At 59.4% G+C, this 55,342-nt stretch carries 55 protein-coding genes and 1 pseudogene (1 of these 56 cut by a window edge); 22 read left to right on the top strand and 34 right to left on the bottom strand.

Features of this window, described 5'->3' with window-relative positions; all coding sequences use genetic code 11:
* Positions 1-1,523 carry the 5' portion of a helicase HerA-like domain-containing protein gene (locus tag V7Q10_RS09565; RefSeq protein WP_333868861.1) on the bottom strand. It extends 19 nt beyond the left edge of the window, so the window shows 1,523 of its 1,542 coding nt (coding positions 1-1,523); the start codon lies at positions 1,521-1,523; its stop codon lies off the left edge, out of view.
* Positions 1,524-1,891: 368 nt separating this feature from the next.
* Here V7Q10_RS09565 and V7Q10_RS09560 point away from each other — a divergent pair, with 368 nt between their 5' ends.
* On the top strand, positions 1,892-2,515 hold the full coding sequence (locus V7Q10_RS09560; RefSeq protein WP_333868860.1) for an invasion associated locus B family protein: 624 nt from the start codon (positions 1,892-1,894) through the stop codon (positions 2,513-2,515).
* A gap of 48 nt (positions 2,516-2,563) precedes the next feature.
* Here the strand turns inward: V7Q10_RS09560 and V7Q10_RS09555 are convergent, their stop codons facing one another.
* From V7Q10_RS09555 to V7Q10_RS09540, 4 genes are read right to left on the bottom strand one after another with little or no spacing between them, the layout of a single operon-like run.
* Positions 2,564-3,772 (bottom strand): beta-ketoacyl-[acyl-carrier-protein] synthase family protein, encoded by a 1,209-nt coding sequence (locus V7Q10_RS09555; RefSeq protein ID WP_333868859.1) that lies wholly within the window; start codon positions 3,770-3,772, stop codon positions 2,564-2,566.
* Positions 3,769-4,029 carry an acyl carrier protein gene (locus V7Q10_RS09550; RefSeq protein WP_333868858.1) on the bottom strand — a complete coding sequence of 87 codons (261 nt, stop codon included), beginning with the start codon at positions 4,027-4,029 and terminating at the stop codon, positions 3,769-3,771. Before V7Q10_RS09550 ends, V7Q10_RS09555 begins: the two co-directional genes overlap by 4 nt.
* 30 nt (positions 4,030-4,059) lie before the next feature.
* A complete protein-coding gene (locus V7Q10_RS09545) occupies positions 4,060-5,151 on the bottom strand; it encodes a UDP-3-O-(3-hydroxymyristoyl)glucosamine N-acyltransferase (RefSeq protein WP_333868857.1) in 1,092 nt (363 codons plus the stop codon).
* A gap of 29 nt (positions 5,152-5,180) precedes the next feature.
* Positions 5,181-6,740 carry a L,D-transpeptidase family protein gene (locus V7Q10_RS09540; protein ID WP_333868856.1) on the bottom strand — a complete coding sequence of 520 codons (1,560 nt, stop codon included), beginning with the start codon at positions 6,738-6,740 and terminating at the stop codon, positions 5,181-5,183.
* A gap of 380 nt (positions 6,741-7,120) precedes the next feature.
* On the opposite strand from V7Q10_RS09540, the gene V7Q10_RS09535 reads away from it, so the two are divergent.
* A complete protein-coding gene (locus tag V7Q10_RS09535; RefSeq protein ID WP_394972098.1) occupies positions 7,121-7,690 on the top strand; it encodes a YcbK family protein in 570 nt (189 codons plus the stop codon).
* A gap of 67 nt (positions 7,691-7,757) precedes the next feature.
* Here the strand turns inward: V7Q10_RS09535 and V7Q10_RS09530 are convergent, their stop codons facing one another.
* Positions 7,758-8,525 carry an RlmE family RNA methyltransferase gene (locus V7Q10_RS09530; RefSeq protein ID WP_333868854.1) on the bottom strand — a complete coding sequence of 256 codons (768 nt, stop codon included), beginning with the start codon at positions 8,523-8,525 and terminating at the stop codon, positions 7,758-7,760.
* Complete coding sequence (locus tag V7Q10_RS09525) at positions 8,522-9,658, bottom strand: Ppx/GppA phosphatase family protein (RefSeq protein WP_333868853.1); 1,137 nt, start codon at positions 9,656-9,658, stop codon at positions 8,522-8,524. The genes V7Q10_RS09530 and V7Q10_RS09525 overlap by 4 nt, the downstream gene beginning before the upstream one ends.
* A 274-nt stretch (positions 9,659-9,932) precedes the next feature.
* Here V7Q10_RS09525 and V7Q10_RS09520 point away from each other — a divergent pair, with 274 nt between their 5' ends.
* The 3 genes from V7Q10_RS09520 to V7Q10_RS09510 are packed head-to-tail and all read left to right on the top strand — an operon-like array spanning position 9,933 to position 12,169.
* Entirely contained in the window at positions 9,933-10,235 is a 303-nt protein-coding gene (locus V7Q10_RS09520; RefSeq protein ID WP_333868852.1) for a virulence factor, read from the top strand.
* Between the two features lie 23 nt (positions 10,236-10,258).
* On the top strand, positions 10,259-11,173 hold the full coding sequence (locus V7Q10_RS09515; RefSeq protein WP_333868851.1) for a methylenetetrahydrofolate reductase: 915 nt from the start codon (positions 10,259-10,261) through the stop codon (positions 11,171-11,173).
* A gap of 15 nt (positions 11,174-11,188) precedes the next feature.
* Complete coding sequence (locus V7Q10_RS09510; RefSeq protein ID WP_333868850.1) at positions 11,189-12,169, top strand: methyltetrahydrofolate cobalamin methyltransferase; 981 nt, start codon at positions 11,189-11,191, stop codon at positions 12,167-12,169.
* Positions 12,170-12,204: 35 nt separating this feature from the next.
* On the opposite strand, the gene V7Q10_RS09505 is transcribed toward V7Q10_RS09510, so the two are convergent.
* The 13 genes from V7Q10_RS09505 to V7Q10_RS09445 all read right to left on the bottom strand — a co-directional run bounded on the left by V7Q10_RS09505 (position 12,205) and on the right by V7Q10_RS09445 (position 23,309).
* Positions 12,205-12,408: a hypothetical protein gene (locus V7Q10_RS09505; RefSeq protein ID WP_333868849.1), complete on the bottom strand. Its 204-nt coding sequence runs from the start codon at positions 12,406-12,408 to the stop codon at positions 12,205-12,207.
* Complete coding sequence (gene scpB / locus V7Q10_RS09500; protein WP_333868848.1) at positions 12,409-13,050, bottom strand: SMC-Scp complex subunit ScpB; 642 nt, start codon at positions 13,048-13,050, stop codon at positions 12,409-12,411.
* Positions 13,047-13,847: a segregation and condensation protein A gene (locus V7Q10_RS09495; RefSeq protein WP_333868847.1), complete on the bottom strand. Its 801-nt coding sequence runs from the start codon at positions 13,845-13,847 to the stop codon at positions 13,047-13,049. The genes scpB and V7Q10_RS09495 overlap by 4 nt, the downstream gene beginning before the upstream one ends.
* Positions 13,840-14,850: a glycoside hydrolase family 3 N-terminal domain-containing protein gene (locus V7Q10_RS09490; protein ID WP_333868846.1), complete on the bottom strand. Its 1,011-nt coding sequence runs from the start codon at positions 14,848-14,850 to the stop codon at positions 13,840-13,842. The genes V7Q10_RS09495 and V7Q10_RS09490 overlap by 8 nt, the downstream gene beginning before the upstream one ends.
* Positions 14,847-15,881, bottom strand: coding sequence for an SPOR domain-containing protein (locus V7Q10_RS09485; protein WP_333868845.1), 1,035 nt, complete (start codon positions 15,879-15,881; stop codon positions 14,847-14,849). The genes V7Q10_RS09490 and V7Q10_RS09485 overlap by 4 nt, the downstream gene beginning before the upstream one ends.
* Positions 15,882-15,950: 69 nt before the next feature.
* On the bottom strand, positions 15,951-17,696 hold the full coding sequence (argS, locus tag V7Q10_RS09480) for an arginine--tRNA ligase (protein ID WP_333868844.1): 1,746 nt from the start codon (positions 17,694-17,696) through the stop codon (positions 15,951-15,953).
* A 64-nt stretch (positions 17,697-17,760) separates the two neighbouring features.
* The gene (locus tag V7Q10_RS09475) at positions 17,761-18,252 is read right to left on the bottom strand and encodes a holin family protein (protein WP_333868843.1); all 492 of its coding nucleotides are present in this window, start codon (positions 18,250-18,252) and stop codon (positions 17,761-17,763) included.
* Positions 18,243-18,854 carry a holin-associated N-acetylmuramidase gene (locus V7Q10_RS09470; RefSeq protein WP_333868842.1) on the bottom strand — a complete coding sequence of 204 codons (612 nt, stop codon included), beginning with the start codon at positions 18,852-18,854 and terminating at the stop codon, positions 18,243-18,245. The genes V7Q10_RS09475 and V7Q10_RS09470 overlap by 10 nt, the downstream gene beginning before the upstream one ends.
* A gap of 71 nt (positions 18,855-18,925) precedes the next feature.
* Complete coding sequence (ccmE, locus tag V7Q10_RS09465; protein ID WP_333868841.1) at positions 18,926-19,378, bottom strand: cytochrome c maturation protein CcmE; 453 nt, start codon at positions 19,376-19,378, stop codon at positions 18,926-18,928.
* Positions 19,379-19,387: 9 nt separating this feature from the next.
* Positions 19,388-20,416: an N-acetyl-gamma-glutamyl-phosphate reductase gene (gene argC, locus V7Q10_RS09460; protein ID WP_333868840.1), complete on the bottom strand. Its 1,029-nt coding sequence runs from the start codon at positions 20,414-20,416 to the stop codon at positions 19,388-19,390.
* Between the two features lie 128 nt (positions 20,417-20,544).
* Positions 20,545-21,435: a DUF533 domain-containing protein gene (locus tag V7Q10_RS09455; RefSeq protein WP_333868838.1), complete on the bottom strand. Its 891-nt coding sequence runs from the start codon at positions 21,433-21,435 to the stop codon at positions 20,545-20,547.
* 143 nt (positions 21,436-21,578) lie between these two features.
* A complete protein-coding gene (gene murI, locus V7Q10_RS09450) occupies positions 21,579-22,391 on the bottom strand; it encodes a glutamate racemase (RefSeq protein ID WP_333868837.1) in 813 nt (270 codons plus the stop codon).
* Positions 22,392-22,430: 39 nt separating this feature from the next.
* Positions 22,431-23,309 carry a lysophospholipid acyltransferase family protein gene (locus V7Q10_RS09445; protein ID WP_333868836.1) on the bottom strand — a complete coding sequence of 293 codons (879 nt, stop codon included), beginning with the start codon at positions 23,307-23,309 and terminating at the stop codon, positions 22,431-22,433.
* A 182-nt stretch (positions 23,310-23,491) separates the two neighbouring features.
* Here V7Q10_RS09445 and V7Q10_RS09440 point away from each other — a divergent pair, with 182 nt between their 5' ends.
* From V7Q10_RS09440 to grxD, 4 genes are all read left to right on the top strand, one after another.
* Positions 23,492-24,397 carry a LysR family transcriptional regulator gene (locus tag V7Q10_RS09440; RefSeq protein ID WP_333868835.1) on the top strand — a complete coding sequence of 302 codons (906 nt, stop codon included), beginning with the start codon at positions 23,492-23,494 and terminating at the stop codon, positions 24,395-24,397.
* Between the two features lie 463 nt (positions 24,398-24,860).
* Positions 24,861-27,020 carry a phosphoribosylformylglycinamidine synthase subunit PurL gene (gene purL, locus V7Q10_RS09435; RefSeq protein WP_333868834.1) on the top strand — a complete coding sequence of 720 codons (2,160 nt, stop codon included), beginning with the start codon at positions 24,861-24,863 and terminating at the stop codon, positions 27,018-27,020.
* A 107-nt stretch (positions 27,021-27,127) separates the two neighbouring features.
* Positions 27,128-27,364 carry a BolA/IbaG family iron-sulfur metabolism protein gene (locus V7Q10_RS09430; protein WP_333868833.1) on the top strand — a complete coding sequence of 79 codons (237 nt, stop codon included), beginning with the start codon at positions 27,128-27,130 and terminating at the stop codon, positions 27,362-27,364.
* A gap of 60 nt (positions 27,365-27,424) precedes the next feature.
* A complete protein-coding gene (grxD, locus tag V7Q10_RS09425) occupies positions 27,425-27,787 on the top strand; it encodes a Grx4 family monothiol glutaredoxin (protein WP_333868832.1) in 363 nt (120 codons plus the stop codon).
* Positions 27,788-27,836: 49 nt separating this feature from the next.
* On the opposite strand, the gene V7Q10_RS09420 is transcribed toward grxD, so the two are convergent.
* A complete protein-coding gene (locus V7Q10_RS09420) occupies positions 27,837-28,211 on the bottom strand; it encodes a cell division protein ZapA (RefSeq protein ID WP_333868831.1) in 375 nt (124 codons plus the stop codon).
* Entirely contained in the window at positions 28,204-28,707 is a 504-nt protein-coding gene (locus tag V7Q10_RS09415) for a hypothetical protein (RefSeq protein ID WP_333868830.1), read from the bottom strand. Before V7Q10_RS09415 ends, V7Q10_RS09420 begins: the two co-directional genes overlap by 8 nt.
* A gap of 206 nt (positions 28,708-28,913) precedes the next feature.
* Here V7Q10_RS09415 and tkt point away from each other — a divergent pair, with 206 nt between their 5' ends.
* Positions 28,914-30,929 carry a transketolase gene (tkt, locus tag V7Q10_RS09410; protein ID WP_333868829.1) on the top strand — a complete coding sequence of 672 codons (2,016 nt, stop codon included), beginning with the start codon at positions 28,914-28,916 and terminating at the stop codon, positions 30,927-30,929.
* A 31-nt stretch (positions 30,930-30,960) separates the two neighbouring features.
* Here tkt and V7Q10_RS09405 read toward each other — a convergent pair whose 3' ends face one another.
* The gene (locus V7Q10_RS09405) at positions 30,961-31,932 is read right to left on the bottom strand and encodes a DUF808 domain-containing protein (protein ID WP_333868828.1); all 972 of its coding nucleotides are present in this window, start codon (positions 31,930-31,932) and stop codon (positions 30,961-30,963) included.
* Positions 31,933-32,113: 181 nt separating this feature from the next.
* Between V7Q10_RS09405 and gap (V7Q10_RS09400) the strand changes: the two genes are divergently transcribed.
* The 3 genes from gap (V7Q10_RS09400) to gap (V7Q10_RS09390) all read left to right on the top strand — a co-directional run bounded on the left by gap (V7Q10_RS09400) (position 32,114) and on the right by gap (V7Q10_RS09390) (position 34,359).
* Complete coding sequence (gene gap, locus V7Q10_RS09400) at positions 32,114-33,112, top strand: type I glyceraldehyde-3-phosphate dehydrogenase (protein ID WP_333868827.1); 999 nt, start codon at positions 32,114-32,116, stop codon at positions 33,110-33,112.
* 11 nt (positions 33,113-33,123) lie between these two features.
* Positions 33,124-33,267, top strand: coding sequence for a hypothetical protein (locus V7Q10_RS09395; protein WP_333868826.1), 144 nt, complete (start codon positions 33,124-33,126; stop codon positions 33,265-33,267).
* Positions 33,268-33,357: 90 nt separating this feature from the next.
* Positions 33,358-34,359 carry a type I glyceraldehyde-3-phosphate dehydrogenase gene (gene gap, locus V7Q10_RS09390; RefSeq protein WP_333868825.1) on the top strand — a complete coding sequence of 334 codons (1,002 nt, stop codon included), beginning with the start codon at positions 33,358-33,360 and terminating at the stop codon, positions 34,357-34,359.
* Between the two features lie 95 nt (positions 34,360-34,454).
* Here the strand turns inward: gap (V7Q10_RS09390) and V7Q10_RS09385 are convergent, their stop codons facing one another.
* The 4 genes from V7Q10_RS09385 to V7Q10_RS09370 form a co-directional block, all read right to left on the bottom strand.
* Positions 34,455-35,282 (bottom strand): FkbM family methyltransferase, encoded by an 828-nt coding sequence (locus tag V7Q10_RS09385; protein ID WP_333868824.1) that lies wholly within the window; start codon positions 35,280-35,282, stop codon positions 34,455-34,457.
* A gap of 77 nt (positions 35,283-35,359) precedes the next feature.
* Entirely contained in the window at positions 35,360-35,881 is a 522-nt protein-coding gene (locus tag V7Q10_RS09380) for a gamma carbonic anhydrase family protein (protein ID WP_333868823.1), read from the bottom strand.
* Positions 35,878-36,513: a guanylate kinase gene (gene gmk, locus V7Q10_RS09375; RefSeq protein WP_333868865.1), complete on the bottom strand. Its 636-nt coding sequence runs from the start codon at positions 36,511-36,513 to the stop codon at positions 35,878-35,880. The genes V7Q10_RS09380 and gmk overlap by 4 nt, the downstream gene beginning before the upstream one ends.
* Positions 36,514-37,410: a YicC/YloC family endoribonuclease gene (locus V7Q10_RS09370; RefSeq protein ID WP_333868822.1), complete on the bottom strand. Its 897-nt coding sequence runs from the start codon at positions 37,408-37,410 to the stop codon at positions 36,514-36,516.
* A 174-nt stretch (positions 37,411-37,584) separates the two neighbouring features.
* On the opposite strand from V7Q10_RS09370, the gene V7Q10_RS09365 reads away from it, so the two are divergent.
* A complete protein-coding gene (locus V7Q10_RS09365; RefSeq protein WP_333868821.1) occupies positions 37,585-38,217 on the top strand; it encodes a PAS domain-containing protein in 633 nt (210 codons plus the stop codon).
* Positions 38,218-38,277: 60 nt separating this feature from the next.
* Here V7Q10_RS09365 and V7Q10_RS09360 read toward each other — a convergent pair whose 3' ends face one another.
* On the bottom strand, positions 38,278-39,648 hold the full coding sequence (locus V7Q10_RS09360; protein WP_333868820.1) for a class II 3-deoxy-7-phosphoheptulonate synthase: 1,371 nt from the start codon (positions 39,646-39,648) through the stop codon (positions 38,278-38,280).
* Positions 39,649-39,802: 154 nt separating this feature from the next.
* Between V7Q10_RS09360 and V7Q10_RS09355 the strand changes: the two genes are divergently transcribed.
* From V7Q10_RS09355 to V7Q10_RS09330, 6 genes are all read left to right on the top strand, one after another.
* Entirely contained in the window at positions 39,803-40,828 is a 1,026-nt protein-coding gene (locus V7Q10_RS09355) for a GlxA family transcriptional regulator (protein ID WP_333868819.1), read from the top strand.
* Between the two features lie 147 nt (positions 40,829-40,975).
* Positions 40,976-42,166, top strand: coding sequence for an ABC transporter substrate-binding protein (locus V7Q10_RS09350; protein ID WP_333868818.1), 1,191 nt, complete (start codon positions 40,976-40,978; stop codon positions 42,164-42,166).
* A 106-nt stretch (positions 42,167-42,272) separates the two neighbouring features.
* A complete protein-coding gene (locus V7Q10_RS09345) occupies positions 42,273-43,061 on the top strand; it encodes an ABC transporter ATP-binding protein (RefSeq protein WP_333868817.1) in 789 nt (262 codons plus the stop codon).
* Entirely contained in the window at positions 43,054-43,764 is a 711-nt protein-coding gene (locus V7Q10_RS09340; RefSeq protein WP_333868816.1) for an ABC transporter ATP-binding protein, read from the top strand. Before V7Q10_RS09345 ends, V7Q10_RS09340 begins: the two co-directional genes overlap by 8 nt.
* A 4-nt stretch (positions 43,765-43,768) precedes the next feature.
* Positions 43,769-44,773, top strand: a complete 1,005-nt coding sequence (locus tag V7Q10_RS09335; protein WP_333868815.1) for a branched-chain amino acid ABC transporter permease — start codon at positions 43,769-43,771, stop codon at positions 44,771-44,773.
* Between the two features lies 1 nt (position 44,774).
* Positions 44,775-46,073, top strand: a complete 1,299-nt coding sequence (locus V7Q10_RS09330) for a branched-chain amino acid ABC transporter permease (RefSeq protein WP_333868814.1) — start codon at positions 44,775-44,777, stop codon at positions 46,071-46,073.
* Here V7Q10_RS09330 and V7Q10_RS09325 read toward each other — a convergent pair.
* Entirely contained in the window at positions 46,057-47,601 is a 1,545-nt protein-coding gene (locus tag V7Q10_RS09325) for an ArnT family glycosyltransferase (RefSeq protein ID WP_333868813.1), read from the bottom strand. The two genes, V7Q10_RS09330 and V7Q10_RS09325, sit on opposite strands and share 17 nt — an antisense overlap.
* Positions 47,602-47,780: 179 nt before the next feature.
* On the opposite strand from V7Q10_RS09325, the gene V7Q10_RS09320 reads away from it, so the two are divergent.
* Together V7Q10_RS09320 and V7Q10_RS09315 are read left to right on the top strand one after the other, a co-directional pair.
* Positions 47,781-50,204, top strand: coding sequence for a GcvT family protein (locus tag V7Q10_RS09320; protein ID WP_333868812.1), 2,424 nt, complete (start codon positions 47,781-47,783; stop codon positions 50,202-50,204).
* 57 nt (positions 50,205-50,261) lie between these two features.
* Positions 50,262-50,873, top strand: coding sequence for a nucleotidyltransferase family protein (locus tag V7Q10_RS09315; RefSeq protein ID WP_333868811.1), 612 nt, complete (start codon positions 50,262-50,264; stop codon positions 50,871-50,873).
* Positions 50,874-50,882: 9 nt separating this feature from the next.
* On the opposite strand, the gene V7Q10_RS09310 is transcribed toward V7Q10_RS09315, so the two are convergent.
* The 5 genes and pseudogenes from V7Q10_RS09310 to V7Q10_RS09290 all read right to left on the bottom strand — a co-directional run bounded on the left by V7Q10_RS09310 (position 50,883) and on the right by V7Q10_RS09290 (position 55,166).
* On the bottom strand, positions 50,883-51,809 hold the full coding sequence (locus tag V7Q10_RS09310) for a Csu type fimbrial protein (RefSeq protein ID WP_333868810.1): 927 nt from the start codon (positions 51,807-51,809) through the stop codon (positions 50,883-50,885).
* Positions 51,806-52,390, bottom strand: coding sequence for a fimbria/pilus outer membrane usher protein (locus V7Q10_RS09305; protein WP_333868809.1), 585 nt, complete (start codon positions 52,388-52,390; stop codon positions 51,806-51,808). The genes V7Q10_RS09310 and V7Q10_RS09305 overlap by 4 nt, the downstream gene beginning before the upstream one ends.
* A 667-nt stretch (positions 52,391-53,057) precedes the next feature.
* A pseudogene (locus tag V7Q10_RS09300) lies at positions 53,058-53,525 on the bottom strand (fimbria/pilus outer membrane usher protein); the annotation flags it as partial.
* A 679-nt stretch (positions 53,526-54,204) separates the two neighbouring features.
* Positions 54,205-54,633 carry a fimbrial biogenesis chaperone gene (locus V7Q10_RS09295; RefSeq protein ID WP_333868808.1) on the bottom strand — a complete coding sequence of 143 codons (429 nt, stop codon included), beginning with the start codon at positions 54,631-54,633 and terminating at the stop codon, positions 54,205-54,207.
* 26 nt (positions 54,634-54,659) lie between these two features.
* Complete coding sequence (locus tag V7Q10_RS09290) at positions 54,660-55,166, bottom strand: spore coat protein U domain-containing protein (RefSeq protein WP_333868807.1); 507 nt, start codon at positions 55,164-55,166, stop codon at positions 54,660-54,662.
* Between the last annotated feature and the right edge of the window lie 176 nt (positions 55,167-55,342).

Below are 55,342 nucleotides of genomic sequence, written 5' to 3'. Positions count from 1 at the left end.
GACCCCAAAACGCCCCGCACCAATTGTTGGCCAGCTTTTGACCCCAGACTGCGGGCAAAGCTTTTCGCCAGAGTGGTCCCAATGCTGTCGGACCGGCTTGCAGCGGCTTTGCTGGGTTTGGGGCTGCGCGGCAGGCTCGAAGGCTGATAGCGCCGCGCGTTTTGAAATTCTGGCACGGCGTCTTGGGTTGCGGACGATTGAGCTTGGGCTGCTTCTTGGGCTGCCTGTGCGGCGCGGCGTTGCAAACGCTCGTAAGCACTGTCGCGGTCGATGCTTTGGCGATATTTCGCCCCCATAACCGAGCCCGCGATCAGCTGCGCACGCACGGTCGGATCAATCGGACCCAGTTGCGAGGCAGGCGGACGAATCAACGTGCGCTCGACCACCGAAGGCACGCCCTTGGCTTGCAAAAACGAGGTGACAGCCTCGCCAGTGCCAACATCCCGAATAGCTTCTTCGGTGATAAAATTTGGATTGGGGCGGTAGGTCTGCGCCGCAAGCCTTAGATCTTTTTGGTCTTTTGCGGTAAAAGCGCGCAGAGCATGTTGCACCCGATTGCCCAATTGCCCCAAAATCACATCAGGCACATCGGCAGGGTTTTGGGTGATGAAATAAATCCCTACCCCCTTTGACCGGATCAGCCGCGCCACCTGTTCAACCTTTTGCACCAAGGCTTTTGGCGCATCGTTGAACAAAAGATGCGCCTCGTCGAAAAAGAACACCAGCTTGGGCAGATCAGGATCGCCGATCTCGGGCAGCTGCTCGAAAAGTTCGGACAACAGCCACAAAAGGAAGGTGGCATAAAGCCTTGGGCTGTTCATCAGCTTGTCGGCGGCCAGAATATTGACCATGCCCGCGCCCTGCGCATCGAGCCGCATCAGATCGGCCAGATCAAGGGCAGGTTCGCCAAACATTTGCGCAGCGCCTTGGTTTTCCAGCACCAAAAGCCTGCGCTGAATCGCACCAATCGAGGTGGTCGAGACCAAACCATAGCGCCCCGAAATCTCGCTTGCATGTTCGGCTACAAAACTCAGCAGCGCTTGCAGATCTTTCAGATCCAACAGCGGCAACTGCTCTTCATCCGACAGCCGAAAGGCCACGTTCAGCACGCCCTCTTGCGGCTCGGTCAGCTCTAACAGCCGACTCAGCAACAACGGCCCCATCTCGGCCACTGTGGCGCGGATCGGGTGGCCGTTTTCGCCAAACATATCCCAAAACGTCACCGGAAAGGCGCGGTAGTGCAGATCCAGCCCGATGGTGGCTGCGCGGCTGGTAAAGGCGTCATGCAGCTTGTGCGTCGCGCTGCCAGAAGCGGCAATCCCCGAAAGATCGCCCTTCACATCGGCCATAAACACCGGCACACCAGCGGCAGAGAAACCCTCGGCAAGAATTTGCAATGTAACGGTTTTTCCGGTTCCTGTCGCTCCCGCAATCAGCCCGTGACGGTTGCCATATTTCAGCAAAAGCTCTTGCGCCACACCATATGCCGCACCGCCCCCACCGACAAAAATCCGATCGCTCATCTAAAACCCTTTACTTCACCCGCGCCGTGGATCGCAGCGCTTACCGCAGGCAGAATACAGGCTTGAGCGCGTGTTGCCAGCCCTTCTTGTGTCGGCACGCCCAAAGCCGCAGCCTAACAAAACCCTGTGATTTATCCTGTTGACGGCTTGAAAAAACCTCCTTAAGTTTCCGGTTAGACGTCGGCCAGTCCGACAGGGAGAATACAAAAAACTGGAAAAAGGGTCGGGCAACCGGCCTTTTTTCTTTTTCAGATCAGCAATATTTTGCCCATGCTGGCCGCAGCGCTGTCTCTTTAGCGCCTGACTTGCGATAAGCCGCATGATAACGAGCGCCTTGAACAAGTAAGGAAGACACAGAGATGTCAAAGATGTCAGGATACCGCGGCTTTACCCTTGGTCTTGGGCTGGCCTTGGCGGCGGCATTGCCGATTTTCGCGCAAGAAGCCACGCCCGCGCCCGCAGCCCCCGCGGCCGAGACGTTGAACATGGGCACCCCAGCCGCGCCACCTGCCCCCGTCACCAAAGACACAGCAGCGGTTGGTCAAAGCTATACTTTGGCGCAGTTTGATGCTTGGGAGCAAAATTGCGTCAAGGCAGCTGATGGCAAAGACCCCTGCCAGATGTATCAGTTGCTGAAAGACGCTGACGGCAATGCCGTCGCCGAGTTCAGCATGTTCCCGCTGCCCTCCGGCCAGCAAGCCGCAGCCGGAGCCACGATCATGGTACCGCTGGAAACCCTGTTGACCGCCAATCTGGTGATCGAAGTCGATGGTGGTGTGCCAAAAATCTACCCCTTTACCTTTTGCGCCCAGCCCGGCTGTGTCGCCCGTGTTGGCTTTACCGCTGAAGAGGTCACCCAGTTCAAAAAGGGCGTAAAGGCCGATATGACCATCGTGCCGGCCGTAGACCCGACCAAAAAGGTTGTGCTGAACATCAGCCTCAAGGGCTTTACTGCGGCCTTGGATGCAGTGACGGCGACGCTTGCACCTTAAGATCAACGCAGCTTGCAAAAAGCCCCGCTCAGGTTTGGCGGGGCTTTTTCATATCCGGCGCAGCGCCAAGACCGCATTCAGCCCGCCAAAGGCAAAGGCGTTTGACAGCACCGCCTCGACACGGACCGCGCGGGCCTCGTTTGGCACGACGTCCAGATTGCAATCAGGATCTGCGGTTTCAAAGCCCATCGTCGGGGCGATCACATCTGTTTGCAGCGCCATCAGGCAGGCCAACAGCTCGACCGCGCCAGTGCCGCCGATCAAATGCCCGTGCATGGATTTGGTCGAAGACACCATCAGCCGGTCTGCCTGCGCGCCAAACACCGTGCGAATGGCTGCGGTCTCGGATCGGTCATTCGCCGCCGTGCCGGTGCCATGCGCGTTGATATAGCCGATCTGCTCTGGTGCCAGCCCAGCATCCTTTAGCGCAATCGTCATCGCCCGCGCCGCGCCTTCGGTCGAAGGCATCACGATATCAGAGGCATCCGAGGTCATGCCAAAGCCTGCGACTTCGGCCAAGATCACCGCCCCGCGCGCGCGGGCATGATCAAAGTCTTCAAACACAAAGACCGCAGCGCCCTCGCCCTGCACCATGCCATTGCGGGTCAGGCTGAACGGGCGGCAGGCGTCGGGCGACATCACCCGCAACCCCTCCCAAGCCTTGATGCCGCCAAGGCACAGCATCGCCTCGGCACCACCGGTCAGCATCACATCGGCAAGCCCTGATCGCACCATCTGAAACGCCAGCCCCATCGCGTGGTTGGAACTGGCGCAAGCGCTGGACAGCGCAAAGCTGGGGCCGCGCAGGGTAAACTCCATCGAGACATGGCTGGGGGCTGCACTGCTCATCAGTTTCGGCACCACAAAGGGATGCACGCGGGATTTACCCTCGGCGTAAACGCTGCGATAATTGTCGTCGGTGGTGGTAAGGCCACCCCCCGCCGTGCCCAGAACCACCCCAGTGGTATCGGCCAAAGCGCCCTGAAACCTCAGGCCCGATTGCGCCACCGCTTGACGGGCTGCCACAAGCGCGAATTGTGCAAAGCGGTCCAACAGCGGCAGGCGTTGGCGTTCGAAATGCTGCTCGGGCTGCCAGCCATGTACTTGTGCGGCGATCTTGACCGACAAACGATCAACATCGCGGATCAGCAGCGGCCCAATCGCGCAGCGCCCGGCGGCAAAGGCGGCATAGGTGCCCGCGACATCCATCGCCAGCGGGTTGACCGTGCCCGCGCCGGTGATGACAACCCGCCTCATGCAGCTTTCTTGGCGACCAGATCGGAAACGGCTGCCACCAAAGCCTCGACCGAGGAGAGATCAAAGCTCATCGCCTGCGCGTCATTGGCATTGAACGGAATGCTGATGTCAAAGGCCTCTTCCAGCGCAAAGATCGTCTCGACCAGCGCAAGACTGTCGATCCCCAGATCAGCCAGCGGCTGCGCAGGATCAATATCGCCGGGGTCAAGCATCGCCTGTTCGGCAAGCACCGCGATCACATGTTCTTTCAAATCCATCGGATTTCCCCCGTCTGACATTCGGGCAAATTACTCTGTGCTTCGTAACAGAGATATGGCTTTCTCAATCTCTGTGACACGAGACGCCATCCGAGGCAATCTGCGCAAGGCCTTTTGCATCTCGATATGGCTTTCCATCTTGACCGCCGGATAACCCAGCAGCACGCGCCCTGCGGGCGCATTGGTAAAGACCTTGCTGGCGCCGCCGCAGATCACATCATCGCCAACAAAGATATTGTCGTTCACCCCGCATTGCCCCGCCATCACCACGCGGTCGCCAATGCGCGCCGAGCCTGCGATCCCCACCTGCGCACACAGCAGACAATCGCGGCCGATCTGCACGTTATGGCCGATATGCACAAGGTTATCGAGCTTGGTGCCCGAGCCGATCGTAGTATCGCGAATGGTGCCACGGTCGATGGTGACATTGGCCCCGATCTCGATATCATCGCCAAGGCTAACCGCGCCCAGCGAATGGATGCGGGTCCAGCTTTGTGGGCGGATCTCATCGCGCTTACCAAGCGTGCCCCGAATTTCCTCGACGCCGGATTTTTCCGGGGTGACAAAGGAAAACCCATCCGCCCCGATCACAGCGCCGGGTTGGCAGATAAAGCGGTGGCCGATCTTGACGCCCGCGCCGATCCGCACGCCTTGCAAGATCAAAGCATCATCGCCAATCTGCGCGCCCTTGGCGATCGAAACATGCGAGGCGATGCGCGCCCGCGCACCAATCCGCACCCCTGCGCCGATGGTGACAAAGGGGCCAATCGCGGCCCCTGCACCTATCTCGGCGGTGGGGTCAATCACCGCCATCGGATGCAGGCCGGGGGCAATATCGGGGCCCTCGTCCAGCAAAACCGTCAGCCCCGCCATCGCCAAACGCCCGCGCGGCGCAAAGATCGCGGCCTTCAGCCCCAAGGCGCGCCAATCCGCGCCCGGCCAAAGCAGCGCTGCCTGTGCCTTGCCTTTTGCGATGCCATCGCCATAGCGCGGATCCATCGCCAAGGCCAAATCGCCCGCGCCCGCCGCACTTGGCTCGCAGGCGCGCGAAATCACCAGATCAAGATCGCCCTCAGCCTCGGCGGCCAAAGCGGTTGCAATGTCACGAATGGAATGGGCCATGGGGGTCTCCGGCAATTCTGGCAGAAGATTTAGCCCTGAACGCCACCAACTACCACCCCCGCTTGCACCAGCGCCTCGAATAAGGCGGCATCGCGGCCATAGATGTCGGGACGATAGCCAATGCTGCCCGAGGCGGTGGGCCATGCGGTGTAGTAGACCAGATGCACCGGCACAGGCGCGCGCAACGGCAAGGTTGTTTCCTGCTTGGTCGCAAGATGGGTGGCAAACTCGGCCTTGGGATCACTGCTTTGCTTGGCCAAAAGCGTATAGGCAAAGTCAAAGGGGTCACCCAAACGGATGCACCCGTGGCTATAGGCGCGCACCTCATTTGCAAACAGTGACTTGGCCGGTGTGTCATGCAGGTAGATGTTATAGGGGTTGGGGAACATGAATTTCACCTTGCCCAAAGCATTGCCATCCGAGGGCGGCTGACGCAGCCCGTAAGGAAAGCTAGAAGCCGAATAAGAGGCGAAGTTCACAGCCCCCCGCGAGACGACGCGGCCTTGACCGTCGATCACCTGCAAATGCCCAACCGCATTCGGGTTTTGCTGCAACAGCGGCAGATATTCCTTCACGATAATCGAACGCGGCACCCCCCAGCTTGGGTTGATCACCATATATTCCATCACATCCGAAAACTCGGGGCTTTCGGTGTCTTTGCTGGCCTTGCCGATCACCACGCGGGTCTCAAAACTGACGCGGCCATTGTCAACAATATCGGCAACAAAGCTGGGTTGGTTCACCCAGATATGCCGCGCGCCCAGATCGGTATCAGCCATCCAGCGCATCCGCTCCAGCGCCACTGTGATCGCGGCCAGCCGCTGCTCGGCGGTCTTGTTCAGCGCGGCAATCGTCGAGCTGCCGGCAATGCCATCGGGTTCGATGCGCTGATCCAGCTGAAACTGCTGCACCGCGCGGCGGATCTGGCTGTCATAGGCGGCAGAGGCAGAGCGATCGATATAATTTAGCTGTATCAATCGGTTGCGCAGCGCAATTACCGCAGACCCAGTGTCGCCCAACTCTAGCTTTGCGCTCGACAGCTTGGTTTCGATCTGGCCCTCGGTTTCCAGACGTAGCTTTTCCTTCACCAAACGCGCATATTGTGGCGCGCGCGGCGCAAGGCTGCGCATATAGCTATAGGGGCGCTCGGCTGCGGCAAGGCCTTGCAACAAATCAGCGGGCTTGGGGCGGATAATCTCGCGCAGAATGCCGGCATCAATCTTTTTCGGCGTCAAAGCCCCCGAGTTCAGGTCGGTGGCATAGCTCAGAAAGGCTTGCGAAAAAGCCACTTCCAGACGGCCAAGATCGCCTTGAGTGCTGGCAGCTTTAGCGGCACGCAACAGCCCTGATGCATTATAGCGCGCCTCTGGCAGACCCTGCGCAGCCGCGCTTGACAAGGCCCGCATCAGCGCCGCGCGCCGCGGGCTGTCTTTGGCCGAGGTCCAAAGCGATGCATAGCCTGCGTCGCGGTAAAACCCGGCAAGCGCCTGGTCTTGCGAGGCTGCCTCGGCAAGCGCGCGACTGAAGGCACTGGTTTGCGCCGCAACCGGCGCGGCAAAGCCGAAGGCAACAACTGCCCAAACGGCCAAAAACGAAAGCCCGCTCTTTGGGAGGGGAGGATGAAAACGCACGATAAATCCCTGCGGTTGAACGCGATAAAATGGCACACTTTATGATGAGACATGCACCCAGCGCTGTAAACAGCTGATCCCCTGCGGCTGAGGTTTTGTCAGCAAAACCGCGCCGCCCTGTCACAATTGGGCAACGGCAAAGGCTGCGCGGGCTTTGGCCGGTGAAAAAATCAAGATCAGCAAGTTCTTGCCGATTGCCCTGTCTTCGCTTCGCTTGGGGTATTCTAAGCTTTGGATTTTAGAAACTTCGTGTCATAACGCCCAAGCACTGAAAGACAATGTGAACAATGAACCGCTATACAAGCGGTCGAAGATCAGCTTCGGGACAGGCGCAAAGAATGGCGATGACAACCTCTAACGGGATCACACGGCGCGGATTGCTGGGCGTTTTCGCCGCAACTGCGGTGATTGCGGCCCCGACCTATTCCAATGCCTTTGGCTTGTTGAAAGGGGCGGGCGACATTCGCCGCGTCAAAATGTATTCAGGCAGAACCGGCGAAAGCATCGACACGATCTATTGGATCGAAGGCGAGTACATTCCCGAAGTTTTGAAAGAAATGAACCACTTCATGCGCGACTGGCGTAATGACAAGGTGGTGACGATCGATGCGCGCAACATCGACATCATCGCAGCCACCCATCGTCTGCTGGATGTGAACGAACCCTATATGCTGCTATCGGGCTATCGCAGCCCAGAAACGAACGCGATGCTGCGCTCGCATTCGCGTGGCGTTGCACGCAACTCGCTGCATATGAAGGGCCAAGCCGCAGATCTGCGGTTGAAGTCGCGCTCGGTCAAACAGATTTCTCGCGCGGCCGAGACCTGTTCGGCGGGTGGCGTTGGCCATTATTATGGATCAAATTTTGTCCATATGGATTGCGGCCCGATCCGGACTTGGGGCGGCTGATCGCCAAACGATACCTGATAATAGAAAAAGGCGCCCACTTGGGCGCCTTTTCTTTTGTGTTGCTGGCTTAGTTTGCGTCCAGATCAATCGGCAAGAACGATCCTGACAAAGTGTGCTTGCCGCGAAAGCCTTGGGCGACCACGAATTTCTCAGAACTATCTTGACGGCTTGCAGGCGGCTTCACATTCGCCACCTTGTTGAAGGATTTCTTCAACTGAGTCTGCATCTCGGCCTCGGCGCCGCCGGCCAGAACCTTGGCAACGAAAGTGCCGCCCTCTTCTAAAACGTCAAAAGCAAAGGCCAAAGCCGCCTCGATCAGCGCAATGATGCGCAAGTGGTCGGTGCCTTTGTGCCCCGAGGCCGAAGCCGCCATATCCGACATCACCACATCCGCAGGCCCGCCAAGCCAGCCCTTGACCAGCGCATCCGCCTCGTCAGACAGGAAATCCAACTGATGGATCTGCGCCCCCGCGATGCCGTCGATGGCTTGCAAATCAATGCCCAAAACAGTGCCAATCGGCTTTTTGGGATTGTCGCCCAAGGCATTGACCCGTTTGACTGCGACCTGACACCAGCCACCCGGCGCACAGCCCAAATCAACCACCCGCGCGCCTGGCACCAGAAAGTTATACTTTTCGTCCAGCTCCAGAATCTTATATGCCGCCCTGCCCCGATAGCCCTCTTTCTTGGCGCGGATCACATAGGGGTCGTTCAGCTGGCGTTCCAACCACAGCGTCGAGGACAGCTTGCGCCCCTTTGCGGTTTTGACGCGAACCTTCAGGTCGCGCTGGCCTCGGCCAGAAGTGTTTTTGCCCGTAGGCGTTTTCTCGGTCATTGGTAAGGTCCGTCTTCCAGAACGCCATCAGCGCTCATCTGAGCATAAAGAAGCCCTTCTCGAAGGCCACGATCAGCCACCGACAGGCGATCTGTAGGCCATATCCGCATTAATGCCTGAAGGATAGCCGCCCCAGACATAATCAGCGTATGACGATCACGGCCAATGCGTGGATCCACCCGGCGGCCTTCGGGGCCAAGCGTCAGATATTCGCGGATCACCAGATCGATCTGATCCGAGGTCATCTGCAAGCCGTCCACCTTGGTGCGATCATAGCGTCGCAGCCCCAGATAAGAGGCCGCAACCGTCGTCACCGTGCCCGAGGTGCCAATAATCTGAAAGCCAGCCCGGGTTTGCGCGGCGTTATAGGGCGAGAAGGAAGCAAGATGTTCCTCAAAAAACCAGCTCATAAGCGCAAAGCGCGCAGCGTCATCTTCAACATCTTGGAACTGATCCTTCAGCGTCGCCACCCCGAGCGGCACCGAAATCCAATCCACCACCCGCGCGCCGCCCGGTTCCACCTGAAACCCGCGGTGCAGCCGCATGATGGCACGGGGCCGATCTTCGGGGGCCACCAGCGACAGATCAATCCAGACCAATTCGGTCGAGCCGCCGCCAATATCGACCACAAGCAGTTGTTCGGTGTTGCGGTTGACCAAAGGCGCACAGGAAATCACCGCCAGCCGCGCTTCTTCCTCGGCGGGAATAATCTCGACGATCAGGCCGGTTTCGCGTTTCACTTGCCGCATGAACTCGCGCGCGTTGCGGGCCCGCCTACACGCTTCGGTGGCGACAAAGCGCATATGCGCCACCCCGTGTTGTTCGATCTTTTTCTGACAGATCCGCAGCGCCTGCATCGTCCGCCCCATCGAGGCACGACTAAGCTTGCCCGAGGCTTCCAGCCCCGCGCCCAATTGGACAGTCTTCGAAAAGCTGTCGACCACCACAAACTGACTGCCCTTTGGTTCGGCAATCAGCATGCGGCACGCATTTGTGCCCAGATCAACGGCGGCATAAAGCCCCCGTGACCCAAGGCTGGGGGCAGCCGACGGGTTTTGACTGCGGGAAGCACCGATTTCGGCCTCTACCGCTAAGTGTAACGCGTCCGCCCCCCGGGGACGCTTGGGCGCCATGATCGCCCTCCATAGGTTGTTACATCCAAGGTAGACGGGTTCCAGCAGACTGACAAGCGCCCAGAACTGCCTTTGCAAAAATGCCAAAATCATGCATGTTTTAGATGAAGAATTTTGCAAACAGCCGGTCTGGCAAAGCCGCGGCTCTGAGGGTAGCTCTAAAGGTGCCAGTGGTGGGGGTCGCAACAAGCGCGCGCCATGTCGAAAACCGACCCCGCTTGTCGTGAAACGCCGCATAGAACAGATCGAAACAGACCAAAGGGAATCAAAGCACATGCCCGACGTCACTATCGTTTTCTGGCGGGATATTCCTGCCCAAGTCATCGTCGGCAAGGGCCGTTCGGGGTCTAAAGTGCAGCTTCCCGAGCGCTTCGAGCAGGCCATCGACCGCTGCGCGATGAAAATCGGTGCCAAGGATGCCGACGCCTATCTGGCCGAATGGCGCAAGGCTCCGTCTTACCCTGTCGAGGGCGAGCCTGCCGAGATCGCCGCATCTGAGGCCGCCCGTCTGGATGCCGAATACGACAGCGAACGTCTGAAAGCCCTTATCCAAGCCGAAGGCCGCGCTGCGGTCTGACCCCCTTCCAAAAGGAACCTGAAATGGCCCTGAGTTTCTTCCGCAAAGACAGCAAAGCGGCAGCATCCCCCGACCACCTCGAAGCCTTTTTGAAGGGCTATTCGATCGAGGTGATGCCACGCACCGCGGAAAAGGTCGAAGATTTCCGCGCCCTGCTGCCGAAAGGCACCCGCGTCTATATCGCCCATATCGACGGCACACCGATCGAAGAGATGGTCGCCACGGCCAAGCGGATCGCGGGCGAAGGCTTTGATGTGATGCCGCATTTTCCCGCCCGCATCATCGCCGATAAGGCGACGCTGGCCGATTGGATCGCGCGCTATCAAGGCGAAGCAGGCGTGAAACAAGCCTTGCTGCTGGGCGGTGGTGTCGGCACCCCTGTCGGCGATTACGACAATTCGATGCAGCTTTTGGAAAGCGGTCTGTTTGACGGCTTTGACCGGCTGCATGTTGCAGGCCACCCCGAGGGCAACAAAGACATCGACAAGGACGGCGGCGATGCCATCGTCATGCAGGCTTTAAAGTGGAAGCAGGATTTCTCGGAACGCTCTGATGCGAAAATGGCGATTGCGACGCAGTTTTGCTTTGAAGCAGACCCCGTGATCGCTTGGGCCAACCATCTGGCCGCCGCGGGCGTGCATCTGCCCATTCACATCGGCGTGGCAGGGCCTGCCAAGCTGCAAACCCTGATCAAATTTGCGATTTCCTGTGGCGTGGGGGCTTCGTTGCGCGTGTTGCAAAAGCGGGCGATGGATGTCACCAAGCTGTTGCTGCCATACGAGCCGACCGAATTTGCCTCGGAACTGGCGACGCATAAGGCGGCAAACCCGCTGTTCGGCATCGAACAGGTGCATTTCTTCCCCTTGGGCGGCATTAAGACCAATGCGGCTTGGGTCACTGAACATGGCGGCGCCTCGGGCGTTCCCGCAAACGCTTAAGAAAGAGCTTTAACTATGACCCGTACCGTTATCGAATCTAAGACAAAAACCGTAATCATCGGTTTTGACGAACCCTTTTGCGTGATCGGCGAGCGGATCAACCCAACCGGCCGCAAAAAGCTGGCAGCCGAGCTTGAGGTTGGCAATTTTGAAACCGTTTTGCGCGATGCACTCGAGCAGGTCGCTTGCGGTGCCACCGTGCTTGACGTCAATTCGGGCGCAGTTTTCACCAATAAAATGGCCGAAGACCCGCGCTATGCCGACAATAACTTTGTCGAACCGCCCCTGATGCGCGAATTGATCCTGCGGATTCAGGCGGCTGTGGATGTGCCATTGTGCATCGACAGCTCGGTTCCCGGCGCTTTGGAGGCGGGTCTGATGGCCTGCGAAGGCCGCCCGCTGTTGAACTCGGTCACCGGCGAAGAAGAGCGGCTAGAGCTGGTTCTGCCGCTGGTCAAGAAATACAACGTGCCGGTGGTGGCGATTTCCAACGATGACACCGGCATCAGCCAAGACCCCGATGTGCGCTTTGCCGTTGCCAAAAAGATCGTCGAGCGGGCCGCAGATTTCGGTATTCCGGCGCATGACATCGTGGTTGATCCGCTTGTGATGCCAGTTGGCGCTATGGGCAGCGCGGGCCAGCAAGTGTTTGCGCTGGTGCGCCGTCTGCGCGAAGAGTTGGGGGTCAACACCACCTGCGGCGCCTCGAACATCTCCTTTGGTCTGCCGCACCGCCACGGCATCAACGCGGCCTTTTTGCCGATGGCAATTGGCGCGGGCATGACCTCGGCGATCATGAACCCGGTGCGGATGGTGGAAATGGAGGCCATTCGCGCCGCCAACTTCCTGATGAACCATGATGCCAACGGCGGCGAATGGATCCGCTTTGCCAAGGTGATCGAGGCTGTCGAAGCCGGTGCCACCTTTGCAGAAGCTTCGGCTGCGGCGAATTCGGCAACCTCTGGCCGCCGCGGCGGGCGTCGCGCACGCGGCTAAATGCAGCAAAATTGGGGGCTCGCGCTTGCGGGCCCCTATCTTATTTTGCGGGTCAGCTTGGCAATATCGCGGGCGCGCTGTGCCAGATCTTTCCCAGAAATTGCCTGTGCCTGATCGGCCGAAGTCAGATCGCTTGCGGGCTTTGCCTTGCTGGAAAAGTGTTTGATTCCTTTATCCACAACCAAATTCACCACACGCCGCATCACGGTGTTAACCACCATCTGTAAAAACTTATCCATTTAATCCTCAAACAATTCACTTTGACCTTCCGCAGCCTCGTCTTCATCGGCCCCGCCCGCCAAAATTCCCGGCAAGGGGCGATTGTCCAGTAATCCGGCCGCGCGCAACTCTTTCAAACCAGGCAAATCGCGCGCCGATTCCAGACCGAAATGCGCTAAGAAATGCTCTGTCACCACAAAAGTCACCGGTCGCCCCGGTGTCATCCGCCGCCGCCCAAGCCGGATCCAATCCAGCTCGAGCAGTTGATCCACCGTGCCACGGCTGACCGCAACACCACGAATTTCCTCGATTTCAGCACGGGTTACCGGCTGATGATAGGCAACAATCGCCAAGGTCTCGATGGCCGCGCGCGACAGCTTGCGCTGTTCCACCACCTCTTTTTGCATCAAATGGCCCAGATCGGGGGCGGTGCGAAAGCCATAGCTGTCGCCCACCTTCACCAGCTGCACGCCGCGCCCCTCATAGCGTTTACGTAAAATAACCAAAGCCTCGGCCGGATCGCAGCCATGCGGCATTCGCGCCTGCATCTCGCGCAGCGTAAGCGCTTCGGTCGAGGCGAAAAGCATTGCTTCGACCATGCGTTCCTGTTCGCCCATCGGAGGCGCGTCAAACAGGCTGTCTTCGGCGAAATCGTCGCTCATCGGGCCTCGCTTCGGCGGATCATTAGCGGCGCGAAGGTCTCGCTTTGCTTGATTTGAACTTGGCCACGCTTGGCCATTTCCAGCACGGCAGCGAAATGCGCAGCCGTGGCCGATCTTCGGCGCGGGCCGCTTGCCTCCCAGCCATCTGGCATGAAACTGCCCAGATCAGCCCATTCGCCAGCATAGCCAAGCAGGCCGCGCATGCGTTCCAGCGCGTCTTCCATCGTGTAGACGTCTTTGCGGTCAAAGGCATAGGGGCGGAATTCGTCTTTGGTCCGGGTGCGGGCATAGGCGCGCATCAAATCCAGCAGGCTGGCGGTATAGGTAATCTTGCTGCGCCGCGTCACATCCTCGGGCAGGCCGCGGGCAAAGAAATCGCGGCCCAGTTGATCGCGCGCCATCAGCCGGGCGGCAACGTCGCGCATCGCTGCAAGCCGTTCCAGCTGAAACGCCAAATGCGCCGCCAAATCCTCGGCCGAGGGGCCCTCCTCACCAGGTTCAGGCGGCAGCAGCAGGCGCGATTTCAAAAACGCCAGCCAGGCCGCCATCACCAGATAATCTGCCGCAAGTTCAATCCGCAGCGCCGAGGCGCGTTCGACAAATTTCAGATATTGTTCGGCCAATTGCAGCACCGAGATCTTGCGCAGATCAACCTTTTGCGTGCGCGACAGCGACAAAAGCAGATCAAGCGGACCTTCATAGCCATCGACATCAATGATAAAGGCCTCACCCACCGGCGTTTCGGCAGCAGAATAGGGCTCGATCACCGCCCAATCTTCTGAAGACGCATCAGCCATGGCTGCCCTTATGTTCGATTTCAGAAAGCATGGCTTCCAGACCGGCAATGTCAACGGTTTTGGGCGCGCGCCGCTGAGCCAAAGCAGCATGAGCGCGGCTTTGAGCGGCTGGGGTCATCGCCCCTGCAGCGGCGGCGACCTGCTGCATCTGCGCCAGATCACCCTTGCAATGCAGCGCTATATCACAGCCCGCCGCAATCGAGCGCGCGGTGCGGCTGGCCAGATCGCCTTGCAGCGCCTGCATGTTCAAATCATCCGTCATCAACAACCCGCCAAAGCCGATCACCTCGCGGATCACCCGAAGCATTTCCGCCGACTGCGTCGCAGGGTTGACGGCATCATAAGCGGCAAAGATGATATGGGCTGTCATCGCCATCGGCAAATCGGCCAGCGCCTTGAACGGCGCAAAGTCGTTCTGGATCAGGGTGTTGCGATCCTCTGACACGGTGGGAAGTTCCAGATGGGTGTCGCTGACAGAACGGCCATGCCCGGGTAGATGCTTGGCCACCGGCAAAACACCCATCGAAAGATAGGCCTGCGCCACTGCCCGCGCGATGGCAGTAACGCCTTCGACGCTGTCGCCATAGCAACGGTTGCGCAAAAACGGATGAGTCTGCGAACTTGCGATATCGGCCAAGGGCGCGCAATTGGCGTCAATGCCAAGATCCAGCAATTCGGCGGCAATAAGACTGCTGCGCAGCGCCATCATGTCGGCGGCGTCATCGCCCGCAGCAGCAATCGCCTCAAGTGGCGGCGTCCATTCGCGCCAATGCGGAGCGCGCAAACGCTGTACACGCCCGCCCTCTTGGTCGATCAAAATCGGTGCCTGCCGCCCCACGGCGTCGCGCAGATCCGAGGTCAGCTTGCGAAGTTGTACGGGAGTATCAACATTGCGCGCAAAGATGATAAAGCCAAAAGGGTCGTAATCGCGAAAGAAATCCCGCTCAGAGGCGGTCAGGCTTGGACCTTCGCAGCCAAAAATGGCAGCGCCCGAGCCGATCATCGTTGCGTCACTGCGATACAAGAAGCGTTTTCGGCCAAAAGGGCTGCGCAAAAACGGCGGGTCTCGTCTTCATCTGCAAACCCATGCGCGCGCAGCCTGAAGAAGGTGCGCCCGCCGCTTTGCGCCGATTGCACCACAAGCGCCTTCGAGCCGACCAGCTCGGGAAAGCGGGATTGCAACCGCAGCCATTCGGCACGCGTGATATCCTCACTGTCAAACGCGCCAAGCTGTACCAGCCATGTGCCAACCGGGATGGCGCTTGCGGCAATTTCGGCAACGGGTGCAGGCGCAACAGCGCGCATGGCGGCAGGCACAACGGCCTCGCCTGCCCGCGCGGGGCGTGCCAAGGGACGCAGAGATTTTGCCACCGCCACCGCTTCACTGCTGTCTGCGGCAAGCACATCCCCATCTGCCAAGGCTGCGGCAAGGGCTGCGGCCACGGCATCGGCTTGGGTTTCGGGCAGCGCTGCTTCGGCAGTCAGATCGCTTTCGGCCTCGGGCATAAGGGCTGCGGTCTCGGGAGCGGCCAGCGGCAGGGCTGCGGGATCAAGGTTTAGGGGGGCGGGGGCTGCAATCTCGACGGGGCGCAAAGCCGCGCCAATGGCTTGCGGCGCAATCGCCAAAACATCGCTTTGCGCAGGTGGCGAAACCAGCAGTGGCGCTGGTTCCAGAACCGCCAGGCCGGCGGCATCTTCGGCAGTTAGCGCGGTCACCTCGGGTGCAAGCTTCACAGTTTCGGGCAAAGGCGCCGCGGTACCAACGGCGGCCACGGCATTCACCGAAAGCCCCTGATGCACGGCGAAATCACCACCCGGATTTTCTGGCGAAATCCGCAAGGGGCCTTCCAGCGCCCGCACAACCGGCACGCCATTCACATCGCGCACCGCCAGCTTGTAGCCCCAGACCACCAAGCCCAAAACCAGCGCCACCGAGCAGGTGGCACCAATTACATTCACCCAGCGGCTTGGAGCAGCGCTGCGCGTCACAGGATAGTCCTGATCGAAGTCATCGAAATCTATATCCGCCATCATCGCCTCGCCTGCGAGAGAGATACATGCCGCTCTCGCTTGTCACTGCCGCCAGCCCAGCGAAGCGCGCATTCAGCGCATCTCCTCAACCGGCGTAACGCCAAGAATAGCAAGACCTGCCGAAATCGCAACGCCCGTGGCGCGTACAAGCGCAACTTTTGCCGCAGATGTTGCCGCATTGCCCTCTTGGATAAAGCGCAGGCTGGTGTCGTCATTGCCCTTATTCCACAACCCATGGAATTCGGAGGCCAGTTCATAAAGATAAAACGCGACGCGGTGCGGCTCGTTGGCTTTCGAGGCGATCTCGACCAGACGCGGCCATTCAGCGATCTTTTTTGCCATCTCGATCTCGGCGGGATGGGTCAGCTGGGCCAGATCAGCGGCGGCAAGCGCGGCATCGCTGCAATCAATGCCAGCATCGCGCGATTTGCGCAGCACCGAGTTGATCCGCGCATTTGCGTATTGCACATAGAACACCGGATTGTCTTTCGACTGATCCAGCACTTTGGCGAAATCGAAATCCAAGGTGACGTCGTTTTTGCGCGTCAGCATCATAAAGCGGGTGACATCCGCCCCCGCCTGTTCCACCACATCGCGCAGGGTCACAAAGGTGCCTGCCCGTTTCGACATCTTGAAGGGCTCGCCGTTCTTGTACAGCTTTACAAGTTGCACAAGCTTGATATCCAAAGGCACTTTGCCATTCGACAGCGCCGAGACCGCCGCCTTCATCCGCTTGACATAGCCGCCATGATCGGCGCCAAAAATGTCGATCAGCTCGTCAAAGCCGCGCTGCACCTTATTGTAATGATAGGCGATGTCGGGGGCGAAATAGGTCCAGGATCCGTCCGATTTCTGCACCGGGCGATCCACATCATCGCCATGCGCGGTCGAGCGGAACAGCATCTGCTCGCGCGGCTCCCAATCTTCCAGGGTTTTGCCCTTTGGCGGCTCTAGCGTGCCTTCATAGATCAGATCCATATCGCGCAAGGCCTGGATCGCGGCCTCGATCTGGCCGGTGCCGTAAAGCGCCTTTTCGCTGGAATAGACATCCATTTTGACGTTCAGCTGCGCCAGATCATCGCGGATCATCTGCATCATCATCTCGGTGGCAAATTCGCGGATATCGGCAAGCCAGACTTGCTCGCCCTTATCCAGCAGCGTGTCGCCGTATTTCGCCTTCAGCGCCTCGCCGACTGGAATCAGATAATCGCCGGGATATAGCCCCTCGCGGATTTCAGGCTCCAGCCCATTGGCCTCGCGGTAACGCTCATAGGCCGAACGGGCCAGCACATCGACCTGCGCGCCGCCGTCGTTGATGTAATATTCCCGCGTCACATCCCAGCCCGAAAACGCCAAAAGCCGCGCCAAAGCGTCACCGACCACAGCGCCGCGGACATGGCCGACATGCATCGGCCCCGTGGGGTTGGCCGAGACGAATTCGACATTGACCTTGCGCCCTGCCCCAACATTGGCACGACCGAAGTCTGCGCCTTGGGTCAGCGCCATTTTGATCAAGTCTTGCCAAAGGCTTGTCGCCAAACGCAAATTCAAGAATCCGGGGCCTGCGACATCGGCCGAGGCCACGCGCGGATCGGCGATCAGCCGTGCGGCAAGGGCTTCGGCAATCGCGCGGGGCTGCATCGCGGCGGGCTTGGCCAAGACCATCGCAGCATTGGTGGCCATATCGCCATGAGCCGCATCGCGTGGCGGCTCGACGGCGACTTGGCTCACATCCAGACCCGTAGGCAAGAGCCCATCGGCAGCCATCGCGTTCAAAGTCTCGATCACCAGCGTGCGGATTTCGGCAAAGAGGTTCATTTGATCATTTCCTGTCTCGTTGCGCTTGGGAATGCCAGAGCCAAGCAGACAGGTCAAGGCGCGGCTAGCCTGCCTTGGCGCGCCAATCGTCAAGCGCGGGGTTTGCATCCTCGGACAGCGCAGCCGGTGCGGCGGCGGCGGTTGCGGGCAGCGACAGGCCACGGGTGCGAAAGTAATAGGACTCGCGCGCGCCAAAATAAAACGCCACCACCGCGCCCAAAAGCCACCACAAGGGTTCGGGCACAGCATTCAAGCCCACCATCCGCAGCGCAAATTGCTGCGGATCAACCATCGCATAGACAAAAAGCCCAATGGTGCCAAAGGCCAGCAAGGGCCGTGGCAGCCGGTTCAGCCCGTTGATGGCGCGGTCAAACAGGCCGGTTGGGGCGATGCCAAATTCTTCGGCAAATTCACGCAGGGCCTCGGATTGCACCTGCGCCGACAGCTCCATACGTTTGGTGGCCGAAGGGGTGAAAACCTCGGCCAGCCCCTTGGCGGCATCGCCCAAAGCCGCCACCGCCTGCGGGCCACCCACCAGTTTTCCGATCAACCCCATGCTGCCACCCGTGCCTGATGCTGCGCCAAAGTCAGATGATATTGCGGTGCTATAAATTCCTCGGCGCGCGCGATCCAACCGCCCTTGCCGCCATCGCGACGGGTGGCGAATTTGCGGCTGGCGGGGCGGGCGTCGGCCAAGGCGTAGTAATAATTGCGCCGCGCAATACCATAAGCATCCGCCAAATGATGGGGGGCGGCTTGATAGGCCAGCTTGGCCGCCGCAAGGGTTTGCGCGCCGATCTGCCCGTCAGGGTCACAGGCATAGCCCATCGAGGTCAGCAAGCGCTGCAAGATCTTCACCGCATTGGCGCCCGAATTGACATACATATCAAAGACCGAGGCCTGCAAGACCTCGGGCAATTGCGCGATGCCGGTGCGATTGAAATAATGTTCGATATAGATCTCAACCGCTTGGGCCTGCGTCAGCGCCTGCACATCGGCCAGCGTGATGCGGCTGTCGCCGGTGACATCAACCCCCAGCCGCCGCAGCGTGTTCAGCGTCACCCCGTGGTTGGTGGCCCCGCCCGGATCGGCAGGATCATTCACAAAGCCGCCCTCGCGCGCGACAATCTGCTCGGCCAAAGTCTGAACTGATGGCATCTTGCCCCCCCACCGTTTGGAGAGGCAAGCATGCCTGCATTTGCCTTAACGCCGCGAAAGCCCTGCGCGCGCTACTTGGCAGGCTCGACGTAAATGCCTTGGGCTTTCAGCGCATCAACGACTTCTTTCGGCATATAGCTTTCGTCATGCTTTGCCAAAATCTCGGAAGCCACAAAGCGGCCGTCCTGCATCGACCCGGTGCCAACCATGCCAGCACCCTCTTCGAACAGATCCGGCAAAACGCCGGTATAGCTGACTGGCACGGCTTCGTTGGTGTCGGTGACCTTAAAGGTCACAGTCTCGCCCTGCCCGCGCACCAGAGATCCGGTCTCGACCAGACCGCCAATACGAAACACCTCGCCCGCGCGCGGTGGGTCGCTGACGACCTGACTGGGCGAGCGGAAAAAGTTGATGCCGTCTTGAAAGGCATAGCCGATCAAACCCGCAGACCCCGCAAGCAGCACGAAAGCAAAAGCAATCAGCTGAATGCGGCGTTTCTTTTTTAGCCCTTTAAGTCCTGCCATCGCTGCCTCTTATGGGAACATCGGGGCCAAGTTCAGCCCTGCGGTTTCCTCGACCCCCAACATCAAATTGGCGTTCTGCATGGCTTGGCCCGACGACCCCTTCGTCAGATTGTCCAGAACAGAGACCACCACGGCGCGTCCGGCGATGCGGTCGCCAATCACCCCGATATGACAATAGTTGGACCCTGCGATGTCGCGTGTCGAGGGGAGTGCGCCAAAGGGTAGCACCTGCAAGAAGGCTTCGGCGGCATAGGCCTTGCTCAAAACTTCGTGAATGGCGCGTGGATCGCCCTGAACATAGGTGGTGGCAAGGATGCCGCGGTTCATTGGCAGCAGATGCGGGGTGAATTGAATCTGCACCGGACGGCCGGCAAGCTTGCTGAACTCTTGGTCAAATTCGCCCAAATGCCGATGCTTGCCGCCTGCCGAATAGCTGTGCGTGCCGCCCGACAATTCGGCATGCAGCAGGTTTTCTTTCAAAGACCGCCCCGCGCCGGACACGCCCGCCTTAAGATCAATCAAAATGCTATCAAGATCAATCACGCCAGCCGAGATCAGCGGGCGCAGCGCATATTGGCCAGCGGCGGCGTTGCAGCCTGTGCCCGCCACCAGACGCGCTGCGGCAATCTCGGCGCGGTAAAATTCGGTCAGCCCGTAGACGGCTTCGGCCTGCAAATCCATCGCCGTATGCGGCTGGCCATACCATGTTTCATAATCGGCAGCCGAGCGCAGCCGGAAATCTGCCGAAAGATCAACGATCTTCAGATCGCGCGGCAAGGACGAGACGACAATCTGCGTCGTGGCATGCGGCAGCGCGCAAAAGCACAGATCAATCTGCGAGAAATCAATCTCTTCGATCTTTTGCAGCCGTGGCAAATCAAGGTGGCGCAGAAACGGAAATACCTCGGCCATCGCCATGCCGGCTTTGCGATCCGCCGAAAGCGCTGCGATCTGCATGCTGGGGTGGCTGGCGATCAGACGCACCAGCTCTGCCCCAGTATAGCCAGATGCGCCAAGAATTGCGATGCGATGGGTCATGTGATCCTCCGAGCCGATTTGGTCGCAGATGTGGCGCTTTGGGGCATGGGATGCAAGTGTTAAAACCACAGACCGTTGGCGGGTGGGTGCTGGCAGCATAGCCGCCAGCAACCGCCGCAGCCTAGGCTTTAGGCATAAAGCGAAGCCACGCCCAAATGGCTGTGGATCTGATCAACCGCGGCCCGGGTGAGCCCAAGCGCTGCGGCAAGATCATTCAGATATTGCGCCTCGGCTTGGCTGTCCAAATTGATCGCCATCAAGGACATGGTATAGACCTGCGCCTGCATCCCGGCAGGCACATGTGCCACCAGATTGGGGATAGAGACCGGCGCATCAAGGCAGGTTTTGACGAAAGCCAATTCCTCGGGGGTGGCATCGCCAAGGTTTGCCATCAGCTTTTGCCGCTCGTCTTCTTGGATGGCGCCGTCGGATTTCGCGGCTTGGATCATCGCAGACAACATCAAGCCCGCGGCGGCGTTCTGATGCGCTGTCGGTGCGACATCGGGTTCGCCTTGATTGGCCAAAGACGCCGAGAGCAATTGACCAAAGCTTTGGCTGTTTTGTGCAGGCGCATCAGCCTGTGCCCCGCCAAGCGCGCCCAAAAGCCCGCCCAAACCGCCCGCAGCCGCACCGCCAGCGCCCAGCAATCCGCCCAACATATCGGCCAGACCGCCGCTTTGTGCTGGGGCCTGCGCCGATTGCCCGCCGATCAAGCCACCAAGCATATCAGCCAAACCGCCCTGCCCCGACGCTCCTGAAGTAGCCCCCGTCATTCCAGCCAAAAGCCCACCGACACCACCGCTTTGGCCAGTTGCCCCCGCAGACAGCTGATCAAACAGCCCGCCCAAACCCGAATTGGCGCTTTGCCCGCCGCCGCCCATCAACCCGCCCAGCATATCGGCCAATCCGCCAGAGCCAGAGCCCTGCGACGCGCCTGTGTTTGAATGGGTCAAAGACGACACACCTTTGGCAACAGCAACACCAAGGGCAACTTTAGCAAGGGTTCCGACAAGCGACATGGCAAACTCCGATTGATGACACCTGATTCTCAGGCCTCTCAAAAGGATATACTCAGTATGCAAAAGTTTTACGGGGAATTTGCAGCACGCCACCACATCAGCACGTGATTGCCGATGCGGCGGCGGATAAGCTCAAACCGATCTCAGGCCGATTGAAAGCTTACGCCATGGCGCAAAAACTGCGTGGCTTTGCTGGACACCGATTGCGGATCGCCGCTGGTCAAGAATTTCGAGACCTGCCCAGACCCCAGCATCTCGGGGCGGCGGGCCAGATAATCGGCCAAGGCCTCGGCCACCAGATTGGCTTGGCTGAAAACTTTCACATCGGGCCCCAGCGCTGCGGCAAAGGTGGCTTCCACCAAAGGATAATGCGTGCAGCCCAAAATCGCGGCTTGTGGCTGCGGCATCCGGCGTTTCAGCGCCTCGACATGGCTGCGCACCAGCGCTTCGGCCAGAATCTCGTCGCCCTGCTCGATGGCATCGACAACACCGCCGCAGGGCTGCGCCTCGACATCAACGCCGATGGCGCGAAAGGCCAATTCGCGTTGAAACGCGCGGCTGGCCACAGTGGCGGGGGTGGCAAACAGCGCCACATGCTTGACATCAACCTCGCGCGGGGGCGAGTTGTCGCCCCATTGCCGTTCGGTCAACGCCTCGATCAGCGGCACAAACACCCCCAAAACGCGCTTGTTGGCTGGCAACCAGGTTTCCTGCATCCGCTTCAGCGCGGCGGCCGAGGCGGTGTTGCAGGCGATGATCACCAGATCGCAGCCCTCTTCCCACAGCCGTTCAACGGCGGCACAGGTCAGCTTGAAGATATCATCGGCGGTGCGCACGCCATAAGGCGCGTTGGCATTGTCGCCCAGATAGACAAAGGGCACCTCTGGCAGCCGTTTGGTCAGCGCATCCAGCACCGTCAGCCCGCCGATTCCACTGTCAAAAACCCCGACCGCCATGCTGCCCCCATAATTTCGCGCAGCAGAGCTTGGCTCTGATCAGCGCGTCTTATATTTTGCCTCGAACTCGTAGCCAAGATCATAGGACTTTAGTGGGCGCGGGGAAAGGGCATAGGTTTGGCGGCGCAGATGATCCATCAAGGCAGTGGGGTCAGATTTGCGCGCGGCAATCTCTTCGGCCGCAATAGGCGCGCCGATCACCACCCGTACCGGTTCATCGACGCGGGCTTTGAATTCTTTTAACAACATCGCCAGCCGCAAATGGTAATTGATCCGCGAAGCCAGTTGGAACAGCCGCGAATTATGGCCTTCAAAATAGACCGGCACCACGGTTGCGTTGCTTTTGGCGATCATCTTGGCAGTAAAATTGCGCCAAGACGGATCCAAGGGGCGCGAAAACGGCTTGGCCGAGGTTGAAACCGTGCCGCCCGGAAACACCCCAATCGCGCCACCCTGCCCCAGATAATTCAGCGCAAATTGCCGGGTTTCCAGATTGGTTTTTACCGCCTCTTTGGTTTCATCAAAGGAAATCGGCAGCAAGACGCGGTTCAGATCCTCGGCGCGGCGAAACACCGAATTCGCCAAAATCCGAAAATCTCCCCGCCGCGCGTCCAGCATATGGCCCAGCATCAAGCCATCCAAAATGCCGTAGGGGTGGTTCGAGATCAGCACCAAAGGGCCCGTTGCCGGAATATTTTCTAAAGCGCCGCCGATGATATCCAGCGAGAGCCCGTAGCGCTCGGGCATCACTTGCCAAAACGAGCGCCCCGAGGCGACATCCGCCTCGTAGCCGGCAGCACGCCGGATCAGGCTGCGCCGACCGCTGGCATTTTCCAGCAAACGGATCAGCATTTTGCCCGGACGCGACTGCGCCGAACCGGCATAGCTGATGTCTTGGGTGATATTTGCGGGCTGCATTTGCAAGGCTCCATGTTTCGACCTGCCGTTCGGCTGACATTTTGTGCAAATGCGATGACAAAATCATGACGAAAAATCCAGCACACCGACCTTTGAGAAGAAATCTGATGGTTTACAGCAGGATTTTTTTCTTTAGGAGACAAAGGCTGTGCTAGATTAGAGCAGATTTCCAAGGAGTGACAATGGACTGGGATAAGCTTCGCATCTTTCACGCGGTTGCCGACAAAGGCAGCCTGACACATGCGGGTGAAGTCCTTCATCTGTCGCAATCTGCGGTCAGTCGGCAAATCCGCGCCTTGGAAGAAAGCCTTTCTGTCACGCTGTTTCACCGCCACGCGCGCGGGTTGATCCTGACCGAACAGGGCGAGTTGCTGTTTGACGCCACCCAGCAGATGGTGAAACGGCTAGATGCAACCGCCGCGCGTATTCGCGATTCGGAGGATGAAGTTTTTGGCGAGCTGCGGGTGACCACCACCACCGGCTTTGGCACCATGTGGCTGGCCCCGCGCCTGCCCAAGCTTTACAAAAAATACCCCAGCCTGAAGATTGATCTGATGCTGGAAGAACGCGTGCTGGATCTGCCGATGCGTGAAGCCGATGTGGCGATCCGCATGAAGGAACCCTCGCAGGCCGATCTGATCCGCAAACGCCTGATGAACATCAAGATGCGGCTTTATGCGACGCAGGAATATCTGGCCGAAACCGGCATGCCACAATCTATGGCCGATTTCTCGCAGCACCGGCTGATCTGTCAGCACGCGGGCACAGCACAGGTCGCGGCGGGGGCAAATCTTGTGCAAGACCTCATGAGCCATGATATCCCCTCGAAGTTGACGGTAAACAACTACTTTGGCGTGTTGCAGGCAGTGCTGAACCATCTTGGCATCGGGGTTTTGCCCGATTACATCACAGTGGATTTCCCGCATCTGGTGCGCGTGCTGCCCGAGACGGAATCAGGCGAGGTGCCGGTTTTTCTGGCCTATCCTGAAGAGCTGCGCCATTCCAAGCGGGTCTCGGCATTTCGTGATTTCATCACTGAAGAGATCCTTGCTTTTCGCAAAGAGCATCAGGCGCAAAATCTGGCATAGGGCCAAGCACTTGCCAGCTATGCGCCTAGCGCATAGCGGCAATGCTGCATCTGCGGCATGTTTTTATTGAGCGTGCGCAGACACAGGTATACAGACCGCTTTGAAGCAGTGGTCGAGTTCGCTCTTACTGCTTCATACCTCCCTGTTGGACTCGGCCGAGCGAAAGCTCGGCCTTTTTTTTGGTTTTCGGCCATAAATTTCCAACTGCTTAGAATGACGCCGCTTTTGGGCGCTTTGTCTGAAAAAATGGGCAGAAGCCTATCGTACACGCCAGCGGCTTTGCGCTGATTCGTGCGGCTGGCTTGGCCGAAAAATGTGCAGCCCTGCCCTGCTCGTCCCGCCCTGACGGTCGATTTCTGCGTGGCTAGGGCAAAAAACCTCGCCTTGGCCACCTTGCACCTCTTTCGCAAAGCAGGCGCTTGTCCTATGACGCCCGCAGCCTCCTCATCTAGGGAATTTCCGCATGACCGAGCCCGCCATCACGCCAGACCTGATTGCCGCCCATGGCATGAAGCCCGACGAATACGCCCGTCTGCTCGAGATTATCGGCCGTGAGCCAAGCTTTACCGAGCTGGGGATCTTCTCGGCGATGTGGAACGAGCATTGCTCGTATAAGTCGTCCAAGAAATGGCTGCGCACCCTGCCCACCACTGGCCCGCAAGTGATCTGCGGTCCGGGTGAGAATGCAGGCGTGGTTGATATTGGCGACGGCCAAGCGGTGATCTTCAAAATGGAGAGCCACAACCACCCCAGTTATATCGAGCCGCATCAGGGTGCTGCCACCGGCGTCGGCGGCATTTTGCGCGATGTCTTCACCATGGGCGCGCGGCCGATTGCGGCGATGAACTCGCTGTCCTTTGGCGTGCCAAGCCACCCAAAGACCGCTTATCTGGTTAAGGGCGTGGTCGAGGGCGTCGGGTCATACGGCAATGCCTTTGGCGTGCCAACCGTGGGCGGCGAAGTGCGCTTTCACAAAAGCTATAACGGCAACTGTCTGGTCAACGCTTTTGCCGCAGGCTTGGCGGATGCGGATAAGATCTTTTACTCGGTCGCCTCGGGCGTCGGCATGCCGGTGGTTTATCTGGGCGCCAAGACCGGCCGCGATGGCGTCGGCGGTGCCACCATGGCCAGCGCCGAATTCGATGACACCATCGAGGAAAAACGCCCCACCGTGCAGGTCGGCGACCCCTTTACCGAAAAGCGCCTGCTGGAAGCCAGCCTCGAGCTGATGGCAAGCGGCGCTGTGATCTCGATTCAGGATATGGGGGCGGCTGGCCTGACCTGTTCGGCGGTCGAGATGGGCGACAAGGGCGGTTTGGGCATTCGTTTGCAGCTTGACCATGTGCCGCAGCGCGAAACCAATATGACCGCCTATGAGATGATGCTGTCAGAAAGCCAAGAGCGCATGCTGATGGTGCTAAAGCCCGAGCTGGAAGACGTGGCGCGCGCGATCTTCGTGAAATGGGATCTGGATTTCGCCATCGTTGGCGAGACCATTCCCGAAGACCGCTTCCTGATCTTGCACGGCAATGATGTGAAGGCCGATTTGCCTTTGTCCAAGCTGTCCTCCTCGGCCCCCGAATATGATCGGCCTTGGATCGAAACCCCGGCCCCCGCGGCCCTGGGCGAGGTTCCCGCCTTGGGTGCGATTGCAGGTCTGCGCGCGCTGATCGGCAGCCCGAACTACGCGCAAAAGGCTTGGGTTTACGAGCAATATGACAGCATGGTTGGCGCTGATACCGTCATAGCGCCTGGTATGGGTGCGGGTGTGGTGCGGGTGCATGGCACCGGCAAGGCGCTTGCCTTCACCTCGGATGTCACCCCGCGCTACGTCAAGGCCAACCCCTTTGAAGGCGGCAAACAGGCGGTGGCAGAGGCTTACCGCAACCTGATGGCGGTTGGGGCCAAGCCTTTGGCAACGACGGACAATATGAACTTTGGCAACCCAGAAAAGCCCGAGATCATGGGCCAGTTTGTGGGGGCGATCAAAGGCATTTCGGCAGCGGTTTCGGCGCTGGATATGCCGATCGTCTCGGGCAATGTCTCGCTTTACAATGAAACCGATGGAACCGGCATTCTGCCGACCCCAACCATCGGCGCGGTGGGGATTTTGGCCAGCCTTGATCAGCTGATTTCCGGCCACCCGCAGGCGGGCGACATCGCTTTGGTGATCGGCGAAAGCTTTGGACATCTGGGCCAGTCGGCGCTTTTGGCCGAAGCCTTTGGCATCGAGGCCGGCGACGCGCCTGCCGTCGATCTGGCGGCAGAAAAGCGTAACGGCGAGTTCATGCAGGCCCACCGCAAGCACTTGCACGCCTGTACAGACCTTGCCGATGGCGGCCTTGCGCTGGCAGGCTTTGAGATGGCCGAAGCCGCTGGCCTTGGCCTACAGCTTGACGCAGGCGATCTTGCCACACTCTTTGGCGAAGATCAGGCGCGCTACCTCGTGGCCTGCTCGCCCGAAGGTGCCGCAGCCCTCGAGGCCGCAGCCTTGCTGACCGATGTGCCTGTGCTGCGCGTCGGCCACTTTGGCGGCGATGTCGTGGATCTGGGCGGCGACAGTGCCGACTTGGCGGAGCTGTCAGCCCTTTACCGTGGCGCCTTTGCGGCGGCTGTGGCCTAGAGCAAACCGCTGGCCCGTTCTGCGGGCCAGCAGCGAGATCGCTTTGAACACCCTTGCAGCGCCCCTGCCCGCGTCCTACATTCTGCACAAGTAGAAGGAGCCTGACCATGGCGATTGATGCCACCGCGATCGAAACACTAATCCGCAGCAGCTTTCCAAATGCCAAAATCACCGTGCAAGGCGACGATGGCCAGCATTTTGCCGCCGAAGTGATCGACGACAGCTTTCGCGGCCAGAACCGCGTGCAGCAACAGCGCGCGGTCTATGCCAGCCTTAAGGGGCTGATGGATGGCGCAAATGGTGCGCTTCATGCCTTGGCGCTGACCACCAAAGCCCCGGAATAACGCAAAACATTTATTTGGCCTGCGCGGCTTGCGCATGATGCCAATCAGAAAGGAAACGACATGAGCGCTCAGGATACCATCCGCGAACTGGTCCAGAACAACGACGTTGTCTTGTTCATGAAGGGCGAGAAACTGATGCCGCAATGCGGGTTTTCGTCCAAGGTGGCGGGCATTCTGAACTATTTGGGTGTCGAGTATAAAGACGTCAACGTGTTGTCAGATGCCGAAATCCGTCAAGGCATCAAGGATTTCTCGGAATGGCCAACGATTCCGCAGCTTTACGTCAAGGGCGAGTTTGTTGGTGGCTGCGATATTGCCATCGAGATGACGCTTTCGGGCGAGCTGGACACGCTGCTTGAAGCCAGCGGTGTCGGCTTTGACAAAACCGCAGCAGACAAAATCCGCGAAGCAAACAAGGGCTGATCGGATCAGAAAGTAGCAAAGGACGAACCCTGTAAGGTTCGTCCTTTTTTTATGCCGATTTGCGGTCCTCGACAGCTGCTGCCAAAGATTCGGCACGCGCGGCAATTTCTGCCAGCGTCTCGACCAAGCCCTGTGGCAGAACTGGCACCTCGATCTTTTTAGGCTCGGGGGCTGGGCGCGCCTCGATCTCGGCCAGTTTCGCCTTCAGCTGGCGGTTCTCATCCTCGACAGCGGCGGTCTTATCGGCCAGCATCAGGCCCGCCATCAGCAGCATCCGCGCCTCGGGCAAGCGGCCCATCTGCGCCACCAAGGGCTGGGCCTCGATGTCCAGCATCTGGGCAGCGGCATTTAGAAAATGCTCTTCCCCAGGCTGGCACGACACCATAAAGCTGCGTCCGCCAATGTGAATTTCCAGATCAGCCATGATTTTCGACCTCCGCGACCAAGGGGGTGAGAGCTTTCAGCACCGCAGCCACTTCAGCGCTCTCGGCGGCGCGGCTGGCCTGCAATTGCGCAAGTTCGGTCTGTAAAGCGTGGTTGATCTGCTCGGGATCGATCACATTGCCCTCTGCCAAGCCACGCAATTCGTCCAATTCGGCGTTCAGATCGCCGAGGCTTTCGCGCAGGCGGCCAAGCTCGCTGGCTTGATCTGAGAGCTGGGCGTTCAGATCCGAAATCTCGGCCAGCAAAGCGGTTTTCTCGCCAGTGGCCTTGTCATTGACCACACGCAGCCGTTCGTTCAGCTGCGCGTTCAACATCCGCTCTTCGTCCAAAGCCTCATTCAACTTGGCAAAATCGCTTTCAGGCAGCATCGCAGAGGGTGTCTCATCGACAAGCGGAGCCACAAGCCCCGCAATGCCACGATCAATCCGTTCCAGCGCGATTGTGATCCGCCGTTCCAGTTCTGCTATGTCTTGCATAGGCCAGTCCCTTTCTTGGTCTTCTTGGTCTTTTCGCTCTGCGCGCTCAAGGTGCGAATCGCAGACGGCTGCGTCAAGGTCAATCTTAACCGATTGTGGTGGCAACAACCTCCCCTTTATCTCCAAGGCCTTGCGGGGCGCGCTTGATCTTGCCGCACAGGCTGATATGCAGCACGGGCACGAATTTAACAGACAGGACATCGACCGTGGATATCCAGACGCTTCGCCAGAGCCACCCCGATCACTGGATGCGCGCCGCCGCGATCCGCACTTTGACCCTAGATGCCGTTGCCGCTGCAAACTCCGGCCACTCGGGCATGCCGATGGGCATGGCCGATGTCGCTACGGTCCTGTTTGAAAAGCACCTGAAGTTTGACCCCAAGGCGCCGCGTTGGGCCGATCGGGATCGCTTTATTCTGTCGGCGGGCCATGGCTCGATGCTGATCTATGCGCTGCTTTATCTGACCGGCTACGAGGATATGACGCTGGCGCAGATCAAGAATTTCCGCCAATGGGGCGCGATCACCGCAGGCCATCCCGAATATGGCCATGTGGCAGGTGTCGAGACCACCACCGGCCCCTTGGGTCAGGGCATTGCCAATGCGGTTGGCTTTGCGATTGCTGAAGAAAACCTGCGCGCGCGCTGGGGTGCCAAGGTGCAAGACCATTACACCTATGTCATGGCGGGCGACGGCTGCCTGATGGAGGGCATCAGCCAAGAGGCGATTGGCCTTGCCGGCAAGCTGGCGCTGTCGCGTTTGATCGTGATGTGGGACAACAACGGCATCACCATCGACGGCAAGGTCTCGCTTTCCGACGTCACCGATCAAAAGGCGCGCTTTGCGGCTTCGGGCTGGGATGTGTTTGAATGCGATGGCCACGATCCGGTGGCGATTGACGCAGCGCTTTCGGCTGCAAAAGCCAGCCCGCGCCCTGCGATGATTTCGTGCAAAACCCATATCGCCTTGGGCCATGCCGCCCAAGACACCTCTAAGGGCCACGGCGCTTTGACCGATGCCGCGCAAATGGCGGCGGCAAAAGAGGCTTATGGCTGGACCTCGCCCGCATTCGAGATCCCCGCCAAGATCAAGGCCGAATGGGAGGCTTTTGGCAGCCGTGGTGCGCATGCCCATGCCGCTTGGGCTACGCGTATGGCGACACTTTCGCCCGCAAAACAAGCCGAATTCACCCGCATTTTCGCTGCCGAGACGCCAAAGAAACTGGCGCAAGCCATTCGCGCGCTAAAGAAAACCGCAAGCGAGACCGCACCAAAGCTTGCAACACGTTCAGCTTCAGAAAAGGTTTTGGCCGTGATCAACCCGATCCTGCCCGAAACCATGGGCGGTTCGGCCGATTTGACCGGCTCGAACAACACCAAGACCGCCGATCTGGGCGTGTTTTCGGCTGACGACCGCAAGGGCCGCTATGTTTACTACGGCATCCGCGAGCATGGTATGGCGGCTGCGATGAACGGCATGGCGCTGCATGGCGGTGTGCGGCCTTATTCGGGCACCTTCATGTGCTTTACCGATTACGCCCGCCCCTCGATGCGGCTTTCGGCGCTGATGCAGATCCCTGTGGTCTATGTGATGACGCATGACAGCATCGGTCTGGGCGAAGACGGCCCGACCCACCAGCCGGTGGAACATCTGGCGATTTCGCGTGCAACGCCAAACACCTATGTCTTCCGCCCCGCCGATCTGGTGGAAACGGCCGAGGCTTGGGAAATTGCCGCCACAGCCAAAACCACGCCTTCGGTCTTGGCGCTCAGCCGGCAAAACCTGCCCACCGTGCGCCATGTGCACAACAACGCCAACCTCACCGCCAAGGGCGCCTATGTGCTGGCCGAGGCCGAGGGCAAGCGTCAGGTGATCTTGATGGCGACGGGGTCCGAAGTTGAAATCGCACTGAAAGCCCGCGAGATGCTGCAAGCCAAGGGGATTGGCACCCGTGTGGTCTCGATGCCCTGCATGGAGCTGTTTGCCGCCCAAGACGAAGCCTATCGCCGCAAGGTCCTGCCCGCAGGTCCGGTGCGGGTTGCGATTGAGGCAGGCGTGCGGATGGGCTGGGATCGCTGGCTGTTGGGCGAGCGGGGCCGCGATGGCAAATGCGATTTCGTTGGCATGTCAAGCTTTGGCGCCTCTGCGCCAATGGAACGTTTGTACAAGGAATTCGGCATCACAGCCGAAGCCACAGTTGCCAAGGTTGAAGCCCTGCTTTAACCTTTGAATATCAAGCGATTACAGGCCGCGCTTAATGCGCGGCCTTTGCTTTTCCTGTGATCTTTGCCCATATCGGCCCGATGACTTTGGTCACCACAGGGATCAGCAGCAGGCCCCAGCCCAAGCCGAAGATCCCGTCGATAAAGGCCGTGACCGCCCATGCCACCGCAGCCTCGGCCTGCCCCAAGGCTTGGCCCGCGCCCAAGGCAAGCTCGTGGATCAGATGCGCCGCTGCGCCAAAGCCCAAGACCTCGGCCCCATGCAGCAGGATTGATCCGCCAACCCAAAGCATCGCCGCAGTGCCGATATTGGCCAAAAGCCACATCAGCTTTGGCATCCCCAGCACCAAGCCCCGCCCCAAAGCCCGGGTCAGTGAAAACCGCGCCTTGCGCGCCATATAAAGCCCGATGTCGTCCATCTTGACGATCAGCGCCACCGCGCCGTAAACGCCCACCGTGATCATCACCCCCACCAGCGCCAAGGTCGCCGCCTCGATCCACAGCGCGCTTTCGGGGATGGCGGCAAGGGCGATGGTCATAATCTCGGCCGAAAGGATGAAATCGGTCTTGATCGCGCCTGCAATCTTTTCTTCTTCCAGATGCGCGGGATCTTTCACGTCGAAATCGGCGGCAACCTCGGCAACGCCTTGCGGCGCAAAGACGTGATAGATCTTTTCCGCGCCCTCAAAGCACAGATAGCAGCCCCCCAGCATCAGCAAAGGCGTGATGGCTTGCGGCAAAAACGCGTTCAGCGCCAGCGCTGCGGGCAGCAAAAACATCAGCTTGTTGCGGATAGAGCCAAGCGCGATGCGGCCAATGATCGGCAGTTCGCGGTCGGCGGCAAAGCCCTCAACGTATTTCGGCGTCACGGCGGCATCGTCAATCACCACGCCTGCGGTCTTACTGCCCGCTTTCGCCGCAGCGCCGGCAATATCGTCAATCGAGGCCGCTGCCACTTTGGCAAGGGCTGCAACATCATCCAAAAGCGCTAACAAACCACTCATGCCACCCTCACTCATTTTACCCAATCCTAGCGCTATCCCAGCCGCTTGGCAAACTGGCAAGCTGTTAGCGCCAACAGCAGAAGTTTGCGCTAACAACATGAAAAGACGTCGCTTTTTGACTTTCGAGCCAGACCGGCTGTCTTTATAGCAGAGCGCAAGCACTCATTGGGAAGGACGCGGCATGATCACGATCGGGATTAACGGGTTTGGCCGCATTGGTCGCTGCACCTTGGCCCATATCGCCGAAAGCGCACGCAATGATGTGCAGGTGGTGGCGATCAATGCCACAGGCCCAATTGAAACCAACGCGCATCTGTTGAAATACGACTCGGTTCATGGCCGCTTCCCCGGCGTGGTCAAGGTCAGCGGCAACGAGCTGGATCTGGGCCGTGGTCCGATCCGGGTGATGAGCACCTATGCCCCCGAAGAGCTGGATTGGGAGGGCGTCGATGTGGTGTTGGAATGCACCGGCAAGTTCAACGACCGCGACCTTGCCGCCGTGCATCTGGGGCGCGGCGCCAAGCGGGTGCTGGTCTCGGCCCCCGCCAAGCGCGCCGATATGACGGTGGTTTACGGCGTCAATCACCGCGCGCTTACGCCCGATCATCTGGTGGTCTCGAACGCCTCTTGCACCACCAATTGCCTTGCCCCCTTGGCCAAGGTTTTGAACGATGCCATCGGCATTGAAAGCGGCATCATGACCACGATCCACAGCTATACCGGCGATCAGCCGACGCTGGACCGCCGCCACAAAGACCTGTATCGCGCCCGCGCCGCCGCCATGGCGATGATCCCCACCAGCACAGGCGCTGCCAAGGCGATTGGCGAGGTGCTGCCCGAACTTGCCGGTCTGCTGGACGGATCGGCGCTGCGGGTGCCAACGCCCAATGTCTCGGCCGTCGATCTGACCTTTATCGCCAAGAAATCGGTGACGGTGGCCGAGGTGAACCAGATCGTCAAAGAGGCCGCCGCGGGCTACATGGGCATGGTGATGTCCTATGATGAGGAACCAAAGGTGTCTATCGACTTCAATCATACACCTTTTTCGTCTATCTTTGCTCCAGATCAGACCAAAGTGGTGGGCCGTTCGGTCCGCGTGCTGGCTTGGTATGACAATGAATGGGGCTTTTCTTGCCGAATGGCCGATGTGGCTGGGGTAATGGGGCGGCTCTTGCAGTAAACGGAGGGGTCGTGACCGACCGAATTGCCCTGGTAATGGCGCTGGTGATTTTTGCAGCCACCGGCGCCGATATTTTGTTAAATGACGGCATCGCTTCGCTGTTCTTGCTGCGAAAACTTGAACATCTTATCATTTATCTACAGTTTTGGCGCTAAATGCGGCATGTTGGCGTTGAATGTTGCGTCGTTTTCGTGATGTTAGCGCTAGCAGGCCGCATGTGAGTCGCCTCATTTCAGGAGAGTTTTATGACCGTAAAAGTCGCCATCAACGGATTTGGCCGCATCGGCCGCAATGTGCTTCGCGGTATCATTGAGGCAGGTCGCACCGATATCGAAGTCATTGCCATCAATGATCTGGGCCCAGTGGAAACCAACGCGCATCTGCTGCGCTTTGATTCGGTACATGGCCGCTTTCCGCATCAAGTGACCACCGGCCCGGACTGGATTGACGTTGGCCGTGGTCCGATCCGGGTGACCGCATTGCGCAATCCCGCCGATCTGCCGTGGAGCGATGTCGATATCGTGCTGGAATGCACCGGCATCTTTACCAGCAAAGAAAAATGCGCGGCCCATCTGGAAAACGGCTCGAAACGGGTGCTGATCTCGGCGCCTGGCGATGGCGCGGATAAGACCATTGTTTACGGCGTCAACCACCACACCCTGACCGCAGACGATATCGTGGTCTCGAACGCCTCTTGCACCACCAATTGCCTGTCGCCTGTGGCGCAAGTGTTGAACGCCGCCGTCGGGATCACCCGCGGCTTTATGACCACGATCCACAGCTATACCGGCGATCAGCCGACCTTGGACACCATGCACAAGGATCTGTATCGCGCGCGTGCTGCGGCTTTGTCGATGATCCCGACCAGCACAGGGGCTGCCAAGGCCGTTGGTCTGGTGCTGCCTGAACTGAAGGGCAAGCTTGACGGCGTCGCGATCCGGGTGCCAACGCCGAACGTCTCGGTTGTGGATCTGGTGTTTGAAGCCAGCCGCGCCACCACGGTCGAAGAGATCAACGCCGCGATCCGCGAGGCCGCCGATGGCCGCCTTAAGGGGGTTTTGGGCTATACCGATCAGCCGAATGTCTCGTCCGACTTCAACCACGACCCGCATTCCTCGATCTTCCACATGGATCAGACCAAGGTGATGGATGGCACGATGGTGCGGATTCTCAGCTGGTATGACAACGAATGGGGCTTTTCCAACCGCATGGCCGACACGGCCGTGGCGATGGGCAAGCTGATCTAAACCAAGGTATAGACAAAGGGGGCCCAAGCGGCCCCCTTTTTCATCCAGAGTGTCCGGCCTCAAATCGCAACCGCTTGGTCAGCTCTAAACCGGCGCTAAACCATCTTCAGCCCGCGTGATTGGAAAAACGGGACATAGACCTTTTGCCAATCCTCGGTCGCGGACTGGATCTCTGGCAGATCAGCAGGCTGCATAGCGGTATCAGGCACGGCTAAGACATTCATATCGCCCAAATTCTGAAAGGCGTTCTCGGCCTTATTGCGAAAGTTATCGGCACGGAAAAAGAATGAGAAATGCCAATAAAGCCGGTAACCGTGCTGCAACAGAAAGCCCATCGCAGCCTCGGTTCCAGGCAGGCGTTTGGCCTCGAAATACAACGTCGGCCGCAGGCGGCCGATCGTGGCGCGCGCGCCTTCGATCACCTGCCATTCGTAGCCTTCGACGTCAATTTTGATCAAGGCACAGCGCGCAAGCTCTAGATCATCAAGCCGGATCATTGGCACACTATCGCCTTGGCTGGCAACTTTCGCGGTGCCGTGGTTGCTTAAGGGCTGGCTGAAATCCATTTTCACCATACCGCTTTGCTGGCCAGCCGCCACGGTCAGCAGGCGCACCTGCGACAGCCCATTCGCGGCAAGGGCCGCCGCCAGACAATGGGCCACCACTGGCTGCGGCTCTAAGGCGATAACATGACCCTGCGGCCCAACCTGCTGCGCCATCGCAAGCGCTGTGGTGCCAACATTGGCCCCCACATCCACCGCAACATCCCCCGCGCGCAGATAGCGCGACATCACGATATTCTCGCCTTCAGCAAATTCGCCATAATCCATCAAGGCCTTGCCGATGACCTGATCCTGCTTTGGCCAGAACATAATCCCGTGCCGACAGGGTTGTATCTCGGTCGACGCCGGACGAATATCCATAAAAACCAAACTTTGTTCAGGCATACTGTTTAAAAAATTTCAGGCAAAACATGGCGATCAAAGCCCGCCTGCCCGCCTTAGCCGATCTGTACCAAACCCGCAGCCATCCGCCGCGCCGCCGCGCGGTAATGTGCGGCCGAGAGCAGCAGTCGTGCGTCGGCCTCTGCGTCCAAGCTGCGGATCACCTTTGCCGGCGCGCCCATCACCAAAGAGCCATCGGGAATTTCCTTGCCCTCGGTTATCAGCGCACAGGCCCCAATCAAACAGCCCTTGCCGATTTTCGCGCCATTCAAGATCGTTGCGCCCATGCCGATCAGCGTGCCTTCGCCAATCGTACATCCGTGCAACATCGCCTTATGGCCGATGGTACAATTGGCGCCAATGCTTAAAGGAAAGCCGCTATCTGTATGCAGCACCGCGTTTTCTTGCACATTACTGCCACGCCCAACCTTGATCTGATCGTTATCGCCACGCAGCACCGCACCAAACCAGATGCTGGCCTCTTCCTCTAGCACCACCTTGCCCAAGACAACGGCGGTTTCGGCAACCCAGACCGAGGGGTGAATTTCTGGCGCGATGGCCTCGAGCGAATAAATCATCGGTCGGTAAACTCCTTATTCATCGCGCGCACAAATTCGGCCAAATCGGGCTGACGGTCACGGCGCAACCGCTCGGCCTGAAGGATGGTTTGCAGTTGCGCAAAAGCAATATCAATATCGGAGTTAACAATAACATAATCATATTCGGCCCAATGGCTGATCTCGTCGCGGCTTTTGGCCATGCGGTCGGCGATCACGGAGTCGCTGTCTTGGGCGCGGCCACGCAGCCGGCTTTCCAGTTCGGCAATCGAGGGCGGCAGAATGAAGATCGAAACCACATCGCGCCCCAGCGCCGAGTTGCGGATTTGCTGGCCGCCTTGCCAATCAATATCAAACAGCGTGTCACGCCCCTCTTGCATTGCAGCCTCGACCGGCGCGCGCGGCGAGCCGTAGAAATTGCCAAAGACCTCGGCATGTTCCAGCATATCGCCGGTTCTCACCATCTGCTCAAAGTCGGTTCGGCTGCGAAAATAATACTCCCGCCCATCGGTTTCACCGACCCGAGGGGCGCGGGTGGTGGCCGAGACTGAAAAGCGGATCGTCGGATCCCAAGCCATCAGCCGCCGCGCCAAGGTGGATTTTCCCGCTCCTGATGGCGAGGAAAGAATAAGCAAAAGACCTCTGCGCATGATTTATTCCACGTTTTGAACCTGTTCGCGCATCTGATCTATGACCGTCTTCAGGTCAAGCCCGATCCGCGTCAGCCCCAGACTTTGCGATTTCGAACACAGCGTGTTGGCTTCGCGCATGAACTCTTGCGTCAGGAAATCAAACTTGCGTCCAACTTGTCCCGCCTCGGCCAAAAGCGCGCGCGCGGCCTCGACATGGGCGTGCAGCCGGTCCAATTCTTCGGTGACATCGGTTTTCACCGCCAAAAGCGCCAATTCTTGCGCCAGCCGCGCGGGCTCCAAGCCTTCGGCCGCGCCAAGCAGCTTGGCGACGCCCTGTTGCAACGTCTGGGCGGCGGTGGCGCTGCGCAGATCGACTTCCGCCTTCGCCTGCACAAGCAACACAGCAATCTGATCCAGCTGCGCGGCGATGACCGCCTGCAAGGCCTTGCCTTCGCTGGCGCGCATCGCCTTGAACGCCACGATAAGCGGCGCTACATCGGCCAGAAGGGCGGCGCGCAAGGCGGCGGAATCGCTATCAAGCGCGCTGGTTTCCATCACCCCCCGCACCGCAAGCACATCTGCCCCCGTGGGCTGGCCAAGCGTCACCCCCGCCTGCATCGCCGCATCTTCAACCTGCTTCAGCGCCGCCAAGACCCCCGAAAGCATCGCCCCATTCAGCCGCAGCGCCTCTGGGCCAGTCTCGTCCTCGCGGGCAAGTTTCAGCGACAGATTGACATTGCCGCGCAGCAGCTGCCGCGTCAGCTCGGCCTTAAGCGCATGTTCCAACCCATCAATCCAATCAGGCACCCGCAGCCGCAGATCCAAACCCTTGCCATTGACCGAGCGAAGATCCCACATCCAGGAAAAGCCAGCCCCCTGCCCTTTTTGCGCTGCAAAGCCTGTCATCGATACCGTCATCTTCGCTCCTTTTGGGGCCATCCGTGGCAAAGCCGCGCATTTACCAAATGTTTAGAAAGTTCCCAAAACCGTCTTATTCTATCGTATATCAAGACAGTTTTAACCGAATGCGACAGACGGCCAAGGACCTTGGTTTGGGTCACATTAGGCGGGCGCAGCGCCAAGGGGCAAGAGATGTTGACGTTTTTCAATCAGGGAAAGGCTGAAAAGCCGCTGTCCAGCGAGGCGCAAAGCTGTCTTCAGCTGGTGCGTGGCTATTGGGAGGCGCTGCGCCACGCTGGCCGCTTGCCCTCTCGCGGCGATATCGACCCGCGCGGGCTGTCGGGCGTGTTGGAACGGGTTTTCCTGATCGAGCGCGTCGCACATGGCCAAGCGCGGTTTCGGCTGTCGGGCATGCATCTGCATGATCTTCTGGGGATGGACGCGCGCGGGATACCGCTTGGCTCCTTTTTCGAGCCGGTTGCCAGAACGCGGCTGACTGACGAGCTGGAACAGGTCTTTAGCCATCACAACATCTTGACGCTGCATCTAGAGGCCGAGCGCAGTTTGGCGCAGCCAGCGCTCGCCGCCTGCATGCAGATCTTGCCGCTGGCGCATGACAACGGCACGCAGCAGCTGGCGCTTGGCTGTTTGGTCAGCGAGGGAAAGATTGGCCGCAGCCCAAGGCGCTTTGCGATCGCGCAGCTGCACCACGAGACGATAACGCTGCCGGGCTTAACGCTGGTCAGCAGCGCCAGCAAAACCGCGCCAGACCGGCGCATGACAGCCCCCAGACCGGCGCTGCGCTTGGTCAGTTCTCGCGATTAACTGCCCAAAGCAAAAGGGCAGAGGTTTCCCCCTGCCCTTGATGCTACAGATCCCGAAAGATCAGAGCGCGACGCGCTGTGCAGCGTTGCGTTGCGCCGACAATTCTTCAGACACCAAGAAAGCCAGTTCCAGCGACTGCGAAGCATTCAGACGCGGGTCGCAAGCGGTGTGATAGCGATCCGACAGATTTTCATCGGTGACCGCGCGCAGACCGCCGGTGCATTCGGTGACGTCTTTGCCCGTCATCTCGAAATGCACACCACCCGGCACAGTGCCTTCGGCTTTGTGAATCTGGAAGAACTCGCGCACTTCGCGCAGCACCGAATCGAAGGGGCGGGTTTTATAGCCCGAAGCCGCTTTGATGGTGTTGCCGTGCATCGGGTCGCAAGACCAGACCACCTTGGCGCCTTCTTCCTGAACGGCCTTGATAAGACGCGGCAGGTTGTCGCCCACCTTGCCGGCCCCAAAGCGCGCGATCAGGGTCAGACGGCCCGCCTCGTTTTCGGGGTTCAGCTTGGCCATCAGCACCTTCAGATCGTCGGCAGTGGTGGTGGGACCGCATTTCAGGCCGATCGGGTTCAGCACGCCGCGGGCAAATTCAACATGCGCGCCGTCTGGCTGGCGGGTGCGGTCGCCGATCCAGATCATATGGCCCGAACCTGCAACCACTTGGCCGGTGATGCTGTCAACGCGGGCCAGCGCCTCTTCATATTCCAGCAGCAAGGATTCGTGGCTGGTGTAGAAATCCACGCTCGACAATGTCGGCGCGTTTTCAGAATTCACACCGGCCGCATTCATGAAATCCAAAGCGTCGGAAATCCGGTTCGAGATCTCGCGGTAGCGCTCGGCCTTGTCATGTTCGGCAAAGCCCAGAGTCCAGGAATGCACGCGGTGGATATCGGCAAAACCGCCGGTCGAGAAAGCCCGCAGCAGGTTCAGCGAGGCTGCCGCTTGGGTGTAGGCCTGGAGCATCCGCTGCGGATCGGGCAGACGCGCCTCCATATTGGCGTCAAAGCCATTGATGATGTCGCCGCGATAAGACGGGTATTCAACGCCATCGATCACTTCGGTCGGCGCCGAACGTGGCTTGGCAAATTGCCCGGCCATGCGGCCCACCTTGATGACGGGCACTTTCGCGCCATAGGTCAGCACCACAGCCATTTGCAGCATCACGCGGAAGGTGTCGCGGATGTTATCGGCCGAGAATTCGGAAAAGCTTTCGGCGCAATCGCCGCCTTGCAGCAAGAACGCCTTGCCTTCAGCCGCCAAAGCCAACTGCTTTTTCAGCTTGCGCGCCTCGCCTGCGAAGACCAGCGGCGGATATTTGGCAAGCTGCGCTTCGACCGCGGCAAGGTTTGCCGCATCCGGATAATCCGGCATCTGCACACGCGGTTTTGCGCGCCAGTCCGACTTGTTCCAACCCTTGGTCATGCAAGCTTCCCTTCCGTTAGCGATACCGGAGGCGGTATATGAAAATTATACGTGCTTGCAAAGGGTCAAAGGCGGCAATTTAACGCAGAAGCCACTTGCGGCGGGCCTGAATTCCTGTTTCCTTCGCGCAAATCCGACACATATAGGTCGCAACATGTCCGCGCCATCGGCGAAAGCCACTCAAGTGAAGAAGGCCGTGGCACCACGGCGTTTTGTTTTCCTGTTGCTTGATAAGTTCACCATGATCAACTTCGCGGGCGCGATCGAGCCTTTGCGGCTGGCCAACCACGTCTTGGGCTACCCGGTTTACACTTGGGCGCTTTGTGGCGAGGGCGGCGGCGAGAAGACCTGCTCGAATGGCGCGACGTTCAAGCTTGATTTCGGGCTGGATGATATCGAGCGCGACGACACGATCTTGGTCTGTGGCGGTATCGAGATCCAAAAGACCACCACCAAGCCGGTGCTGAACTGGCTGCGCCGCGAGGCGCGCCGCGGGGTGGCGATTGGCGGCCTGTGTACCGGCGCCTATGCGCTGGCCAAGTCGGGACTTTTGGACGGCAAAAAAGCCACGATCCATTGGGAAAACCAAGACGGCTTTTCCGAGGAATTCGAAGAGGTCAAGCTGACCAAATCGGTGTTTGTGATGGATGGCAACCGCTGGTCTACGGCGGGGGGGATTTCCTCGATTGATCTGATGTTGCGGATCATTGCCAGCGATCACGGCGAAGATTTGGCCAATAACGTCGCCGATCTGATGATCTATTCGACCATTCGCACCGACCAAGACACCCAGCGGCTGTCGATCCCGACCCGCATCGGCGTGCGCCACCCCAAACTCAGCCAAGTCATCCAGATGATGGAAGGCGCTATTGAAGACCCGCTCAGCCCAGCTGATCTTGCCGAAGATGTCGGCATGTCGACGCGGCAGTTGGAACGGCTGTTCCGCCGCTATCTGAACCGCAGCCCAAAGCGCTACTATATGGAGTTGCGGCTGCAAAAGGCGCGCAATCTGCTGATGCAGACCGATATGTCGGTGATCAACGTGGCGCTGGCCTGCGGTTTTGCAAGCCCGTCGCATTTCTCCAAATGCTACCGCAGCCATTACAGCACCACCCCCTACCGCGAGCGCGGCACCCAAGGCATGCCCGGCACTGCAATCGCAGGGCGATTGTCGATCTAAACCAACACGCAAGGCGCGCAAAATTTGCCCGCCCTGCCCCCAGAAAAGTGCAGAATCCCGAGTTTATCTCTCAGCTATCTACTTTTCTTTTTATTTCCTTCACATTAGTCTGCCCTGCAGGATTGCGGTCCAATATGGGAGATAACAATGAAAAAACTACTTCTCGCCACAGCAGCTTCGGCGCTGATGGCAGGTGCTGCCTCGGCAGAAGACGTAAAGATCGGCATTCTGATCGGCTTCACCGGCCCGATTGAATCGCTGACTGGCCATATGGCCAATGCCGCAGAAGAAGCCATGGCGGAAGTCAATGCTTCGGGCAAGGCGCTGAACGGGATGAACTTTGTCTCGGTTCGCGGCGACTCGACCTGTGGCGACTCGGCAGCCGGCACCGCCGCTGCAGAGCGTTTGGTCACCGCTGAAGGCATCAAAGGCATGGTCGGCGGCGACTGCTCGGGTGTGACCGGCGCTATTTTGCAAAACGTGGCCCGTCCAAACGGCATCGTCATGGTGTCGCCTTCGGCCACTTCGCCAGCGCTCTCGACCGCTGAAGACGACGGTTTGTTCTTCCGCACAGCGCCTTCGGACGCCCGCGAAGGCCAAGTCATGGCTGACGTTCTGGTCGAGCGTGGCGTGAAATCCATCGCGCTGACCTATACCAACAACGACTACGGCAAGGGTCTGGCCGAAGCGATTGCAGAATCCTTCACCGCTGTTGGCGGCGTTGTGACGATCAACGCCAGCCACGAAGACGGCAAGGCTGACTATTCGGCAGAAGTTGCAGCCTTGGCTGCGGCAGGTGGCGATCTGTTGGTGGTTGCGGGCTATCTCGATCAGGGCGGCAAGGGCATCATCCAAGCCTCGCTCGATTCCGGCGCGTTCTCGACCTTTGGTCTGCCCGGCGGCATGGTTGGCGACAGCCTGCCAGAAGCCATCGGCCCAGCTTTGAACGGCTCTTATGGCCAAGTTGCACAGTCGGACTCCGAAGGTGCTGCCAAGCTGATCGAAATGGCTAAAGTCAACTCGCCTGCTTGGGATGGCACCTCGCCCTACGCGATGGAAAGCTATGACGCAGCGGCTTTGATCATGTTGGCGATGCAGGCTGCAGGCTCGACCGATCCGAAAGTCTACAAAGACAAGGTGATGGAAGTTGCCAATGCACCAGGCGTCAAAATCGGCCCCGGCGATCTGGGCAAAGCGATGGAGCTGCTCGCAGCAGGTCAAGACATCGACTATGAAGGCGGTTCGGCTGTCGAGCTGATCGGCCCCGGCGAAAGCGCTGGTCGCTACCGCGAATTCGAGATCAAAGACGGCAAATACGAAACCACAAAGTTCCGTTAATTTGATCTGACGCAAAACTTGGCACGGCCCGAGGTCTTCCTCGGGCCGTTGCCATAAAGAAAGCCCGCCGCAGCTGCGGACAAGAGGCCAAGACAGGGGAACCCAGATGATAGACGTCGAAAACCTGCACAAACATTTTGGCGGCTTTCATGCCGTTGATGGCGCATCGCTTAAAATCCAATCGGGGTCGATCACCGGATTGATCGGGCCGAATGGCGCGGGAAAGACCACGCTTTTCAATGTGATCGCAGGACGACTGCCGCCAACCTCGGGGGTTGTGCGGATGGACGGCGAAGACATCACCGGTCTGCCGCCGCATCAGCTGTTCGACAAGGGGCTGTTGCGCACCTTTCAGATTGCGCATGAATTCGGCTCGATGACCGTGCGCGAAAACCTGATGATGGTGCCGGGCAATCAATCGGGCGAAAGCCTGTGGAACGCGTGTTTTCGTCGTGGGGCTGTTGCCGCCGAAGAACGGCGTCTGCGCGAAAAGGCCGATGAGGTGCTCGAGTTTCTGACGATCTCGCATCTGGCCGACAACCGCGCTTCTGACATCTCGGGCGGGCAGAAAAAACTGCTCGAGCTGGGCCGCACTATGATGGTTGACGCCAAGATGGTGTTTCTGGACGAGGTGGGCGCGGGCGTCAACCGCACGCTTTTGAACACCATCGGCGACGCGATTGTGCGGCTGAACCAAGAGCGCGGCTATACCTTTTGCGTGATCGAACATGACATGGATTTCATTGCCCGCATCTGTGGTCCGGTGATCTGCATGGCCGAGGGCAAGGTTTTGGCCGAGGGCACGATCGACGAGGTCAAGAACAACGAGCGGGTGATCGAGGCCTATCTGGGCACCGGCCTGAAGAACAAAGTAAAGGGGGCGGCACATGGCTGAGCCGTTTTTGATTGGCGAGAGCATGACCGGCGGCTATGGCGCGGTCGATATCTTGCACGACTGTACCATTGCCGTCGACAAGGGCCAGATTGCGGTGATCGTCGGGCCAAATGGCGCTGGCAAATCCACCGCGATGAAGGCGGTCTTTGGCATGCTGAATTTGCGCGGCGGCCGTGTGGTGCTGGACGGCGAAGATATTACCAAGCTGACGCCACAGGCCCGCGTGCGCAAGGGCATGGGCTTTGTGCCGCAGACCAGCAATATTTTCACTTCGATGACGGTGGAAGAAAACCTCGAGATGGGGGCTTTCATCCGCGAAGACGATATCAAACACACCATGGCGCAGGTTTACGACCTGTTCCCGATCCTGAAACAAAAGCGGTTTCAGGCGGCGGGCGAGCTGTCGGGCGGGCAGCGCCAGCAGGTGGCCGTGGGCCGCGCGCTGATGACCCAGCCCAAGGTTTTGATGCTGGACGAACCCACCGCAGGCGTCTCGCCCATCGTGATGGACGAGCTGTTTGACCGCATCATCGAAGTGGCCCGCACCGGAATCTCTATCCTGATGGTAGAACAGAACGCGCGACAAGCGCTTGATATTGCAGACAAAGGCTATGTTTTGGTGCAGGGCGCGAACCGCTTTACTGACACCGGACAAGCTTTGCTGGCCGACCCAGAGGTCCGCCGTTCCTTCTTGGGGGGTTGAGGCTATGGATATGCTAAACGCGCTTGTCGCCTTTTTGAACTATGTCTTCGTGCCGGCCATGGCCTATGGCAGCCAATTGGCGCTGGGGGCGCTGGGGCTGACCTTGGTCTTCGGCATCTTGCGGTTTTCCAACTTTGCCCATGGCGACACCATGGCCTTTGGCACCATGTGCGTGATCGGGGTGACGTGGCTGTTCCAATCTTGGGGCATCAGCTTTGGCCCGCTGCCCACTGCCCTGCTGGCCCTGCCCTTTGGCATCGTGCTAACGGCCGCCTTTGTGCTGGCGACCGACCGGATGGTCTACCGATTTTATCGCGTGAAAAAGGCAAAATCGATCATTCTGGTGATCGTCTCGACCGGCGTGATGTTCATCACCAACGGCCTGACCCGCATCATCATCGGCCCGGAAGAGCGCAATTTTCTGGACGGCGAGCGCTTTGTGATCACCGCAGGTCAGTTCAAGGCCTTGACCGGCCTGACCGAAGGGCTTGCGGTCAAAAGCACTGTCGCGATCTCGGTTCTTGTGGCGGCGCTTTGCGTGGCAGCGCTGTTTTGGTTCTTGCAGCGCACCCGCGAGGGCAAATCCATGCGCGCTTATTCCGACAACGAAGATCTGGCGCTGCTGTCTGGCATCAACCCCGAACGCGTGGTCATGGTGACATGGATCATCGCGGCGGCGCTGGCGACGATTGCAGGCACCCTTTACGGTTTGGACAAATCCTTCCGCCCCTTTATCTATTTCCAACTGCTGTTGCCGATTGCGGCCTCGGCGGTGGTGGGCGGGCTGGGCAGCCCCTTGGGCGCGATTGTCGGCGGCTTTATCGTCGCCTTTTCCGAGGTCTTTGTGACCTATGCTTGGAAAAAGGTCGTGGGCTATCTGGTGGTTTTGGACCTAGAGCCGACCACGCTGCTGCAACTGCTGTCGACCGATTACAAATTCGCCGTCAGCTTTACCATTCTGATTATCGTGCTGCTGTTCCGGCCCACCGGCATTTTCAAGGGGAAATGAGATGAAGCGTAACCTTTCCCTTTTCGCAGCCGTTGGGGTGCTGTTTTTGCTGACAGGCATGTTCCAAAGCTGGAACCTTGCTTTGCAGATTTTGAACATCGGCGTGATCTCGGCGATCATGGCTTTGGGCGTCAATATGCAATGGGGCTATGCCGGGCTGTTTTCCACCGGCATCATGGGATCGGTGGCGTTGGGCGGCTTGGCGGTGGTGATTGTTTCCAGCAAACCCGTGCCCGAGGCTTGGGCTGCCGGTGGGCCGCGTCTGCTGCTTGGCCTTGGCTTTGGCATTGCCGTGCTGTTTGCGGCGATCTTTGCCCATCGCAAGATGAAACCGGGGCGCGCGCGCGGCTGGACCTTGGCCGCGATCCTGATTGGCGGCTTCTTCGCCTATCGTGCGATTTTTGACCCGGCCGCCGATGCAATCGAGGCATTCAACCCAGCCACCGCCGGCAATATCGGCGGGCTTGGGCTGCCGTCTTTGCTGGCTTGGCCGGTGGGGGGGCTGTTTGCTGGGCTTGCGGCTTGGGCGATTGGCAAAGCGGTCTTGGGTCTGCGGTCGGATTATCTGGCAATTGCGACCTTGGGCATCGCCGAGATCGTGCTGGCGGTGATGAAAAACGAAGACTGGCTGGCGCGCGGGGTGAAAAACATCATCGACCTGCCGCGTCCTTGGCCAGTGCCCTACGAGGTTGATCTGCAAAAAAGCGCCGAGTTTCTAAAGCTTTCCAACGATTGGGGATTGGATGCGACCCAAGCCTCGACGATCTTTGTCAAGCTTTTGTATCTGTTGATCTTTACCGTGGTTCTGCTGGCGGTGATCTTTTTGTCAGAGCGCGCTTTGAACAGCCCATGGGGCCGGATGATGCGCGCGATCCGCGACAACGAGGTCGCAGCAAGTGCGATGGGCAAAGATGTCACCGCGCGGCATTTGCAGATCTTTGTGATCGGATCTGTTGTCGTGGGGATCGCAGGCGCGATGCTGACCTCGATGGAGGGGCAGCTGACGCCCAACAGCTACACCCCGCTGCGCTTTACCTTTCTGATCTGGGTGATGGTGATCGTTGGTGGCTCGGGCAACAACTGGGGCGCGGTCTTGGGCGGCTTGCTGCTGGGGTGGCTGTGGTTGATCGTGGAAAACGCAGGGCCGGTGGCGATGGGCTATATCACTATGCCGATGCCAGATGGTCTGCTGAAAGACCACCTAATCACCGCGGCGCCGCATTTGCGGCTGGTGACTTTGGGCTTGGTGCTGCTTTTGGTGCTGCGCTTTAGCCCCAAGGGGCTTATTCCCGAGAAATAGCCGCAGCGGGCCAAAGCCCCCAATCCTGCCCCATAAAGTGGAAAACCTCCTGCGGCGCGGCCGTCAGGGGGTTTTCGTTTACGCGGCCAAACACCGTGCCTTGCGGATGCGCAAGCGCCCAAAGCCGCAGGCTGTCCAGATCGGGGGTCAGCGCCACGGGGTTGGTCAGGCGTCCTAGAAAATTCACCTCGGCATGATATTCAACATTGCTGACCGCAAGGCCATTTGGCGCAAGCTGGGCCAGCCGATTGGCCAAGGCTTGCCCGTCATAGCTGGGGTAAAGCGAGGTCAGCACGATCACCGCGTGCAGCCCCAGCGCAAAGCCCGCCCCCATCGCCACGCGCCCGATGTTTTGTGGCAAAAGCCGCGACAGCAGCGCCAGCGCCAGTAGCACCCCGCCAAAGCCCGTCAGCGGCCAAAGCGGCGCAATCGGGTCCATATGGGCGGGCATGGCGATCAGCCCCTGCCCCAAACCAATCGCCAAAACCGCCGCAATCGCCAGACCCACCCCGCCCCAGCCACGCAGCGCCTTGGCACTGGCAAAGCCCACCATCAACGCCACCGCCGGAAAGGCCGGGATCAGGTAATGCACCTGCTTGCCCGAGATCATCGAAAACAACAGCAAAGCCGAAACCGCCCAAAGCGCGCAAAACCGCAACGCCGGCTCTGCACGCCACGCCTGCCCGATCGCGCGCCAAAGCGCCCAAGACCAGCCCCAAGGAAACAGGATCAGCGGCAAAAGCGCGATCAAAAACCACAGCGGGCGATCATGCGCCATCCCGCCCGCCACCCGTGCGGCCGATTGGGTCCAGAGCAGCTCTTTGATAAAGGCCGGTGGTGCGGTGGCCAAAGTCGGCACCAACCACAGCGCCACCAGCGCCAAAGTCACCAGCAGCGTCAGACCAAAGCCCTTGGCGGCCACGCGCAGCTGCGGCGGATGCTCAGCCCAAAGCCGCATTCCCAGCAGCAGCGGCATCAGATGCACGAAAATCACCGGCCCCTTGGCATAGATCCCAAAGGCCAGCGCCAGCCCAAATCCGCCCCAAGCGCGTGCTGTGTGATCGCCCTGCCCGATCCGCCAGATCGCAGCCGCGCCAGCCAGCACACAAAGCCCCAAAAGCGCGTCAAACATCGTGGACGAGCCATAGGTCAGAAACACCGGAAAGCTGATCAGCGCCAGCATCGCCCGCGACGGCAGCGCGGTATCTTGCGGCCACAACCGCCGCGCAAGCATCCCCGTGCCCGCCACCATCGCGACCGCGCAGGCAGGCCCCACCAAGCGCGCGGTAAATTCGCTGACCCCAGTGACAAGCCAAACCAAATTGATCATGGCAAACAACAACGGCGTCTTATGGGTATAAAGCTCACCATTCTTGGTCAGATGCAGCGGATCATGGCTTTGCCACATCTCCCAAGCCACGCTTAGATATCGGGTCTCATCTATCGGCAGCAAGGGGCGCATCGCCACCAGCGCCATCAAAAGCCCAGCCGTTGCCGCCAAAATCGCCCAAAATGACACCCGCATCATCGCTCTCCCTTGCCTTTGGTCTTGGTAGCGCAGCGCCGATGTTTGGTCCATGCCGCAATCAGCCCGAACAAGCCGACAAAACCGACGCATCTTTGTCGCAAAAGCAACGACGAGCGCCGGAAAACCGATTATCCCTAAGCAAAAGGCGTGTCGCGCCGGATGCAAAGAAGGATTTCCCTATGAAAACCCATACCCGCGTTGTGGTCATTGGCGGTGGCGTTGTCGGCTGTTCGGTGCTTTACCATCTGACCAAGCTGGGTTGGTCGGATGTGATGCTGATTGAACGCTCCGAGCTGACCTCTGGCTCGACTTGGCATGCGGCAGGCGGCTTTCACACCCTGAACGGCGACACCAATATGGCCGCTTTGCAAGGCTATACCATCCGGCTTTACAAAGAGCTGGAGGCGATCACCGGCATGTCTTGCGGGCTGCACCATGTTGGCGGCATCACGCTGGCCGACACCCATGAACGCTTTGACCAGCTAAAGGCCGAACGCGCCAAGCACCGCTATATGGGGCTGGATACCGAGATTTTGGGGCCGGAAGAGATCAAGGCCTTTACCTCGGGTCTGGTCAATCTGGAAGGCATTGTCGGCGCGCTTTACGACCCGCTGGATGGCCACCTTGACCCTTCGGGCACCACCCACGCCTATGCCAAGGCCGCGCGGATGGGCGGGGCCGAGATTGTGCTGCACAACCGCGTGCTGGAAACCAACCCCACCGCCGAGGGCTGGGAAGTGGTCACCGAAAAAGGCACGGTCTACTGCGAACATCTGGTCAATGCAGGCGGGCTTTGGGCGCGCGAAATTGGCGCGATGGCGGGGGTTTACCTGCCGCTTTTGCCAATGGCGCACCAATATCTGGTCACCGATGATATCCCCGAGATCATGGATATTCTGAAAACCGGCAAGGAATTCCCGCATGTGATGGATCCGGGCGGCGAAAGCTATCTGCGCCAAGAGGGGCGCGGGCTGTGTATCGGCTTTTATGAAAAGCCCTGCGAGCCTTGGTCGGTTGATGGCACGCCCTGGACCTTTGGCCACGAGCTGTTGAACGAATCCTTTGATAAGATCGAAGATTCGGTGAACTTTGCCTATCGGCGTTTCCCCGTGCTGGAACGCTCGGGCGTCAAGCGGGTGATCCACGGTCCCTTTACCTTTGCCCCCGATGGCAACCCGCTGATTGGGCCTGTGCAGGGGCTAAAGAACTATTGGTCGGCCTGTGCGGTGATGGCAGGCTTTAGCCAAGGCGGCGGCATGGGGCTGGCGCTGGCGCAATGGATGATCGAAGGCGAGGTCGAACGCGACCCGCGCGGCTTTGACGTCAGCCGCTTTGGCACCTGGACCTCGCCCGGCTATACCGTGCCCAAGGTGATCGAGAATTATCAGATGCGGTTTTCGGTCGGCTATCCGAACGAAGAACGCCCGGCAGCCCGGCCGTTCCGCGTCACCCCGATGTATGACAAATTCACCGAGATGCGCGCGGTTTGGGGCCAGCAATACGGGCTGGAAGTGCCAAACTACTACGCTTTGCCCAACGAGCCGGTCTATGAGACCCCCACCTTCAAACGCTCGAACGCTTGGGAGGCCACGCGCCAAGAGGTCATGGCCGTGCGCGAAGGCGTTGGCATCAACGAGGTGCAGAACTTTGGCAAATACCTTGTCAAAGGCCCCAAGGCCCGCGCTTGGCTTGATCGCATCATGGCCGGCACCATTCCAAAGGTTGGCCGCCTTAGCCTGACACCGATGCTGGCGCATTCGGGCAAGATCTTTGGCGATTTCACCGTGTCTTGTCTGTCCGAGCAGGAATTCCAGCTGACCGCCAGCTATGGCGCGCAGGGCTGGCATCAGCGCTGGTTTGAACAGAATATGACCGAGGGTGTCACGGTCGAGAATATCTCGGATGCCCGCTCGGGCTTTCAAATTGCGGGGCCAAAGGCGCGCGAGCTGTTGTCGCGCGTCACCCGCGCCGATGTCTCGGCCGAAGCCTTCAAGTTCATGGATGTCAAACCGATGACCGTGGGCATGGCAAATTGCATCGTGCAGCGCGTCAGCTATACCGGCGATCTGGGTTACGAGATCTTTACCGACCATATGTCGGTGCGCCATCTTTGGGATGTGCTGACGGCCGCCGGCAGCGATCTGGGCCTGCGCGCCTTTGGCATGCGGGCGATGATGAGCCTGCGGCTGGACAAATGGTTCGGGTCTTGGGGGCGCGAATTCAGCCCCGATTATACACCTTGCGAAACCGGGCTTGACCGCTTTATCCGCTGGAACAAAGACGCCGATTGGATCGGCAAGGCCCCTGCGATGGCCGAAAAGGCGGCAGGCGCGAAACGCCGTCTGGTGACCTTTATTGTCGATGCCAAAGACGCCGATGTGGTGGCTTGGGAGCCGATCTGGCTTGAGGGCGCGGTGGTGGGCTATTGCACCTCGGGCGGCTATGCGCATTTCAGCCAAAAGTCGGTGGCGCTGGGGTTCTTGCCTGCCGACAAGATCAAAGATGGTCTGGAATGCGAGATCGAGATCTTGGGCGAGCGGCGGCGCGCCGTGGTGCATCTGGCCCCGCTTTGGGATGGCGACGGCGCAAGGATGCGGGGCTGACAAAGCCTGCCCTTATCGTGCAAGATAGGGGCAGATCAGCGGTTGCAAAGGGCAGCGATGCAGGGGCTACGAATTGTTATTCCGGCGGCAGGTGCCTCTTCGCGGATGCGCGGCGGCGACAAGCTGCTGGAGCAAGTCGAGGCCATGCCACTGCTGCGACGCCAAGCCATGCTAGCGCTTGGGCTTTGCGCCGATGTCGTGGTGACGCTGCGACCCAGCGATGTGGCGCGTCATGCGGTCTTGCGGGGCTTGAAGCTTCAGATTGCTTGGGTGGTGCAGGCCTCCGAAGGCATGGCGGCCTCGATCCGCGCCGGCAGTCTGGGGGCAAGCGGCAGCGTAATGATCCTGCCCGCCGATATGCCCGAGCTTGACCACAGCGATTTGCAGACCCTGACCCAGGCCTTTGCGGCGGCGCCGCAGGCGATTTGGCGTGGTGCAAGTGCCGGTGGGCTCGCAGGCCATCCGGTGATTTTCCCTGCCGATCTGGTGGGACAGTTACAAGAGATCTTGGGCGATGCAGGCGCTCGTGCGGTGCTGGGGGCAAACGCAAACCGGATCCGGCTGTGCCCGCTGGCGGCAGAGCATGCGCTCACCGATCTGGACACGCCCGAGGATTGGGCGGCTTGGCGCGCAAAGGCCAAGCCCTCGGCGGCAAAAGCAACACCCTAAAGCGCCGCGCTAATAGGTCACGGTGACAACGATCTGATCGCTATAGCTTCCGGTGGCGGGCGTTTGCGGGCTGAAAATCCGGCCAAAAACCGTCAGCACTTGGGCGCTGCCACTGCCGGTGCCTGCGGTCTGACTGGCAGGGCTGGTGCCCCAGTCCAGGCTGCGGCCCGCGTCGTGATAAACCCCATAGGCCAGCAAATCGCTGCCACTGAGCATGCGCCGTCCGCTTGGCCCCGCATCCACCGCATGCAGGCCAAAGCCAAGCCCAACCGTATAGGGCGCGGCATTGGTGCAAGAGACGGTGATCTGCGCGCTTTGATCGATCGGCGCGGTGATCTGGCGCGAGATCAGGCCGAAATCCATCGCGGTGACGCTGACGCTGCAACTGGATGTCAGCTCGGCCCTGACGCTAAAGCTGCTGGCAACGCCGGTCTGGGTGCAGCTGACCTCACCATAGGTCATCGTGGCTCCAAGGCCCGCATCAAAGCTCGAGGTGTAAAGCCCCACCACCGCCTCTGCCCCAATCGCGGTGATCTCGCCATAAAGCATCGGTGTGATCAAAGCCGCACCATTGGCGTCCAAGGTCAACGGATAGCTGCGCATCTGCCAGACCTCACCTCCGTGGGAAAAGCTGTTCTGACCAGTCAGCTGATAGCTGAGCGGGGCAAGCCCCTGCCCCGCAAGGCTGCGCGGCGATTGCCCTGCCGCCGCGCCGCCGCTGCCTGCGCCCAGACTGACACAGCTCTGCACCACCGCCCCCGCCGTGCCACCGCTGCAAGAGATCGCCACCGGCCCGCTGGTTTGCAGCACAACCCCGTCGCGCACCGAGATCACCCCGAAATCCAATGAGGCAATATCAGCCCGACACACCAAACCCGCCTGCGCCGCACAGGGCAGCAGCAGCGCAAAACCGAAAGTCAAAATCATCGACCTCATTTGCAGATCACACCTTCAATATAGGCTTGCAGGCCTTTGACTTTTTCATAGGCAAACGCGGCCTCGCAGCGGCTGGTCTGGGTGCTGACGCTCAGTCGGTTGTGCTTGTGCAACCCCTCGACCCAGACCTCGCCATCATATCCAACCACGAAATCCTCACCCGTCCCGCGCAGGCGGGCAATCGCACCGCTGGGCACAAAGCCCCCCGCCACATCGCGCAAAACCACAATCGCGGCATTGGGAGAACCACCGCGAAAATCAACCGTGACCCCACCCCCGCGCGCTGGCACCACATCTTGCGCTGTCGCCGCCAGATTGATGTCAAGCGGCACATCCAGCGGATTGACCGAGATTTTATTGATCCGGTAGGATTGCAAATCCGGCAGAAGCGCCCTGCCAAACAGGCCCGTGCGTGCGGCTTCGCGGTTGTTCAGCTGCACAGGAACCTGCGGCACCCCCAGTTTGACCACCGCAAAGGCGTCTTGGATCGGCGGGCTGGCAAAAAGCCCGCCGCCGGCAAAGACCAAAGCCCCCTCTAAACTGGCGCGCGCAGTGACACGCTGTTGCGCCTTGTTCAACACAAGCTCGGCGCGCCCAATCCGGCTTTGATAGGTGCCGCGCACACTGGCCGCGGTGTCCGAAAGATTGAGCGTATAGCCAAAGCTGCCCGCCGCACGGCTGGCATGGCGCGACAGGCTGGAAGACAGCGTCCCCCCCCTGTCGGCTGTCCTGCCGCAGATCGGCGCTTAGATAGGTGCGCAGGCCCAATGGCATCGACACCGCCATCGAGACGCCAGCGCCGCCATCTCCGACCAGGTCCTGAAAGGCGTTAAAGCGCAGCGCCGTTTTTTGTGCGCGGCGGCGAAAGCCGTAAGAGGCCGAGACGATCAGATTGCTGCCGCTGTCGCGCTTGGTATGGATCAGGCTCAGGCCAAAGCTGTCGCCCTTGGCCCTTGGCGGGAAGGTAAGAAACAGCGCATCGGTGGCCTGCACCCCATCTTGCCCCAGCTGCGGTTGAAAGGCTGTGCTTAGATCCTGATAGCCGGCAAGATTGCGCCGCATGCGGAGCCGCAGCCCAACGCCCAAAAGCTCGCTGCGCAAAGAGGCCGTCCAAAAGCCACCGCTTTGCACCCCGTTTTGGCTTTTTCCAGCGGCCAAGTTGATCTCGGCGCGGTGAAACAGCGCAGCCCCCAACCCCAGCCCCACCACCGCCAAACCCGCCATCGTCTCGCCATGCGCCTCAAGCGTCAGCCGATCCGTCACCCCATAGCGCAGGCTGACAGCACTTGCCGCACGCCCGCTGTAGTTTTCCGCCGCATTGCCAAAAGCCCGCCGCAGCCGGCCATGATCAAGGCTGTAATCCAAAACCCCCTTAGCGAGCAGGCTTTGGGTGGCGAAAAACGGCACCCGCGCCACCTGCTCGCTGCCGCCTTCATCACGCAGCACAAACACCGCCTCGCCACTGCTGGTGATCATCGGCACATGGCTTAAGGTGAAAGGCCCGGGCTCGATCGCACCAGAATAGGCACGCACATTGTCGACATAAACTTCAAGCGTCGAGGGCAGATTGGCCATGCCAGCATAAGACAGCAGCGGATTGGTCATCACATCATCGCGCAGCGAGAAATCGCGGTGCAGCTGCACCCCGCCCATGCGCACCGGCCGCGTCCAAGCCAAACCGCCAGTGCTGACATCGCCCAACGTCAGGCTTAACATCCGGCTGGGGCTTTGCAGCGTAAAAGCGGTGTCATAGCGGCTGAACCTCGCCGCAGCCCTGCTGGTCAAATCAGCGTTTAAGGATCCGGTCTGGGTCAGCACGCCAAAAGGCGTGACAGCCCGCAGCTCTAACCCGGCAAAGAGCGTGCTGGGTCGAAAGCCCTCAAACAGAATGTTATCACCAAGGTTGCTGCTGACTTGATAGTTCAACACCACCCCATAGCCGCCTTGCGCCTGCAACGGGTCTTGCGCCGCCACCGCTGAAAGCGCCACCGGCATCAGCATGGCGGGCGGAACCGTCAAATACATCGCCTGCGCATCAGGATCATAATCATAGCTGAGACCGGAGATCTGATCCAGAAACACCGTCTTACCCAAGGCCCGGGGCACTGCAAGGCCGGCAAGCTCTAGATCCTGCGCCTGTGCCGACATCCGATCAAAGGGCAAGAGCAGCTGAAACTCACTGATCACGCCCGTGTCGCGCCCATTGATATAGACCAGCAGAAACAGCGTCTGATTGGCCTCTGCTGCCGCCTGAAACGACAGCCCCGAAAGATCGGACTGCGCCCATGCCGGTTGCGGCGCAAAGCCTGCAAACAGTACAAGCGCAGCCAAGACCACCCCGCCTCGACCAAGGCCAAAGCAAAGACCCAGACAAAGGCTCGGGGGTCGCAGGGCGCTAAGGGTCAGCTTTGCTACCAAAACACAAAGGCACCGATAGCCGAATGGCAAAGTTCAGCGTTAATTTCGCAGGCCTGCGGCTTGGCAATTGGTCGATCAAAACCCGATAACATTCTTGTCCCCGCACCGCTGTTTTCGCCGTCCGCACCAGACGGATGGTGATTTCCTGATTGGGCTTCATCCGCAGTGCAGGCGGACTTGCCACCACATCGCGCGTCGCCACCAGCGTGCCTTGACCACCATCGCGCAGCCAGCGCATCACCCGCACCTGCCCCAAACTTTCGCCCGGCCCGCTGACCTTGACCTTCAGAATGGCCGTCGTCACATCGCCGGCCACCTGGATCGAGGTCGGCGAGACCATGAACTCGGTGGCAAAAGCCATAGAACTTAGACTGCCGGCCCCCAGCATCAGCCCGATCGCAGCCACGGCCCTCAGCCTTGGCAACAGCCAGATCACGGTGTAAAGGTCACGGTAAGGCCGATGGTATCGCTAAAGCTGCCCATCGCAGGATTTCCGCCATTGGCAATATCACCATAAAGCGTCACGGTATAAACCTTATCGCCAGTGTCAGCCACCAGGGTTGCCACTTCGTTAATAGCCATATCAGTCAAGGTAATAGGCGCCAAAACCAATAAATAAGGCAAGTAATCACCGGTATTGGCTTTCATCGCGCGCACAGCCCCGACCGCATTCGCCGAATTCAGGCCACCGCCAACAATGATCGTCGAAGGCGCACCACCTGCGGCGTTGCAGGTCAAGGTGATCAACGAGGATGCCGTAGTATGCGCCGAACGGCTGATCTGGCCAAAGTTCATCGCCCCAGCAGACAGCGTGCAAAACCGCGCGACCGTCGCGCTGACCGCGATATTGCCCGCCGCTGTTTCAGCAGCAGAAACCGTCAAAGGCGCAAAAACCAGCAAGGCGCAAAAAGCGCTCGCCAAAGTAGAACTCGTTTTCATTAAAGTCTTTCTTCCACTGCGACAGCAGTTGGATTAGGGACGATCAAAGAAGTTCGAAAGTCCTTGGGCCTCATAACGTTATATTCACAAAAATCTATCTAAATACTGAAATAAAACAGAAATATGACGTTTTAAATCATTTAGAGTCGATATATTCGCTTATGCCGTTGCTTTAG

It is taken from the genome of Cypionkella sp., assembly GCF_036782355.1.
GTDB lineage: Bacteria > Pseudomonadota > Alphaproteobacteria > Rhodobacterales > Rhodobacteraceae > Cypionkella.
Note: the sequence above shows the minus strand (reverse complement) of the source record. Positions and strands in the feature narration are given on the sequence as shown.

What these genes read in the sequence shown, in the direction of transcription:
- V7Q10_RS09560 (WP_333868860.1), top strand. Translation starts at nt 1,892, where the DNA reads ATGTCAGGATACCGCGGCTTTACCCTTGGTCTTGGGCTGGCCTTGGCG.
- V7Q10_RS09555 (WP_333868859.1), bottom strand. Translation starts at nt 3,772, where the DNA reads ATGAGGCGGGTTGTCATCACCGGCGCGGGCACGGTCAACCCGCTGGCG.
- V7Q10_RS09550 (WP_333868858.1), bottom strand. Translation starts at nt 4,029, where the DNA reads ATGGATTTGAAAGAACATGTGATCGCGGTGCTTGCCGAACAGGCGATG.
- V7Q10_RS09545 (WP_333868857.1), bottom strand. Translation starts at nt 5,151, where the DNA reads ATGGCCCATTCCATTCGTGACATTGCAACCGCTTTGGCCGCCGAGGCT.
- V7Q10_RS09535 (WP_394972098.1), top strand. Translation starts at nt 7,121, where the DNA reads ATGGCGATGACAACCTCTAACGGGATCACACGGCGCGGATTGCTGGGC.
- V7Q10_RS09530 (WP_333868854.1), bottom strand. Translation starts at nt 8,525, where the DNA reads ATGACCGAGAAAACGCCTACGGGCAAAAACACTTCTGGCCGAGGCCAG.
- V7Q10_RS09525 (WP_333868853.1), bottom strand. Translation starts at nt 9,658, where the DNA reads ATGGCGCCCAAGCGTCCCCGGGGGGCGGACGCGTTACACTTAGCGGTA.
- V7Q10_RS09520 (WP_333868852.1), top strand. Translation starts at nt 9,933, where the DNA reads ATGCCCGACGTCACTATCGTTTTCTGGCGGGATATTCCTGCCCAAGTC.
- V7Q10_RS09515 (WP_333868851.1), top strand. Translation starts at nt 10,259, where the DNA reads ATGGCCCTGAGTTTCTTCCGCAAAGACAGCAAAGCGGCAGCATCCCCC.
- V7Q10_RS09510 (WP_333868850.1), top strand. Translation starts at nt 11,189, where the DNA reads ATGACCCGTACCGTTATCGAATCTAAGACAAAAACCGTAATCATCGGT.
- V7Q10_RS09505 (WP_333868849.1), bottom strand. Translation starts at nt 12,408, where the DNA reads ATGGATAAGTTTTTACAGATGGTGGTTAACACCGTGATGCGGCGTGTG.
- scpB (WP_333868848.1), bottom strand. Translation starts at nt 13,050, where the DNA reads ATGAGCGACGATTTCGCCGAAGACAGCCTGTTTGACGCGCCTCCGATG.
- V7Q10_RS09495 (WP_333868847.1), bottom strand. Translation starts at nt 13,847, where the DNA reads ATGGCTGATGCGTCTTCAGAAGATTGGGCGGTGATCGAGCCCTATTCT.
- V7Q10_RS09490 (WP_333868846.1), bottom strand. Translation starts at nt 14,850, where the DNA reads ATGATCGGCTCGGGCGCTGCCATTTTTGGCTGCGAAGGTCCAAGCCTG.
- V7Q10_RS09485 (WP_333868845.1), bottom strand. Translation starts at nt 15,881, where the DNA reads ATGATGGCGGATATAGATTTCGATGACTTCGATCAGGACTATCCTGTG.
- argS (WP_333868844.1), bottom strand. Translation starts at nt 17,696, where the DNA reads ATGAACCTCTTTGCCGAAATCCGCACGCTGGTGATCGAGACTTTGAAC.
- V7Q10_RS09475 (WP_333868843.1), bottom strand. Translation starts at nt 18,252, where the DNA reads ATGGGGTTGATCGGAAAACTGGTGGGTGGCCCGCAGGCGGTGGCGGCT.
- V7Q10_RS09470 (WP_333868842.1), bottom strand. Translation starts at nt 18,854, where the DNA reads ATGCCATCAGTTCAGACTTTGGCCGAGCAGATTGTCGCGCGCGAGGGC.
- ccmE (WP_333868841.1), bottom strand. Translation starts at nt 19,378, where the DNA reads ATGGCAGGACTTAAAGGGCTAAAAAAGAAACGCCGCATTCAGCTGATT.
- argC (WP_333868840.1), bottom strand. Translation starts at nt 20,416, where the DNA reads ATGACCCATCGCATCGCAATTCTTGGCGCATCTGGCTATACTGGGGCA.
- V7Q10_RS09455 (WP_333868838.1), bottom strand. Translation starts at nt 21,435, where the DNA reads ATGTCGCTTGTCGGAACCCTTGCTAAAGTTGCCCTTGGTGTTGCTGTT.
- murI (WP_333868837.1), bottom strand. Translation starts at nt 22,391, where the DNA reads ATGGCGGTCGGGGTTTTTGACAGTGGAATCGGCGGGCTGACGGTGCTG.
- V7Q10_RS09445 (WP_333868836.1), bottom strand. Translation starts at nt 23,309, where the DNA reads ATGCAGCCCGCAAATATCACCCAAGACATCAGCTATGCCGGTTCGGCG.
- V7Q10_RS09440 (WP_333868835.1), top strand. Translation starts at nt 23,492, where the DNA reads ATGGACTGGGATAAGCTTCGCATCTTTCACGCGGTTGCCGACAAAGGC.
- purL (WP_333868834.1), top strand. Translation starts at nt 24,861, where the DNA reads ATGACCGAGCCCGCCATCACGCCAGACCTGATTGCCGCCCATGGCATG.
- V7Q10_RS09430 (WP_333868833.1), top strand. Translation starts at nt 27,128, where the DNA reads ATGGCGATTGATGCCACCGCGATCGAAACACTAATCCGCAGCAGCTTT.
- grxD (WP_333868832.1), top strand. Translation starts at nt 27,425, where the DNA reads ATGAGCGCTCAGGATACCATCCGCGAACTGGTCCAGAACAACGACGTT.
- V7Q10_RS09420 (WP_333868831.1), bottom strand. Translation starts at nt 28,211, where the DNA reads ATGGCTGATCTGGAAATTCACATTGGCGGACGCAGCTTTATGGTGTCG.
- V7Q10_RS09415 (WP_333868830.1), bottom strand. Translation starts at nt 28,707, where the DNA reads ATGCAAGACATAGCAGAACTGGAACGGCGGATCACAATCGCGCTGGAA.
- V7Q10_RS09405 (WP_333868828.1), bottom strand. Translation starts at nt 31,932, where the DNA reads ATGAGTGGTTTGTTAGCGCTTTTGGATGATGTTGCAGCCCTTGCCAAA.
- gap (WP_333868827.1), top strand. Translation starts at nt 32,114, where the DNA reads ATGATCACGATCGGGATTAACGGGTTTGGCCGCATTGGTCGCTGCACC.
- gap (WP_333868825.1), top strand. Translation starts at nt 33,358, where the DNA reads ATGACCGTAAAAGTCGCCATCAACGGATTTGGCCGCATCGGCCGCAAT.
- V7Q10_RS09385 (WP_333868824.1), bottom strand. Translation starts at nt 35,282, where the DNA reads ATGGATATTCGTCCGGCGTCGACCGAGATACAACCCTGTCGGCACGGG.
- V7Q10_RS09380 (WP_333868823.1), bottom strand. Translation starts at nt 35,881, where the DNA reads ATGATTTATTCGCTCGAGGCCATCGCGCCAGAAATTCACCCCTCGGTC.
- V7Q10_RS09370 (WP_333868822.1), bottom strand. Translation starts at nt 37,410, where the DNA reads ATGACGGTATCGATGACAGGCTTTGCAGCGCAAAAAGGGCAGGGGGCT.
- V7Q10_RS09365 (WP_333868821.1), top strand. Translation starts at nt 37,585, where the DNA reads ATGTTGACGTTTTTCAATCAGGGAAAGGCTGAAAAGCCGCTGTCCAGC.
- V7Q10_RS09360 (WP_333868820.1), bottom strand. Translation starts at nt 39,648, where the DNA reads ATGACCAAGGGTTGGAACAAGTCGGACTGGCGCGCAAAACCGCGTGTG.
- V7Q10_RS09355 (WP_333868819.1), top strand. Translation starts at nt 39,803, where the DNA reads ATGTCCGCGCCATCGGCGAAAGCCACTCAAGTGAAGAAGGCCGTGGCA.
- V7Q10_RS09350 (WP_333868818.1), top strand. Translation starts at nt 40,976, where the DNA reads ATGAAAAAACTACTTCTCGCCACAGCAGCTTCGGCGCTGATGGCAGGT.
- V7Q10_RS09345 (WP_333868817.1), top strand. Translation starts at nt 42,273, where the DNA reads ATGATAGACGTCGAAAACCTGCACAAACATTTTGGCGGCTTTCATGCC.
- V7Q10_RS09340 (WP_333868816.1), top strand. Translation starts at nt 43,054, where the DNA reads ATGGCTGAGCCGTTTTTGATTGGCGAGAGCATGACCGGCGGCTATGGC.
- V7Q10_RS09335 (WP_333868815.1), top strand. Translation starts at nt 43,769, where the DNA reads ATGGATATGCTAAACGCGCTTGTCGCCTTTTTGAACTATGTCTTCGTG.
- V7Q10_RS09330 (WP_333868814.1), top strand. Translation starts at nt 44,775, where the DNA reads ATGAAGCGTAACCTTTCCCTTTTCGCAGCCGTTGGGGTGCTGTTTTTG.
- V7Q10_RS09325 (WP_333868813.1), bottom strand. Translation starts at nt 47,601, where the DNA reads ATGATGCGGGTGTCATTTTGGGCGATTTTGGCGGCAACGGCTGGGCTT.
- V7Q10_RS09320 (WP_333868812.1), top strand. Translation starts at nt 47,781, where the DNA reads ATGAAAACCCATACCCGCGTTGTGGTCATTGGCGGTGGCGTTGTCGGC.
- V7Q10_RS09315 (WP_333868811.1), top strand. Translation starts at nt 50,262, where the DNA reads ATGCAGGGGCTACGAATTGTTATTCCGGCGGCAGGTGCCTCTTCGCGG.
- V7Q10_RS09310 (WP_333868810.1), bottom strand. Translation starts at nt 51,809, where the DNA reads ATGAGGTCGATGATTTTGACTTTCGGTTTTGCGCTGCTGCTGCCCTGT.
- V7Q10_RS09290 (WP_333868807.1), bottom strand. Translation starts at nt 55,166, where the DNA reads ATGAAAACGAGTTCTACTTTGGCGAGCGCTTTTTGCGCCTTGCTGGTT.